We start from the raw sequence: 49,805 nt of genomic DNA on the forward strand, positions 1-49,805 counted from the left end.
AGCCTCCCGTTTCCTGGACTTTAATTTTGTTGTCCAAGAAACGGGAGGCAGTTCAAGAGTATCTGAGGGGGTTTCATCATGTCTTAGAGGCTATTAGCTTGCCTTCGGTGCGGGCGCTTCTGCAGGTTCTTCTTCGGCTTCTTCTGCAGGCTCCGCTTCAGCCTTGTCAGCGGCCGGCGCATCATCCAGGCGCTGCACCACAGCGGGGCGGTCATCAAAACCGCGGCGGGAGGCGCGAACCGCCTTCGCGTCCATGGTGTACAGCTGCTCGCGGTTCGTCAGCACGACCAGGGTCATGGCGTTCAGGCAGACGCCCACAATGCACAGAATCCAGCCAATCAGCATGAACCGACCGCCGGAAAGCACCGCGCCGGAAAGCATCAGGGCAACAGAAACCAGGTACGCCGGGGAAAGCAAAAACTTCGTATTCACGACCGACCTGCCTTAGCGTGCGTTGGAGCGGGGCTTGGGGGTGCGACCCGAACGGGGACGCGTGGGCAGAACGCTCATGCGACCGGGGGCGGGGGCAACAATCGGCTGAGATTCGGTGGGCTCTTCCTCGCGGACCTCTGCAGCTTCGGAGGTTTCGGCAGGTGCGGCCTCCTGTGCGGGATGCTCACCGTACTCAGCCTGCGCTGCATCCTGCTCCGCCACCTCATGCTCAGCAGCTTCACGCTCTTCACTGCGGTGCTCCGAGCGCTCGCGGATGCGGTTCTCCATGGAGGACTCGAAGCCGTCCAGGTTGGCAACCAGTGCGGGGGTCGGGTTACCCTTCGCCTTACCCACGGACAGCACGAAGGCAAGGACGTTCAGACCCAGCGCAAGAATCAGAAGGATCCAGCCGAGCCACAGGAGCCAGGGGGTGGAGGTTCCGATCAAGAGCGCGCCGCAAAAAATCACGCCGAGGGAGGTCAGGTACGCAGGCGAAAGAGTCTTGAAATCCATGTCTACTTTCAATGTGTTTGTGAGTTTGAGAGAGCTAACGTTCGGTTCTCATTTTAGGTGATAGTTGAGGCTTAATCTGCTTCTGCCCCTGTCTATCGCCTGTGAGCTAAAGACCAGTAGGCTTTACTCGGCGGCGTAGGCAGGGGCAGAAACGTGACAATCGTGCACGGAGGCACCCGTTAGGAGTTAGGGGTTACCTCGTTAGTGACCAGGGGTGAGGCGGGAGCGTTCTCAACCACGGGGATTGCACTGGTGCTCAGGGTGCCCTGGTGCTTCTTCCAGAGGTTGTAGCGTTCCATGGCGACCGCGCCGGCGGTCATGGCGGGCAGAATGAACATGCCGGAGGAGCGGATGCTTTCTGCCTGCGCCAGGATGTCCAGCTTACGGACCACGCGGAGCACGTCGTGGGAGTCGTAACGGTCCTGGGCGGCAATGACCTCGTTCTGTGCGGCGACGAGGGCGGCGTCGCGCAGGCGCACGAAGTCGTTCCGCTTGTCCTTAATCTTCTCCATGTGCTGCTTGTATTCTTCGGGCAGCGCCTCGCTGATTTCGTCGCGGCGGGTGATGGCGGAGCACATTTCCTTCACGCGAGCGTAGGTCTCGGGGTCGGTGGTTGCCTTTGCCTCCGCCTGGAGCGCCTCGAGGGCTGCAATCTGCGCGATCTTGAGCAGTTCGGGCACGGCGGTTTCTTCTTCATGGTTAGCCTGCACGCCAAGGACCTTCACGAGCAGGGGCAGGGTCAGGCCGGGCAGCACGAGGGTGAAGAAGAGTACGGAGAGCATCATGACGATGGCGTCCTGGCGTACCTGTTCGGTGCCGTTGACCACGGGGATGGACAGGGCAAGAATCAGGGTCACGAGGCCTCGCATGCCGGACCAGGTCATGACGATAACTTCGGCGAAACTTTCGGGGGCTCCCTCGTGGATGGGGCTCTTGCGTCCTGCCAACCAGATGAGGGTGAACCAGACGAGGCGCACGAGGATGGCCACCAGCGCGACCATGGCGCCATCAGCGAAGAGGCCGGCAATACGAGAGGGATCGGCGGTGGCGATGATGCTACTTGCCTGCAGGCCGATGAGGCCGAAGGCGACACCGGTCATGAGCAGCTCAATGATCTGCCAGAAGGAGGTGGAGGAGAGGCGTTCTTCCGCTTCGAGTGCCGCCATGTACTTGGTGCTGGTGAACTGGATAGCGCCGATGACCACGGCGATAACGCCGGAGGCGTGCACGCTTTCAGCAGCGAGGTATGCACCGAAGGGAATCACGAGGGTCACGGCGTTGCTGGTGACCACGTCGTGGGCGCGCTGGCGTACATAGCCGCCGAGCCAGCCGAAGATGTAACCAATAATGACCGCCAGGATCGAGCCGAGCACGAAGTCTTTGGCAACCGAGAGCGGCTCGATGTGGTGGCCGCTGGTCATGGAGTGGATTGCGGCGTGGAAAAGAACGATTGCGATAGCGTCGTTGAAGCTACCTTCGGTCTGCAGGGTGCCGATGAGTCGTCGGGGGATGCCGACGGGCTCAGCAACTGCCTCCACGGCGACGGGGTCGGGCGGGGAGACTGCGGCACCCACAGCGAGGGCGACGGCGATGGTCATGCCGGGGACCCACCACATAGCTGCGCCAGCGATGGCAAGGGCGGAGACGGTGGTGAGCAGGACCGAGTAGAGCAGTACGGACTTCCAGCGGCGACGCAGGGTACCCCAGGAGAATTTAATGCCGATGGCCCACAGCAGTGGCGGAAGGAAGATCGGCAGGATGATGTCGCTGTCGATGGTGATGTCCGGTCGGTTGGGGATGAAGAGCGCGGCAGCGCCGAGCAGGGTCATCATGACCGGCCAGGGCAGGTTGAGTCGATCACCGACGCTGACCATGAATACGGTCGCGAGCAGGATGATGACGATAACGGAGAGGTAAAGCATTGGTCCGGTGTTGTTCCTTTCGCGCGGCTAGGATTAGTCGGCTACGTCTTTCTACTCTACCGGAGTGCTTCATGCCGTTATTTGGATATGGTGGTTCTGGGGTGTTTATTGTGGTGTTATTTACCTCTGAGCCTAATGCTTTATATGGAATATAGAGTTTTCCCCTGAATATCCTGACTTTTCAGAAGGTTATCCAGGGGAAAATTCTATATTTGGAATATAAAGCGAGGGGTGGGCGACCCTAGCGGACTACTTGGAACCGCAACCGCCAGCGCCACAACCGCAACCACTAGCGGGAGCTTCTTCCACTACCGGCTCAGGCTCGTCGTGACCGCCGCAGCAGCCACCCTTTTCTTCCTTCGGCTCATCGTGGCCACCGCAGCAGCCACCGCCGCCGTGAGAGTGACCGTGAGGCTCAGCGGGAGCTTCAGCAGAGGAACCGCATCCGCCCGAGCCGCAGCCACAACCACCAGCGGAAGGCGCCGGCTCCTCGTGGCTACCGCAACCACCCGAACCGCAACCGCATCCGCCGCCGTCAACCGAGCCGCAGGCGGAGCCGCGTGCATCGCGGTGACCCATGAGGTCCACGCCAAGGTCGGAGAGGTAGCGCAGGTAGCCTGCGAGGGCGTCGCGTCCACCGGTACCGGAGATAACGATGCCACCGTGGCGCAGAGCCTTGAGCACCTCGTTGACCATGGGCCACCGCTCAATGTCGTCGGTAATGGTGATGGCGCTGACCACGTGCATTGCGAGGGAGGTCAGCGAGCGCAGGGACTGCTCGTAGCCTTCGGGCAGGTGAATGACCTTGGAGGGTGCCGCCAGGCGCAGGATGGACAGCACTCGCATCAGCATCATGGGTACTGCGTTTTCGGGCAGCAGTACGGTCACGCCGATGGCGGAGGATTCAGCAATACGTTCGATGGTTGCCGCGAGTTCTTCGGAGTCGATGTCGCGGGAGATGTCCAGCACCTCGTAGGAGTCTACTGCGATGGAGCGGGTGCCCAGTGCGTCGGCGAGTGCTTCATCTTCGGTGTGGATCGCAATCATGTTGCGGAATTCGTTGCGGCGCACGACGGAGGCTGCCTCAATGAGGGCGAAGTCCTGGCCTTCACCGTCCACGAGGAGGGTGTGGATTTCTTCGCGGTTGAGGCCTTCGCCTGCGGTGGCGCGCTCGATTAGTTCAGAAAATGCATTGCTCATACCGAATATTAAACACCTGATTTTGGGGTGGGCGCCCGCGAGGTTTGCCTGTCTTGGCGTTTTTGGGCGGTTTAAGACGTGAATTTATGCCGAGAGCGTGGGCGGCACCCTGCTTCTACGTGTTTTGGGGTGTTTTTGGTGGTAGAAGCGCTGATGAAACGCGAAACGTTCGCTCCGGGCGCGTGAGAATCAACATTGGTTTTTGGGTTTGTACCGCGTATTTGTGGGGTTTTTGTTTGCCGTGGGGTGCATCTTGCTCACGTTACAGATTTGAACACCCTAAAATGAAAGGGTGGTACTTTCCCGTGAAAAGATTCTAGATACCGCCTACGAGGTCTTGGCGACCTACGGTTTGGCGGACCTTTCCATGCGCCGACTCGCTCAGGAGCTTCACGTGGCTCCCGGCGCCCTGTACTACCACGTGAAGAATAAGCAGCAGCTTCTGATTCTGTTGGCGGATTACATTCTGGCTCGTGCCCCGAAGTCGATGTCTGAGGAGGCCGAGCCGAATCCGGAGGCTATCCGCGCTTCGATGATTCGCCGCGGCGATACGCTGTTTTCCTTGCTCTACCCGATTCGTGAGTGCCCTGAGGTGGTGCGTTTGAGTTTGACTCTGCACCCGCGTGAGTTGAAGCCTGTGGTGGCTATGGCTCATGAGTTCCAGGCACTTGGTTTGGGTCATGCGGAAGCTCTTCGTCGTGCTCGTTTGTTGACTCATATTGCGTTGAGCCTGGTGGAGGAGTATCAGACTCTGCCGCTGATTTCTCCGCAGGAGGCTGTGGCGAGTGGCGATGTTCCTCTGATTGAGAATGCGTTTAACCGTTACCGTCAGGATCTGCTCTCTGCGATTGATTCGATGATGGTGGTGCAGGAGCCCTATACGCAGGATGCGTAATCACCTTCTTTTGGTTTATTAGTTATGTATGGCGCCCCGTGCCCCCTTTGTGGGGGTGCGGGGCTTTTGCGTGCGTTGCGTGCCTCTCCCCTGCCGCGCACTGAAATTGGTGCGGATTGGCGGCTGAGTCGATGTTCGTTGGTGCTCTGCTTTAGTCTAGAGGGGACACGTGCTTGCACTGATGCCCGTTGGGTGTCGGGTGCGGGTGGGGTGTAGTTTACGTCCTAGTGCCCTTTTCGGGGCTTGATCAGAGGTGTTCCATGTCGATGACCGCTACCGCCCAGTGGGCGGCTCTTCCGGACCATAGCGCGGAAATTGCGCGTGTGCGTGAGGAGTTTATTACCGCGTACGGTTATGAGCCGGATGGTGTGTGGTCGGCTCCTGGGCGCCTGAATCTTTTGGGCGAGTACATTGATTTTTTGGGTGGCTCGTGCCTGCCGATGCCTCTGCCGTATCGCACGTATATTGCGGGTGCGTTGCGTCGTGATGGTGTGCTGCGTGCTTCCTCGCTACAGATGCCAGGGGACGAGCGCACGGTCGTGATTCGCGATATTCAGCCGGGGCATTTGAAGGGCTGGTTCACCTATGTGGCGGGTGTTGCGTGGGCGATGAACCAGGAGGGTGGCAGGGATATTATGCTGCCCGATGAGTTCGGTGCTGACTTGCTGATTAATTCTCGTGTTCCGGTCGGTGGCGGTTTGTCGTCATCGGCGGCTTTGGAGTGTTCTACTGCGTTGGCGTTGGTGGAGCTTTCGTGCCCGGTGCGTCAGGGGTGCCCGGAGGCGGACGCTACCCCGGCTGATAGTGATGCGTTGCGTGCGCGTCTGGCTCAGGTGTGTATTACGGCTGAGAATAAGGTGGCTGGCGCGCAGACGGGTGGCCTAGATCAGACGGCGTCGTTGCGTTCGTATCCGGAGCAGGCGCTGGTGGTTGATTTCCGTGATTTTTCGATTGAGCCGGTTGCGGTGGATATTGCTCAGCATGGGCTGAGTTTTTTGGTGATTGATACGAACACTCCGCATGAGCTGACGGATGGTGGTTTTGCGGCTCGTCGTGCGGCGTCTGAGGCGTGTGCTGAGGCGCTGGGTCTGCGTTTTTTGCGTGATGCCCTACCGGAGGATTTGTGGTGTGCGGGCATGGATGCGCGCGCGGCGAAGGCGTGGCGTGCCGACCTGGTGGATTCTTCGGTGAATCGCGCCCTCGATGCGTTGGAGGATGCCGGCCGCCCCTGTACCTTCCCGCGTGGTTGGGTGCGTCATGCGTTCCACGACATGACTCTGGTGGGTCGTGCGAGCTATCTGCTGCAGCATGCTGATGAGCTGGGTTTTGCGGCGTTTGAGGAGGCGGGCCGTATTTTCACGGAGTCGTTTGTGTCGATGCGTGATGAGTTGTGTGTTTCTCGCCCAGAGATTGATGATGCGGTGCAGGTGTGCCTGGATCAGGGCGCGCTGGGCGCTCGTATTGTGGGTGGCGGTTTTGGTGGCGCGGTGATGGCGTTGATTCCGACTTCTCAGCTTGAGGCTGCTGCGGATGCGGTGGCGACCACCTATGCGGTGCGCGGCTATGCGGCGCCTCGTTTTTTGCCGATGGTTGCTGGTTTTGCGGCGTCTCATGATTGGTCGGCAGGTGCGGATCCTACGGATATTCCGGTGTTTTAGGGCTGTCGCGCTGAGCTCCGTCATAAAGCGTCGGGGTGTCATACGGGCGTATTTTTGGGGTTTGAACAATATTCATAGCTGGAAGTTTCCTGCGAGTTTCTGCAAAAATCCTCCGCCCAGCACCTCAAATAACGCGCTGATAAGCCACGATTCTTTGGTCGTTGATCAAAAGCTTCGCCTCGTTTCCTGAGAGTGGTTTTTCTTGCCTCCGCGGGTATGTACACTTATCGACGGACGCAATCCGTGAGCTGTAAAGTTTCGATGCCTATAGTCCGGCATATGGATGGCATCTACACTGGGTTCTACCGTCACATACAAACCCAGCTTTCAGATTTCGTCCTCCAAAGCATCACACTCCGATTTAGCCCGTATGGGCGAATCACCCCTCACTTCAGGTGAGGCTTTAGAGCGCGTCAGCGCAGAAAGGAGGCCCTCGTGGGCTTCGATATCAAGGGCGCCGTTGAGCAGGGCCTCGACAAGGCTCAGGAAGTCATCAACGAGAAGGCTGGCAAGGAGGTCGTCACCGACGAGCACGTTGCTAAGGTTGAAGAGGTCGTGACCGACAACGTCTCCAAGCTGACCGACAAGTTCGGTAAGTAAGACGACAGTTGCTGCGGGATTGGCGCCCCGCCTCGCCTCCTCATGAGGTAGGGCGCCAGCCCCGAGCATTTGATGGAAAGCTTTCACTCAACATCTCTCTCGAATAATGGGGCATTCTGCCCCGCCCAGGTTCTTTCATTCACCGACTCACTCGGCATATTGCTCAGCTTCTGCTACCGCCGGGTAGCCTGTGTTCACTCTTCTTTACTCTTACTCAGCACAAGTACTCGCGCTTTCTCGCGAACTGTATACGCCCCGCATCATTGGTCCGGCAACCGTGGTGTGGGGTGTATGCCGTTAAAGCGCGGGGGTCTGAGAGTGCGCCGCGGACGTTCGCCGTATGAGGGCCTCTCCCCCGCACCTACGTACTCAAGCTATGCTTGATACATCAAATGATTGTGCTGCGCCCTCGGGCAGGTTTTAGCGCCTCCTGCAGACCGCGGAGCACCCTGTTTATGGAGGAACTATGTTTGAACGTCAGCAGTCCGATCAGCAGAAGGCACGCGAGGTTATGAAGGATGGTGGCGTCGTCATTTACTGGCGCCCCGGCTGCCCTTACTGCGAGGCTCTGGATTCTAAGCTGGGCGAGCTCGGCGACCACGCTACCTGGGTGAACATTTGGGAGGACCCGCAGGCTGAGGCGCACGTGAAGTCCCTGAACGACGGCAACGCGGTTGTTCCCACCGTGGACACCGGCGACACCCACTTTGTAGTGGCTGACCTGGTGAGCCGTAACAAGGTGAAGAAGCTGATCGAGAACACCCTCAACGCCGGCGGCGAGGCCTAAGATGGCTCGCCCTGCGCTGAACCGCGATACGACGGTCTGCATCTCTCTGTCCGGTCGCCCGTCGAACCACGGCATTAAGTTCCACAACTACCTGTACGAGAAGCACGGCCTGGATTACCTGTACAAGGCGATGACCACCACCGATATTGAGGGTGCTATTGCCGGCGTGCGTGCGCTGGGTATTCGTGGCTGCTCGGTGTCGATGCCGTTCAAGCAGGCTGTTATCCCGCTGATGGACGATATGGACCACTCGGCGGCGGTCATTGGTGCGGTGAACACGATTGTGAACACTGACGGCTTCTTGAAGGCGTACAACACGGATGTGATTGCGGTGGCTTCCCTGCTGCGTTCGCATAACGTGGATCCGTCTCTGCCGTTCCTGCTGCGCGGTTCGGGTGGTATGGCGGCTGCGGTGGCTGGCGCGTTCTTTGACGCGGGCTTCTCGCAGGGCATGATTATTGCCCGCAACGAGGAGACCGGCCGCGCGCTGGCTGAGCGTTACGAGTACGCGTGGGCGCCGGAGGTGGGTAACCTGCGTGCACCGATTCTGGTGAACGTGACCCCGATTGGCATGGCTGGCGGTGAGGAGAGCGAGGAGCTGTCCTACCCCGAGGAGGCTATTGCTGAGGCGCAGGTGGTCTTTGACGTGGTGGCGATGCCCGTTGAGACCCCGCTGGTCCGTGCGGCGCGCGCGGCGGGTAAGGAAATTATTCACGGCGGCGAGGTGATTGCTCTGCAGGCTGCTGAGCAGTTCCGCCTGTACACCGGCGTGGAGCTTACCCCCGAGGAGGTTGAGGAGGCGGAGGCTCAGGCGAACTAGGTTCGCACCCGCTGTTTCTTCGCCCCGGGAGGGGCTCGATACGCAAAAGTGCCCGGAAGGTTTATTCTTCCGGGCACTTTTTGTTCTATCCGGCGCTTGGCGCCGGAATTTTTTTGTAATTACACACACCCTGGTACTTAAGGTTTTCCACATCTGTGGAGAAATCTGGGGAAAACTCTTACACCGATGTAATTCATACCGTGTGATTCGGTTGTTTTAGCCTGTATCCACAGGTTTTTAACATGCACTCACACTCGTGGAATTACACGAATGTAGTTATGCACAGTGTGGAAAACTTCTGTGGACAACTCCTCTCTACAGCGGATTTCCGCGGGTTTCAGGCTCAATAGCGGCCCTTGAACCACCGCTGCAGGCCCTGTTGCGGCGGCTCCGAAGACTCAGATGACTCGGGCTTCTTCACAAACGGGAGAATCAGGAAGGTCGCGAGCGCGCCGCCGACAAAGCCGCCGAAGTGTCCCGCGTGGGAAATATGCGGGTTGAAGAGACTCTGCACCACACCAATGCCGATGAGCAGAATAAAGAGGCGTGCAGTGTCCTTCTGCCTTCTGAGGAGCAGGATCACGAAGAACGCGCCGTAGAGACCGTACACGCCGCCTGAGGCGCCCACGGCGCCACGGTAGTAGTCGAAGATGTACACGCTGCAGCCGGCACTCACGGTAGCCGCCATATATACGAAGAGGAACTTCCACCGCCCCATCATTCGCTCGAGAGAGACACCGAAGATGAAGAGGTAAATCATGTTCCACAGCAGGTGCGTCGGATCATTTTGTGAGTGCACAAACCCGTGCGTGATGAGGCGGTAGTACTCGCCGTGGTGAACACGGGGACCCGACATCATGCCGAGGTTATACACCCAACGGAATGGAATAATCTGTTGCAGACCGTACACCACGACATTAATCAGGATGAGCGTGTACGTAATATGCCAGTGGCGCGCCAGAAACGAGCCTTTCGCCTTTGAGCTACCGCCTTTGAGGTCACGGTAGCAATCGGGGCAGACTACACCCGCGCCCTGTGCCGTCTGGCATTCGCCGCAGACAGTTCGGTTGCAGCGCCCACACTGGGCGTAGCTAACGCGGTCGGGGTGGTTGACGCAGACCGTTGGACTCTGCCCGTAGTTCATATAGTTGGGGAAGTTCTCCACTGCCTCTCCAAGGATTTTCGTGCCGGATTTTCAGGCTAGTACCTGCCGTTTTGCCATTGCTGCGGGCTCTGCTGCGGCGGATCCGAGGACTCGGGCTTCTTCACAAACGGGACGAACAGCAGGGTCAGCAGTACACCGCCGATAAAGCCACCCGCGTGGCATGCGTGGGAAATATTCGGGTTGAAGAAGCTCTGAACCACACCAATGCCGATAAGCAGCATAAAGAGGCGCGCCGTGTCCTTTTGCTTCCTAAGAAGCAGGATCACGAGGAAGGCACCGTAGAGGCCGTACACGCCGCCTGATGCGCCCGCCACGCTCGTTGAAGGAGTCAGCACGTGCACGCCGAAGGCACCAAAGACGATTGAGCCCAGGTACACCACAAGGAACTTCCAGCGCCCCATCATACGTTCGAGAGATACACCGAAGATGAAGAGGTAAATCATGTTCCACACCAGGTGCATCGGGTCGTTTTGTGAGTGCAGAAAACCGTAGCTGATGAGGCGGTAATATTCACCGTGCTGAACATAGGGCCACCACATCATGCCGTGGTTGACCATCCACCTATTCGGGATAATCTGCTGCAAACCGTACATCGCGACGTTCAGCAGAATGAGCGTGTACGTAATGTGCCAGTGGCGCGCCAGGAACGAGCCTTTCGCCTTCGAGCTGCCGCTTTTGAGTTCGCGGTAGCAGTCGGGGCAGACCATGCCCACATCCAGCGCCACCTGGCATTCGCCGCAGACGGTGCGGTTGCAGCGCTTGCACTGGGCGTAGCTAACGCGGTTGGGATGGTTGACGCAGACCGTGGGGGTCTGACCGTAGCCTGCGTAGTTGGGAAAGTTCTCCACTGAACCTCCAGGGGTTGTGTACCGGATCAACCGGGGTGGTGTGCGGGGGATGGCGCGCGTGGGCATATAAGCGCAGGGGCCCACCGGAAGAATCCTGGCGGGCCCCTGAACTATACGTGTTTTCTCAACACCTTCAGCAGAATGCTCATATGAGCCTTCTGATGGGGTTTATTAGAGCTTTTCGATGTCGATCGAGGAGATGACAACGTCCTTGACCGGGCGGTCCTGGAAGCCGGTCTCAACGCTCTCAATAGCGTCAACAACCTTCTTGGATGCCTCGTCGGTGACCTCACCGAAGATGGTGTGGCGGCCGTTCAGCCAGGGGGTCTCAACGGTGGTGATGAAGAACTGAGAACCGTTGGTGCCGGGGCCTGCGTTAGCCATTGCCAGCAGGTAGGGCTTGGAGAAGGAGAGCTCGGGGTGAATCTCGTCCTTGAACTGGTAGCCGGGGCCGCCAACGCCCATGCCCAGGGGGTCGCCACCCTGAATCATGAAGTCCTTGATGATGCGGTGGAACACGACGTCCTTGTACAGGGGGGTGTTCATGATTTCACCGGTGCGGGGGTGCTTCCACTGACGGGAGCCGTCAGCGAGGCCGATGAAGTTCTCAACAGTCAGCGGTGCGTGGTTGCCGAAGAGCTCGACGACGATGTCACCGTAGTTGGTGTGGATAGTTGCCTTAGCAGTTGCATTAGTCATGGCTCTATTGTGGCACGGGGCGGCGCTCATTCGCCATCTAACATGTTTTTTCGCCCCGGGCGCACCGTTGGGCGGGCTTTTTGGGCGGGAATTGAATATCCTGAGAGGTGAACACTACGCGCGCGGCGGCGTTTTCTGGCCGCTGGCGCATTTCAACCGATGGAGGTCACCCCATGTTCTGCTGCAAGAAGCGTAAGGCACGCAAGGCTGCTAAGGCTCAGGCTATTGTCTCTTCTCTGGCTGCTGTTGAGTCCTCGCTGGAAGGCAAGACCGCTGAGCTGTTCGCTGAGAAGCTGACCGGCAACAAGAAGGCGCTGAAGAAGGCTCGTAAGGCTACCGCGAAGACCGTTCGCGCCGCTGAGAAGGAACTGGCTCGTATTGAGCGTAACGGCGGCAAGCGCCCCCGTAAGGGTCTTGCGTTCCTGGGTCTGCTGGTTGCTCTGGGTGTTGCAGGCGCAGCAGCTTACAACGCAGCTCGTCCCGTGGAGGACCCCTGGAAGAACGCCTAAGCCGCGTTCCCGTATCTTTTTCTCTAAGGCTTTCTGAGGCGCCGCTGGCGGCGTGAGGGAGCGCTTTCTGAGGAATTTTAGCCGCCCGCTAGAGTTTCAACTCTGGTGGGCGGCTATTGTTTTGGGTGCTTTTCTCGTTTGTTGGAGGGGAAGTTGCGGCTGTAGTGCTGAATCTCCCTGATATACCCCAGACACCTGATATACCCAGACATATTCCCGGATATACAAAGAACCCCATGTCTTTCGACATGGGGTTCTCGGTTCAAAAATAAACCGGCGATGACCTACTCTCCCACACCCACAAAAGTGCAGTACCATCGGCGCGAAGAGTCTTAGCTTCTGGGTTCGGAATGGAGCCAGGCGTTTCCCTCTTGCTATAATCACCGGAAAGTGGAGGCGAGGGGACTCGAACCCCTAACCCTCTGCTTGCAAAGCAGATGCGCTACCAATTGCGCCACGCCCCCGCGGTGCTTTACTAGTCTATAACACCTTTTGCGGCTTTACCAAATCCTCAGGCACATTTTTTTAGTTAGACCCGTCACACCACCGAGGGGCTTAGGAAATAACCTCACCCGGCACCGTCGCCTCACGCTTCGAAATCGCCTGCAGGGGGCCGCTCACTTCCTGCAGATACTTACGAACCGCGGTGCGTTGCGCCTCCTTCGCGGACTCTTCCTTCGATTCCGGCGCCTTGAAGCCAAGCTTGAACGCGTCCCACTGGCTCGCCGACGGATATTCCTCACGGGCATTCCACACCAGCGAGAACGAGGCCAGGGTATTCAGCTCCTTCCTTGTGGCAGCCTTCGACAGCACATCAGCAACCGTTGCCACGCGCGAAGACTCCGCAACACTCACCGAGATTTTCGACTGCGCACCCGAAGGCAGGGTCAGCGCCTTCTCCGGAGCCAACTGAATATTCAGGTGAATCTGCTGCACCTGCTCGTTCTTCAGATCCAGCTCAGCCAGCGCACGGAAGCGCTTCATCAGGGACTCATAGTTCTCATCAATCACAACGGCGTTCAGGCGCAGCTCATCTGCCAGCAGACCCACCTGAGCGTAGCTTGCGGTGGTACCCAACGCCGCATTAGCGGTCAGCACCTTCAGCCACTGCTCTTCCTTCAGGGTCGCCGAATCACTGACGCGCAGCGGGCCCACCGGCGCATCCGTGGCGGTGTTGGCAACGTTCTGCGGGTCATTCGCCGAGTCCACGCCGCCGTAGGTGACGCTCAGCCGATGCAAAGAACCGAAGACAGACAGGTTCGTCAGAGCCGTAGCTGCCGCCGTCAAATCGGCCTGTGCAGCCTCCGTGAGGGAGAAAGAACCCACCAGACGCAGATCCTGCTCAGTACGCCCCTGACCCACATAGATACGCCCCAGCGACTCAATCTTCAGGTAGCGGGTATCAATATTCTCGCGAACCAGACGCTCACGGCGCGCCAACAGCTTCTCGTTAGAAACCACTACCGCAGCATCCTCACCCAGAACACCGGTCGCGGCAATCTGAGGCATTGCGGCAATCACCCCGGCGGCAGCAATCACGCCACCGGTCAGAAGCAGGGAACGGCGAGGAACCACGAGGCGGCGCACCTGCCCCGCGATAGCCTCTTTAGCGGCATCTACACGGGTTGAAGAGCTCTTAGCGGAGGATTCCTCAACGGCGACGGGTGCCGCCTCAGAAACGCTCTGAGAGGGTTCTTGAGTGGACGTAAGGTGAGAGTTCTCGGGTTCAGAGGTAGGTGAAGAAGACACAGATTCTCCAGTTTTAGGACGAGCACAAAGCCCGCCATTAGTTTGAGGGAGTGAGTCTCTCTAGGATACCGCCCGCACCTATGGGTGAGCTGACAACCCGCGGCGCAGCATTCGAAGGGCATAAAGAAAACCTATGGGGTGGACTTCAGTCCACCCCATAGGTCACAAGATTCATGAGAGTTTTCAACTCTCACAGCAGGCTATTTAGTCGTCCTGCGCAGCAGTAGCGTTCGGAGCCGGAATGTTAGCCGACTCAGCAGCCAACTCAGCGATACGAATCTCGCCGGTCGTCGGATCATCGTAGGTCACGTACTCGGTACCGCCAGCCGTAGGCTCAGCGTCCTCGTTCACGTGGTTCTCCGCAATCAGGAAGCCATGCGCGCCTAGAATCTTAGCGACGCGGTCAATGTCCTGCGGGGTGGGGGTATGATCCACCACGCGACGAATGTACTCGTTAATGCGCTGGTCACTCACGTACGCCTCACCACGAGCAGCGCGAGACTGCATGAGCTGGCGAACAACTTCCTGCAGCTGCTCATCGGTCAGACGCATCTTCAAAATAGCCATCACTGCCGCGCGGTCCTGCACCGGAACATCCTTGGGATACCCGACGCTCAGCCAGTCGATTACTCGAGAGATCATGCTCTTATCAGGCATCGAGCCCCTCCTTCGAAGCAGTCATCATATGCAATTTAGTGTTCACGGGATTAGTGGCCTCCACCGGTTACGCCGAAGATATTCCAGCCGAAAGTGTGGTCGATAAAGTCCTTAGCGACCCAGAGAATACCGATGATTACGATTGCTACGATAATAGCAAAAATGCAGAATGCGGCAATCTTCGCCACCGTTCCCGGAGGCTCAATTTCAACGAGCTTACCGTCCGCAGTGTACTCGGTACGTCCAGCCATCATACGCAGGCCCAGCGCGTAGAGCGCCGGAAGGCCCGCACCAAAGAACAAGCCGGCAATCAGCACCGGAATAACCTTGTTCACAATGTCCATCAGATATTCCACGGCTACGAACCTGCCTTCTGAGTAGCAAGAGTCTGATCTGCGGATGCGTCAGCGCTGGTGACTGCAGCGCCTTCCTTTTCATCCCAGTCGCCAGTCACGTTCGAAGCGTCAATGTTGTCCTTCTGGGAGTGACGCCACATCAGGAAGCAGAAGATCACCAGCAGAGCAAACACGGTCATTTCGCCAATGAACTGGGTGCCGGTCAGAGCGTTCAGGCCGTGACCGATCAGCCAGGTCAGAGCACCCACAATCGCGGCAGCCGGCAGGGTAATCAGCCAAGCAACCACCATGCGGCCAGCAACAGACCAGCGAACCTCAGCACCCTTACGACCCAGGCCACTACCCAGGATCGAGCCGGACGCCACGTGAGTGGTCGACAGAGCCATACCGAAGTGAGAAGAGGTCAGAATAATCGCAGCGGATGCACCGTCAGCAGCAACGCCCTGCGGGGTATCCACCTCGACGATGCCCTTACCGAGGGTGCGGATAATGCGCCAACCACCCAGGTAAGTACCCAGAGCAATCGCGAGCGCACAGCTAGCCTTCACCCAGAAGGGGATTGCGTCATCGTTGCTCAGGGTACCCGAAGCAACCAGAGCCAGGAAGATCACGCCCATGGTCTTCTGCGCATCGTTGGTACCGTGCGCCAGAGACATCAGGGACGCGGTCGCAACCTGTCCCTTGCGGAAGCCACCGTGCTTACGATCATCAGCCACCGGAGCAGCGATACGGTAGACCAGCCAGGTGCCGGTTGCCGCCACAATAGCCGCAATAACGGGGGAGAGGACCGCGGGAACAATAATCTTGGACAGAACGCCCATCCACTGCACGCCGTCGAAGCCGATAGCGACAATAGCCGAACCAATCAGGCCACCGAACAGAGCGTGAGAAGAGGAGGAGGGCAGACCCAGAAGCCAGGTCAAAACGTTCCAGAGGATGCCGCCCACCAGGCCAGTAAAGACGATAAGCATCAGCGCCGGGCCATCCGTTGTTACATCGATACGGTCCAGGTTCACGATGCCGCTACCGACCGAACGGGCCACCTCAACAGAGAGGAACGCGCCAACGAGGTTCAGGGACGCAGACAACGCCACGGCGGTCTTAGGCTTCAGCGCACCGGTCGCAATGGAGGTTGCCATCGCGTTACCGGTGTCGTGGAAGCCATTCGTAAAGTCGAAGGCGAGCGCGGTAAGCACCACGATCACGAGAATAATGAGTTCTGTAGTCACAAGAAAATTATCTGTCGGTTTTCGTGAAATCTAAAGTATTCCGAATTAACACGAAATAACAGATAAACCCACAGTATTGAGCGGGTTTTCGTGAGGGTTTTATACTAGAGCCCATATTTAGAGGGCATCACTCCCGATATTCCGCGGGAAAAAGGGTGCACCCACCGGAATGCTTAAGTTGGTTTATGTGGCTTATACGAGAGTGTGGGGGAGAGGGGCAATTATATCCATCAAGAGGCTAAAGTGTGTTCACCAAGTGTTCACTTTCAGGAACCTCCCAGCTTTCTTTTTGTGACACACCTTTATTATTCAGACCTCATTTGACCCTTCAAACTACTCACGCCGGGTAACCGTGTGGGTTTTCCGCAGTACCACATGTCCTAGCGCCACGCACCCTAGCACCGCATACCCCAGACATGAAAAGAATCGAATCCAGTCCATCAACCCACGGCACACGCAGCACATCAGCTTCGCGAAGTATTCACACCAATTCCTCCGCATCACCTCAGCGGATACAACAATTTCGGCAGATGCAACAAAAGACCCCGCATCTTTCGATACGGGGTCCTTTTCAAAAATAAACCGGCAACGACCTACTCTCCCACACCCACAAAAGTGCAGTACCATCGGCGCGAAGAGTCTTAGCTTCTGGGTTCGGAATGGAGCCAGGCGTTTCCCTCTTGCTATAATCACCGGAAAGTGGAGGCGAGGGGACTCGAACCCCTAACCCTCTGCTTGCAAAGCAGATGCGCTACCAATTGCGCCACGCCCCCGTCTCAGCGGAAACCACTGTTTAGTTATTTTTCCAAGCCTTTACAACTTCATTGCTCTGGTACTTTTTCAAGACCATCGCAGCGACACACGAAAAAACAACAAGAATCAATAATTTCTTCATTATTGCCTTTCATAGTGTGGAGTGGGCGTACCAAGAATCGAACTTGGGACCTCTTCGTTATCAGCGAAGCGCTCTAACCGTCTGAGCTATACGCCCTCCTTCTGCGGAATTTCTTCCGTAGAACGAGATATAACTATACAGGTGTTTGAGGGTAACACCAAATCGAAAAAGCATGTTCTGCATCACATTTACTGTTGCGGGGTTCCTAGGCATACAGAACGGGCGGCACCACCTCCATCCAGAGGGGCACCGCCCGCACACAAAGCTAAAAAAGCTACAAACTAGGACTCATCGCTCAGAGTCAAGGTCACGCCACCAACCAGCTTCGCAGCCAGGTTGTACAGAATCGCGCCAATCATACCCAGCAGAGTAAAGACCACAGTGTTGACCACAGCAAAAATAGTAGTCACCAAAGCAACCTGACCCAGCGAAATCATCTGCGAAATATCCACAGTGGTCGAACCGGTACCCAGCGAGCTAATCAGCTGATTCACACCGGTAAACGCACCAGAAGCCTGCAGGAACAGCCACAGAATCACCGAAGCCACCACAGTCACAATACCCAGGGCAATCGACAGCAGGAAGATCAGCTTCGCCACCGACCAGGTATCAACCTTCTGAACCACCAGACGCGCACGACGAATCTTCGAACGAGGCGCAGGACGCACCAGCTGACGGCGCGAACCAGTAGGACGCTTAGCGTTCACAGGGCGCTTGCCAGCAGGACGCTTAGCGGTACCGCCAGGACGACCCTGACCCGAACGTGCCTGAGCCGGGCGACGCGCGCCAGCCTTAGCCGCACCCGAAGACTTAGATGCACCAGCCGACGCCGAACGCTGTGCCGACGCAGGAGAGGAGCTCGCGGGAGTGCTGCTCATTAGTTACCTCCAGTAGCGGTGAGATCGGCAGCCGCCGCTTCACCCTCGTTGTCCGAACCGGGCGCCTCAGAAGACTCCGAAGCCTCGGTGTTCTCAGTGGTTTCATCGTCGCTATCATCCAGCTGACGATCCTGGTTGCGTGCAACACCAATAATAGAATCGCCCTTACCGGGCTTTGCAAAGATAACACCCATAGTATCGCGTCCCTTCGCAGGAACCTCATTCACATTCGAACGAACGACCTTGCCGCTGGCCATAACCACCAGCACCTCGTCCTCTTCGTCCGCAATGAGGCCACCCACCAGGGCGCCACGATCCTCAACTAGCTTAGCAACCTTAATGCCGAAACCGTTACGGCCCTGCACGCGGTACTCATCCACGCTCGTACGCTTCGCGTAACCGCCCTCAGTGACCACGAAGACGAAAGAGCCCTCAGTAACCACATTCGCAGAAATCAGCTCGTCGCCCTCACGGAACTTCATACCGGTCACACCCGAGGTCGAACGACCCATCGGGCGCAACGACGCATCATCAGCGTGGAAACGCAACGACATACCGTTACGCGACACCAGCAGAATATCGTCCTTCGCCGAGACAGTGAACGCCGAAACAACCTCATCACCCTCACGCAGGTTAATCGCAATCAGGCCGGCAGTACGGTTCGTATCGTAATCGCTCAGGCGGCTCTTCTTCACCATGCCGCCGCGAGTAGCAAGCACCAGGTACTCAGCATCGTCGTAGCTCTTCAGCTCCATGACCTGAGCAATATGCTCACCACCCTGGAACTCCAGCAGGTTCGCAATATGTTGGCCCTTCGCATCGCGGCCAGCTTCCTGCAGCTCATAACCCTTCGCGCGGTACACGCGACCCAGGTTCGTGAAGAACAGAATCCAGCTGTGCGTGGTCGTCACAAAGAAGTGCTCCACCACGTCATCACCGCGCAGCGAGGCACCCTTAATGCCCTTACCGCCGCGGTGCTGGCTACGGTACTGATCACTGCGGGTGCGCTTAATGTAGCCGCCGCGAGTAATCGTTACCACGACCTCCTCCTCAGGGATGAGGTCTTCCATCGACATATCGCCGTTGTAGCCGTACATAATCTGGGTGCGACGCTCATCGCCGTAGCGGTTCACAATCTCGCCCAGCTCCTCAGAGATAATCTCGCGCTGGCGAGTCTCCGAAGCAATAATCGCGTTGTACTCAGCGATCATGCGCATCAGCTCATCGTGGCGATCCTGAATCTTCTGACGCTCCAGAGCGGCAAGACGACGCAGCTGCATGTTCAGAATTGCCTGAGCCTGAGCCTCATCAATCTGCAGGAACTCCATCAGGCCGCTACGCGCCTCATCAGCGGTGGGGGAGCGGCGGATCAGGGCGATAACCTCATCCAGAGCATCCAGAGCCTTCAGCAGGCCGCGCAGGATGTGTGCTTCTTCCTCCGCCTGACGCAGACGGTAACGGGTACGACGAACGATAACGTCCATCTGGTGATCCACCCAGTGACGCACAAACGCATCCAGGGACAGAGTGCGCGGCACGCCATCAACAATGGCGAGCATGTTCGCGGAGAAGTTCTCCTGCAGCTGGGTGTGCTTGTACAGGTTGTTCAGCACAACCTTCGGGGAAGCATCACGCTTCAGAACAATCACCAGGCGCTGACCGGTACGACCCGAGGTCTCATCGCGCAAATCCGCAATGCCGGTGACCTTACCGTCCTTGATGAGCTCAGCAATCTTAATCGCCAGGTTATCCGGGTTCGCCTGGTACGGCAGCTCGGTCACCACCAGGCAGGTGCGACCGTGGATTTCCTCCACGTTGACCACTGCGCGCATGGTGATGGAGCCGCGGCCGGTGCGGTACGCATCCTCAATGCCCTTGGTGCCCAGAATCTGTGCACCGGTCGGGAAGTCCGGGCCCTTAATGCGCGCCATCAGAGCGTTCAGCAGCTCCTCATTGGTCGCGTGCGGGTTCTTCAGGAACCACTCCACACCCTCAGCAACCTCACGCAGGTTGTGCGGCGGGATATTGGTCGCCATACCCACAGCAATACCCGAAGAACCGTTAACCAGCAGGTTCGGGATGCGCGCGGGCAGAACGGTCGGCTCCAGGGACTTACCGTCGTAGTTGGGCTGGAAATCAACGGTGTCCTCGTTGATGTCGCGCACCATCTCCAGGGCGATGGGCGCCATCTTGGTCTCGGTGTATCGAGGCGCCGCGGCACCGTCGTTACCGGGAGAACCGAAGTTACCCTGGCCCAGAGCCAGCGGGTAACGCATAATCCAGCTCTGAATCAGACGCACCAGAGTGTCGTAGATAGCGCTATCGCCGTGGGGGTGGAACTGACCCATCACGTCGCCGACCACACGGGCGCACTTGTTGAAGGCGCGGTCCGGGCGGTAGCCACCGTCGTACATCGCGTAAATCACGCGGCGGTGCACGGGCTTCAGACCGTCACGCACATCCGGCAGGGCTCGACCGATAATAACGGCCATTGCGTAGTCCAGGTAGGAACGCTGCATCTCAGTCTGCAGGTCCACCTGTTCAATGTGACCGTGGTAGTCTACGCTTTCCGCGCCACCATTGCTGACAACCTCAGCTTTGGTAGTCTCATTCTGGTGTTCTTCGCTCATAACTTTCTCATTACTTCATATCTCGATCAACATATGCCCCAGTCTGCATATTGCCTATGAGGCATATGCCGTTTCAGGCTAGATATCGAGGAATCGAATGTCCTTTGCGTTCTGCTGGATAAACTCACGACGAGCCTCAACGTCCTCACCCATCAGAACAGAGAAGATCTGGTCAGCCGCTGCCGCATCCTCCATCTTCACCTGAAGCAGGGTACGACGAGCCGGATCCATAGTGGTGTCCCACAGCTCGGTGTAATCCATCTCGCCTAGACCCTTGTAACGCTGAATGCCGTTGTCCTTAGGCAGACGCAGGTTCTTCGCTGCGCCACGAGCCAGAGCCTCATCACGCTCAGCATCCGAGTACACGTAGTCGTGCGGAGCGTTCGACCACTTGATGCGGTACAGCGGCGGCTGAGCCAGGTACACGTAGCCAGCCTCAATCAGCGGACGCATAAAGCGGAAGAGCAGAGTCAACAGCAGGGTCGTAATGTGCTGACCGTCGACGTCCGCATCCGCCATCAGAACAATCTTGTGGTAGCGTGCCTTCTCAATATCGAAGTCGTCACCAATGCCGGTACCGAAAGCGGTAATCATCGCCTGAATTTCAGCGTTGGACAGGGCACGGTCCAGGCGAGCGCGCTCAACGTTCAGGATCTTACCGCGCAGCGGCAGAATAGCCTGAGTGTTCGGGTCACGGCCCTGCACCGCCGAGCCACCCGCAGAGTCACCCTCCACCAGGTAAATCTCAGAGATCGACGGATCCTTCGAGGAGCAGTCCTTGAGCTTACCGGGCATGGAGCTGGTCTCCAGCAGGCCCTTACGGCGGGTGGTCTCGCGTGCCTTACGAGCTGCAATACGCGCCTGAGCGGCGGTGATTGCACGGCGAACGATGTCCTTCGCCACCGCGGGGTTACGACCGAACCAGTCGCTGAGGTGATCGTTCACCTCACGCTGAGTGAAGGACTTCGCCTCCGAGTTACCCAGCTTGGTCTTGGTCTGACCCTCGAACTGCGGCTCAGAAATCTTAATCGAGATGACCGCGGTCAGGCCCTCACGCACGTCTTCACCGGTGAGGTTATCGTCCTTATCGCGTAGCAGCTTGTTCTCACGCGCGTAACGGTTCACCAGGGAGGTCAGAGCGGCGCGGAAACCCTCTTCGTGGGTACCACCCTCGTGGGTGTTAATCGTGTTCGCGTACGAGTAGACGGACTCCTTGTACGCACCGGTCCACTGCATTGCCACTTCCAGGCTCATGTTGCGGTCGGCATCTTCGGACTCGAAGGAGACGATCTCCTCGTTCACAATGGTCTTCGCGCCAGCGTTGAGGAAGTGCACGTAGTCGAACAGGCCGTTGTCGTAACGGTAGGTGACGGTCGTGTAACCCTCAGCGTTCGCACGCACGCGGTTGAGAATATTTTCCTTCTCCTCTTCGGCCACCTCGTCACCGGTGAACTTCTCACGCTCATCAGTCAGGGTGATGGTCAGACCCTTGTTCAGGAACGCCATCTGCTGGAAGCGGGCGCGCAGAGTCTCAAAGTCGAACTCGACGGTCTCGAAAATCTCCGGATCCGGGTAGAAAGTCTGAATGGTACCGGTCTTATCGGAGGGCTCACCGCGACGCAGGGGGCCGTCCGGCACGCCACCGTTGGAGAAGGAAATATGCCACGCGTAGCCCTGGCGGTGCACCTCGGTAATCACGCGGGTAGACAGCGCGTTCACCACGGAAATACCCACACCGTGCAGACCACCGGAGACCGAGTAACCGCCACCGCCGAACTTACCACCAGCGTGCAGCACGGTCATAACAACCTCAACGGTGGACTTGTGCTCGGTGGGGTGCTCATCCACGGGAATGCCGCGGCCGTCGTCCTCTACGCGAACAGCGCCGTCAGCCTGAATGGTCACGTCAATTTTGGAGGCGTAACCGGCGAGCGCTTCGTCGACCGAGTTATCTACGACCTCGTAGACCAGGTGGTGCAGACCGCGTTCAGTGGTCGAGCCAATGTACATGCCGGGGCGCTTGCGAACCGCTTCCAGACCTTCCAGCACGGTAATATCGGATGCACCGTATTCATGCTGCTGTTCAGATGCATTCTGTTCAGATGCCACGAGGCAGAACTCCTTGAGTAGATGATGCAACCGGCGAAGAAGAACTGCGGGCAGCTCAGAGGGGAGCCTAGAACACCTCACGAAGGGCACCAGAAAGTGCCTGCACAACCCGCGTTGCCGGTGGTGCCCATAGGTGGGCACACTTTACGCATTGTCTCTTTTATTTTACCGAGCAAGAGAGCATAAAACCATCTACATACGTCACATATTGAGCTTTTTTGGGTACTACCACCCGCTCAAAAGCCCGCAAAGGCGGTTTAGAGTGCTTCAACCCCCTCTCGAGGTGGGGGGTACGGTTCACCACTTCGTGGGGGTTGCCGGCGATTCTAAAGCTTTCATAGCGTGCAGAAAATCATGAAGTGCAGAAAAGGGGCATGTTTTATGCAACGTGCCCCAATGTCTCTGTTTCCTGTCGGCGGCAATGCGATGCAGTGACGCGATGCGCTCACCGGGATGCGCCTACCCGTAGGTATCGCGAACTCCGCGCATGCCGGTGGCACGGCGATAGCCTCGCTGGCTCCAGCGCCCGTTATTCGGACCCAGTACACGGACCTGAGCCACTACACCCTCGCCCAGTTCCCGGCGAAAAAGCTCGATGAGGTGACCGTGCATCAGGCGCAGCTGCGTGGTCCAGGCGGTAGAGTCACACTGAACTTCAACAATGGAGTTTTCAAAGCTGATCGGGCGGGTGTGTGCGGCAATTTCCGGACCGACCAGCTCAGCCCAGCGAGCCAGCACGCTGGAGACAGCCACGGGCTCTTTCCAGCCACGAGAACGAATCAGGGCACTGACAATGCCACCGAGGGGTTTAGGGTCGCGAGAGCTCTCCCCGGGGCCACTATAGCCGCCCATAACACGGGGATCCCAGCCCTGCGCTCGCCGCGATTTCTTCTTCGAGGCGGTACCGGACATGACCGCACCGAAATCGCGCATGATTTTATTCGCAGAGAAGGCGTTGAGAGGCGCTTCGCCACGTTCCTGAGCCGCCACGCGCATACGGGTCAGTAGGGCGGAGGGAGCATCCACCTCGTCGCAGTAGAACTCGCCCACGCTATCAACCTCGCGCGGGTTTTGCGGCTCCGCAAACTCGTCGAATGTTTCACGTGAAACATGGTTTTGAGGGTGGGCGGGGTTACTCATCGCCGCCACCTTCCGCGAGCGCCGATGCAGTCGACCCCTCGCTATCTGCAGTAGCAACGGCAGGCTGTGCATACTCGGCATGACCCGCCGTCACCGACACCAGGCGATAGTCACCTAGCTCCTCCGGAATATCACTCAGCACCGCGCAGGTAATAAGCACCTGCTCCGCATCAGCAACCATCGCACCCAGGCGGTGGCGGCGCGCAGAATCCAGCTCCGCAAACACATCATCAAGAATCAGAATCGGCGAAGAACCCGCCGAGGAATCATCCTCAACATGCACAAACCAGGACGCCAGCTTCAGCGCCAGAGCAAAAGACCAGCTCTCGCCGTGCGACGCGAAATGCTTCACCGGCATGCCGCCCAGCAGCAGAGTAATATCCTCACGATGCGGACCCACCAGAGTCACGCCGCGCTCAATCTCATCGCTCCGACGCTCCGCAAAACCGCGCATCAAAGCCTCCTTGAGGTCTTCAACGCGCATCAGTGCCGCGTGCTCAATCGAGCGCTCGCCCATGCTCGAAAAAACAGTCGACTCATAGTTGAAACCGACTTCCTTTGAGCCGTCCGTCAGCCCCGCGTAGGCGCGGCGAAGCTGCGGCAAAAAGCGCTGCAGCAGGCGAAAACGCGCAGAAAGAAGCTGAGCGCCCAGGGTCGATAGCTGTTCATCCCAAACCGCCAGGGTACTCAAAGCGTTCTCGTCCCGAGCCTTACGCTGCATGGATTTCAGCAGCGAATTGCGCTGACGCAAAATCCGCTCATACTCGCTACGGTACCCGGCAACCACCGGACGCAAAGAGGTCGCCAGCTCATCCACAAAACGGCGACGACCCGCCGGATCGCCCTTCACCAGTTGCAAATCCTCCGGGGAGAACAGCACTGTGCGGGCAATACCCAGCGCCTCCTTGGCACGCACCGGCGCGGCACGATTAATGCGCACGCGGTTACTCTGCCCCGGAGCAATCTCAAACTCAGTCACCGTCTGCTGCGAACCGCGCACCGTACGGGTGCGAATATAGGCGCGCGAAGCACCCATCCGCACCAGCGGCCCGTCATGGCTCACGCGGTGCGAAGACAGAGACGCCGCATAGTCAATCGCCTCAACAATATTGGTTTTACCCACACCATTAGAGCCCAGAAAAACCGTGACCCCCGCCGAAAGAGGCAGGCTCAGCAGAGCGTAGGTGCGGTAATCCAACAACGAAATATGGTCGATATACACCGGTGCAGCTCCTTTCGTGCGGTTCCGTGCGGTTCGGTTGGGGGATGGGTGCGGGCGGGCAGAAAGCACAGCCCCGCGGGCTTCCTTGGGCAGAACCTTGGGAGGCGCGCGGGGCGGCTAGCTACTAGTTCGAGGGCAGGCGAACCGGCATCAGCAGGTAACGGTAGTTACGGTCGTCCTCAGCCAGCGGCTCGTCCTGACCGGAAATCACGGCGGGCTTCGGCGCATCCGTGAAGGAGAAACGCACAAACTCGGTACCGAACACCTTCAAACCATCCGACAGGTATGCGGGGTTGTACGCAACGGTGATGTCTTCACCGGACAGGTGCGCCTGCAGGGTCTCAGAAGCCTGAGCCTCATCACCGCGGCCGGCATCAATAGCGACCGAACCCTGGGTGAACTTCAGACGCAGGGGAGTGTTACGCTCCGCCACGAGGGAGATACGACGAGCTGCCTCAGCCAAGTCGGAGGTGCGAACCACCGCGTGAATCGGGGTCTGCTCGGGGAACAGCGCACGAATGTTGGGGTAGTCGCCGTCCATCAGGACGCTGGTGGTGCGGCGGGTACCCGCAGCGAAACCGATCAGTTCGCCGGCTGCGGGCAGAGCAATAGACAGCTCACCGGAACCGGAGAGGGTGCTACCCACCTCGGAGACGGTCTTAGCCTTCAGCAGCACAGCCGCCTGAACCTCGGGGTTGACCGGGTTCCACTTGATCTCGCGCATAGCCAGGCGGTAGCGGTCGGTGGCGAGCAGGGTCATGGTGTCACCGTTGATTTCCACGCGGATACCGGTCAGCAGAGGCAGAGTCTCATCCTTGGACACCGCAATCTGAACCTGCTTGACGGCCTCAGCAAATTCGGCGCCGTCCACGGTACCGGAAATTTCGGGCAGTTCGGGGAGCTCCGGGTAATCCACGACCGGCATGCCGGCGAGCTGGAAGTTAGCGGAACGGCAGTGAATACGAATCACGGACTCATCTGCTGTGAACTCGACGGGTGCATTCGGCAGGGAGCGGCAAATTTCAGCCAGGATCTTGCCGGGAACCAGGCAAACGCCTTCTGCTTCAACGTCAGCTGCGATGACCTGGCGGGCGCTGGTCTCGTGATCGAAGCTTGCGATGCTGACCTCACCTGCGGAGGCGGTAATCAGCAGACCGTTGAGTACGGGGGAGGTGGGACGCAGCGGAAGTGAGCGTGCCGTCCAGCCGACTGCTTCGGCAAGGACATCGCGTTCAACGGTGAATTTCATCGAGAAGGCGCCTTTCACGGAATTGGAGAGTTAGGTTGTGGGCGCACGTAAAGCTTTGGGCGATAGAGCCGGAGATATCGCGTGCTCTGGTGCGCAGTGAATCTTCCGCGCGCGCGTCTATCCATCCTACCGGATTTTGTAATTACACAGAGACTCGAAGGTCAGTTCCGCAGCGAAAAAACGGGTGAGATGAGGCATGCGAGGGCGCTGTATTTTTGTAATTACAAAGATAGCCGGAAGGCTTAGTGAATCCAGTCGAAAACAGGTTCGAACTAGGTAGTGGTTCGGTGTTGGTTTCTCTTTCAAACCCAACCCAAGAGACAGCATGCAGCAACGGTCCAAATACGCGAAAATCTACATTTTCAGTAGGGACACACAGAAAAACCTGAACCAGGCCGGCCGGTCGAGCAGAACTATTTGTTATGGGGAGGATTTTTTCTTTAAGTACAGTAGTATTGTTAACGCTTGTGGAAACGGTGGAAAACCCCTTCCTTGCCTGCAATGACGCGGAAGTAGCCTGTGGACATTAAGTGGAAGAATCCACCCAGTGCTGAGAATGCATTGTGTATGGATATTTATACATTTCCCTAATTCCACACCTTTTGAATATTCATGCACTTAACGTCCACACGAACGCATGAGTTAAAGCACAGCTTATCCACACCCCGAAAATCCAGCTTTCCGAACCGCTAAAAATAGCGGAATTCACCAAGACACCCCGCCTCACAGCGAGTAAAACACCTAGTCAAGGTGCAAAATACGCTGTAAAGCGGGGACTCTAGAGGCTCTAGCCGGCGGCGCGCTGCTCCTGGCGGATTAAATTCGTCAGCTCAGTGACCTGATTGAAAATCGTCTGACGCTCCGCCATCTGCGCGCTCACCTTACGCACCGCATGCATCACCGTCGTATGGTCGCGGCCGCCCAGATCGTTGCCAATACGCGGCAGAGACATCTCGGTCAGCTCACGCAGAAGATACATCGCCACCTGGCGCGCATTCGTGAGCGTACGGGTGCGAGACTTCGACTGCATATCCTCAATGGACACATCAAAATACTTCGCCACCGTCGCCAAAACCAGCGCCGATGTAATCTCCGCACCACCGGTATCAGAGAGCAAATCCTTCAGATAGGTCTCCGCCTCAGCCAGGGTAATGGGCTCCGGCGGCTTCTTCATTGAGGCGGCAGCGCTCGCACGAATCAGAGCACCCTCCAACTCGCGAATATTCGCCGTGACATGGGAAGCAATGTACTCCATGACGTCATCGCGCACCGGCAGAATCTCGTTTTGAGCCTTCTTCCGCAGAATCGCGATACGGGTCTCCAGCTCCGGAGGCTGCACATCCACATTCAGGCCCGAACCGAAACGCGAACGCATACGCTCAGCGAAACCGGTCAGCTGCTTCGGCGGCAAATCAGAGGTAATCACGATCTGCTTCTGGTGGTTATACAGGGCGTTGAAGGTATGGAAGAACTCCTCCATCGTCGCCTCTTTACCCGCCAAGAACTGGATATCGTCAATCAGCAGAACGTCAACATTGCGGTAAATCTGCTTGAACGACGAGCCCTCATCATCACGAATCGAGTTGATGAAATCGTTCGTGAATTCCTCAGAATTCACATAGCGCACGCGCAGATTCGGGTACAGGTACTTGGTGTAGTGGCCAATCGCGTGCAGCAGGTGAGTCTTGCCCAGACCCGAACCGCCGTAGATGAAAAGCGGGTTGTAGACAATGCCGGGCTGCTCAGCCACCGCGAAAGCGCTCGCGTGCGCAAAGCGGTTGGACTGGCCAATCACGAAGGTATCGAAGGTGTAGTTCGGGTTCAGTCGGGCAGAGCTATCCCACGTCGGCGCATTTTCCGGGTCTTCATGCGGATGCACCTGCTGAGACTCCGGTACCGCCGGGGCCTCCGGAACGAAAGTGGGCAGGGGCGCCGGATATTCGCGAGGCGCACCTGCGGCAGGAGCCGCCGGAGCCGACTGCTGAGCGGAAGGGAAACCGGCACGTTCCGCCTCCAGAGCCTGCAGGGAGGGGCGGGTGACCTGCTCATCGGCAGGAACCTCGTAGTGATCGGGGCCCGGATGCGGTTCCGTGTAATACTCAAAAGCACGCGAGCCGGTGGGTACCTCGGGATGCGCGGGGACAGTCGGAGCGACTGCAGGAGCCTGCTCGGCAGGTACCTCACGCTCACCCTGGAAAACGTCCTGACTTGCAGTTTCAACCGGAACCATGGACTCGTTCACATCGAAAAGAGCAGTGGTCGACGGACCGAAAGCCTCATGCAGAGCCGCACGGAACGAAGCACTAATCTGCTCCTCAAAGACCGCACGGGTGAGCTTATTCGGCACCTCAATGATGAGGCGAGAAGAACCCATCAGTCCCTGAGGCTGCGCAAGATTCACGAAACCACGCTGACGTGCCGTCACCGCCGGATCGGCGGCAAGAATGGAGAGCAGATGCGCCCAGCGCGCCTGAAGAGACTCGGTCATGGAATTCTTTACTTTCACTCGATGTGAAGCGGTGGCGCAGTAAAGAAATAATGCCGGAAACCACCGCGAGGTCATTAAGATTCTACCCGGTTAATGCACAGGTGGAGAAAGTTATCCACAAGAGTTTTCCACACGGTGGAAAACTTGTAATTACAGAAGTGGATAAGCGGTGGATTTAAGTGCATAGCAGGGTTTCTTCCTTGATATTCTGCGGAACATCTCAGAAACACTAGGCTGTGGATAACTCTCCAGTGGGTGGGGGTGAGAGGCTGTTGTGCACCGCGGTGGATATCGTGCCGCTGTAAATATCCCCAGGTTTGTAGCCTCTGCATCAGGGGCTTCTCCACAGCCCATAAATGCACCGCAGTCACCACCTCCACGGCGCAAACGAGCCCGGAATCACGCGGAAAAACGCCCCAAGAACTTGATTTACGCCCTCCACTCTTCTAAAGTTGTGCTGTTGTGTGTGCACCGCCTACTGCGAATAGTCGCGGTACCTCCGTGCACCAAGAAGCGTACGGTTCCGATACCCCGTGAGGGCACGAACCGCAAAAATCAAGGAGACAAAGTATGAGCAAGCGTACTTTCCAGCCGAACAACCGCCGTCGCGCTAAGAAGCACGGCTTCCGTCTGCGTATGCGTACCCGTGCAGGCCGCGCGATTCTGTCGAACCGCCGCGGTAAGGGCCGCGCAAAGCTCTCGGCCTAATCACGGCATATAGTTCGCCCGCCGATGCACACGCATCGGCGGGCGAACTATCATTAAGCGTGAAATACACGCGGAGGTCAGCTCATCACATGAGCCGAATCTCCCACACTACGTAAAGGGGAACACGTGCTGCCTCAACGGCACCGTATGCGCACCAGCACAGAATTCTCCCACGCCTTCCGTTCCGGCATCCGTACAGGACGTCGGAACATCGTTGTATCTACGGCGAAAAATCCTGGAAAAACAACCCAGGTAGGTTTCATTGTGTCGAAGGCGGTGGGCAACGCAGTCACACGCAACCTGGTCAAGCGCCGGTTGCGTGAACTTGCCGCGCTCACCTGCGCCGCGCATCCGGAAGGCTACGCCATTGCTGTGCGAGCGCTTCCCGCCTCCGCGAGCGCCAGCTGGGATCAGCTGCGCCGCGACTACGAATCAGCACTCGAGACCGCGTTCGCTAAGCTCGACCTGCATCAGAGCAAGGAGAAGCCGTGAGTCGTTCCCAGCGTGACCGCTGTGAAGAACGCTTCCACGCGCATCACAGCGGCACCTATAGCGCATCTGCCGAGACTCTGGGCCCCGACGAGCTGCTGGCACTAGCACCTAACGAATTCGTGAGGCCTGAAACTTTCCTGCAGGCTCTCTACGTTCTACCGCAGAACCTACTGATCGCGTGCATGAAGGCCTACCGCAAGGTCGTATCCCCCCTCTACGGGGATGTGTGCCGCTACTACCCGACCTGCTCAGCCTACGCTCTGGAGGCGCTGACCACCCACGGTGCGATGGGCGGGCTTTCCCTGACGGTGCGCCGTATTCTGCGGTGTGTTCCCTGGGCGACCGGAGGTATCGACCCAGTCCCGGAGGGGAAGCGTACTTTCGCTCCCGGAGCAGAACCGAAAATTATTCTGCTCAACCACCCCCATCTTTACACCCCTCACACCGGTGGTGACGCCCGCCCTGAGTAGGCGGCGCCTCCCACACAATGACTTAGCCGAGTCCTTAAGGAGTATTCCCGCGTGAATATTTTTGATTTGATTCTTTGGCCGTTTAAATGGATCGTCTCCGTGGTCCTGTGGCTGTTCCACACTCTTTTCACCTCGCTGGGCATGGACCCGGCTTCCGGTCTGACTTGGGTTCTGTGCATTATCTTCCTGACCCTGGTGATGCGTACCCTGACCATTCCGCTGTTCGTCAAGCAGATTAAGGCTATGCGCGGTATGACCGCGATGCAGGGCGATATGGCGAAGCTGCAGGAGAAGTACAAGGGTAAGAAGGACCAGCTCTCCCGCCAGGCTATGGCTCAGGAGCAGATGGAAATGTACCGTAAGCACGGTACGAACCCCTTCGCCTCCTGCCTGCCGATTCTGGCGCAGATGCCGATCTTCTTCGGTCTGTACCAGGTGCTGATGAGCGTGCCCACCGCAGCGCAGAATAACCAGGGCGTGCTCATGCTGCCGGCTGAGCTAGTGCATCAGTTCAACGACTCCCAGATTTTCGGTGCTCAGCTCTTCGCGACCATGATGCACCCGGGGGCTGGCGACGCCACCGCGACCGTTGTTCAGGCGGTCATCATGATTGTTCTGATGAGCGCCACCCAGTTCTACATCCAGAAGCAGCTGAGCGTGAAGAACATGTCGGAGGCTGCTCTGAACTCTCCGATGTTCCGTCAGCAGCAGATGATTATGTACATCTTCCCGATCATCTTCGCTGTTTCCGGTATTAACTTCCCCCTTGGTGTGCTGTACTACTGGACCGTCTCGAACCTCTGGTCGCTGGGTCAGCAGTGGTGGGTTATCCGCAACAACCCGACCCCCGGTTCCCAGGCGGAGCGTGAGCTGAACGCCCGCCGTGCGGCGAAGGGCCTGCCCCCGGTGGGTAAGACCCGCGAGCAGCACGAGAAGGACCTGCAGGAGGCGCGTGAGCGTGCCGCAGCCGGTCAGCGCCAGCAGCCGGTGAGTAAGAAGCGCCAGAAGCAGCAGCGCAATAAGCAGAACGGAAAGAAGTAGTTTTCTTCCGTGATTCGGGCCGGGTTCTCGCCACGTGTGGCGCGGGCCCGGCGCCGTGTATGAGATACTTTTTACCCCTAGGACACCCCTCCGAACACCCCGAGGATTATTGTGACTGAAGCTATGGAATATGAGGACGAGCAGCTCGTTGAGGAGCAGCTGGTAGAGGAGCCCCTTGAGGGCGAAGAAGACGATTTTGAGGACATCGACGAGGAAGGCGATATCGCCGCTGACTACCTCGAAGAACTCCTCGATATTGTCGATATGGACGGCGACATTGATATTGAGGTGCGCAATAACCGCATCTACCTGTCGGTCGTCAATGACGATGATGACAATGAGGAACTGCGCCACCTGGTTGGCCGCCACGGTGAGGTTCTGGAGGCTCTGCAGGAGCTGGTGCGCCTCTCCGTCCTGGCTGGTAACGGCACCCGTTCCCGCCTGATTCTGGACATTGCTGGCTACCGTGCTGAGCGTCGTGAGCAGCTGGAGAAGATTGCTGCTGACGCGATTGAGAAGGTGCGCACTACCGGTCGCGATGAGCACATGAAGCCGTTGAGCCCGTACGAGCGTAAGGTTGTGCACGATGTGGTGGCCGCCGCTGGCCTGTACAGCGAATCTGAGGGTGAGGGCCCTCGCCGTCACGTGGTGATTTCTCTTCCCGAGGTAGGAGCCTAGTATGGAGACTTCGATGGTTGCTCTCAACGAGAGCGAGCGTGCCGCAGCGGAGGCTGTGTTCGGTGAGCGTCTGCCTCTGGCGGAGCGCTACGTGCAGCACCTGGCGACGACCGGTATTGAGCGCGGTCTGATTGGTCCGCGTGAGGTGCCGCGCCTGTGGGCTCGCCACGTGCTGAACTGTGCCGTGGTGCAGGAGTACATTGCTCCGAACGCTTCGGTGGCTGATGTTGGCTCTGGTGCCGGTCTGCCCGGCCTGTGCCTGGCGATTGCTCGTCCGGACCTGAAGCTGACCCTGATTGAGCCTCTGGAACGCCGCGTCATCTGGCTGAATGAGGTTGTCGAGGATCTGGACCTGGAGAACGTGACTGTGCTGCGCTCGCGCGCTGAGCAGGCTGTGGGCACTGTTGAGGCTGATGTGGTGACTGCGCGTGCTGTGTCCGCACTGGTGGGTCTTCTGGACATTACCCTGCCGATTCTGCGCGGCACCGGCGAGCTGCTGGCCCTGAAGGGTCGTAGCGCCGCGGAGGAGATTACTAAGGCGAAGAAGAAGCTGAACCGCTACGGTGCGCGTGAGACTGAGATTCTCACTGCCGGCGGCGACCTGCTGGAAGAGCCGACGACGGTGGTTCGAGTTCGTCTCTAAAGGTTTCGTCTCAAATGGGCGGTACCGTAATGAGCTAGTGAACATGCTGGCTTGTGCGGTGCCGCCCATTTTTTTGTGCGCAGGTTTGCCGGGGTGTGTGGCAATTGCATCCGTAGAGTACATAGAATGACCTCTCGCGTGGAGTATTGACCTGATGCCGGGTACCCTTAAGAGAGGGTTGAAACCTTAGACTCTTCTGCACTATTGCCCAGTAGCTTATTCGTGGAGCTTACGCCCTTCAAAGCTTCTGATGCGGAGGCAATGTTTCACGTGAAACATTGCAGGCGTCATCACCTCGGGAAGTATGTTTCACGTGGAACATATGGAGAATGGGCGACGGTAGGGGAGTGTGGGAGTAGGTCCTCCTCGCACGTGAACATTTCAGAACATCACGCCAAGCGAGGTGCCAGAAGAAGCATCACCGTAGACACACCACCCGGATTATGGAAGGCACCCGATGACTCCTCAAGCTCAGAAATCTGTTGCAGATTTGCTCCCCAAGCCTGTGCATACGCGTGTCTTCACCGTGTCGAACCAGAAGGGTGGAGTGGGTAAAACCAGTACTGCCGTGAACCTTGCCGCTGCGCTCGCGGAGGCTGGGCTCAACGTCCTGGTCATCGATAACGACCCGCAGGGTAACGCATCGACCGCACTGGGTATTGAGCATGGCGTGGATGTCCCCAGTGTCTACAATGTCCTGATTGAAGATAAGCCGCTTTCTGAGATTGTTCAGGAATGCCCCGATATGTCCGGCCTATTCTGTGCCCCCGCCAATATCGATCTTGCGGGTGCGGAGATTGAACTGGTCTCCCTGGTAGCTCGCGAGACCCGCCTCAAGAACGCCCTGATGGACTACACCGAGTGGCGCGAGAAGCAGGGTATGGAGCGCCTGGATTACGTTTTCATTGACTGCCCGCCGAGCCTCGGCCTGCTGACCGTCAATGCCTTTGTCGCGGCGGAAGAGATTCTGATTCCGATTCAGTGCGAGTACTACGCACTGGAAGGCCTGAGCCAGCTGCTGAAGAATATTCAGATGATTCAGAAGCACCTGAACTCTAAGTTGCGCATCAGCACGATTCTGCTGACCATGTACGATGCCCGCACCAACCTGGCGTTCCAGGTGGCGGAGGAAGTGCGTGAGCACTTCCCAGAGGAGACTCTGAGTGTGAAGATTCCTCGCTCGGTGCGTATCTCTGAGGCCCCCAGCTACCAGCAGACCGTCATCACCTACGACTCGTCGTCGACCGGTGCTCGCGCCTACCGCGAGGCGGCACAGGAACTCTCACGCCGATCTGCATAATCTAAATCTTTTGAAATGAGCCCTTTTGAATTGTCTTTCGATGATTCAAAAGGGCTCATTTTGTGCGGTATTTTCTGGGTAAAATCCTCAAAAACAGCCTCATTGCATTAATTTTTAAGAATAATGCGGGTTGTGTGCCGCGTGGTTTTCACTCCTGCTTTCGGGTGCTTATTTCGTTTACACTAGATGAAGAAGAAAAAATGAGCGGGCTCGTCCGGGAGTCCTAAGGAGTAACGATGGCTGAAAAGCGACGCGGCTTGGGTCGTGGCCTGGGGGCACTGATTCCTCAGAGTACGAAGAATTTTGGTAATGCTGAGGCGAAGGCATCCGAAAATACCGCTGCAATAAAGACTGCACCCAAGAAGGTCTCTGCTCCGATTGAAGAGCCGATGACTGACGGCCTCTTCGAAATGGCTCACGAAGCTAAGCCGGAGAAGCACCGCAAGAGCACTAAGGCTGAGGCTGCAGAAGCTAAGCCTGCTGATTCAGCACCCGCTCAGGAGAAGCCGGCTCCTGCTGAGAAAGCAGAAGAAAAGGTAGAAGCCCCCGCCTCCTCGCAGGATGTTTCACGTGAAACATCGAAGAAGAAGTCCCGCGTGGACATGGGTGCGGCACTTCGCAACACCACCCTGACTCGCCGCCCGGTGGACTTCTTCTTTGGTGAAGATGTCTCCACCCCGCAGTCTGTTTCCGAAGAGCAGAACGGCCTAGTTCCGGTTCCCGGTGCCCAGTTTGCCGAGCTGAATGTTCGCGATATTCACCCGAACCGCAAGCAGCCCCGTACCGATTTTGATGAGCAGGACATGGAGGAGCTCATCCACTCGGTGCGTGAGATTGGTGTTCTGCAGCCGATTGTCGTGCGTCCCTCGCGCGAAAACGGTGCCGAGAAGTACGAACTGGTTATGGGTGAGCGCCGCTGGCGTGCAACCCAGGCGGCTGGTCTGACCACTATCCCCGCGATTGTTCGTGAGACTGAAGATGGCGACCTGCTCCGTGACGCCCTGCTGGAGAACCTGCACCGCAGTCAGCTGAACCCCATTGAAGAGGCGGCGGCATATCAGCAGCTCATGGAGGAGTTCGACACTACTCAGGAGCAGTTGGCTAAGCGCATTGGTCGTTCTCGTCCCCAGATTTCTAACACGATTCGTCTGCTGAAGTTGCCGGCTCTGGTGCAGCGTCGCGTTGCGGCGGGTATCCTCTCCGCCGGTCACGCGCGTGCCCTGCTGGCTCTGACCGATCAGGCGCAGATTGAGACTCTCGCGCAGAAGATTGTGAATGAGGGTCTGTCGGTTCGTGCAACTGAGGAGCTGGTGAACCACGCATCCGGCGTTGCAGAGGTGAAGGAGCGTAAGGCTCCTCAGCCTCAGAAGCACCGTGAGCGCCTGGACTATATTGCGGAGGCTTTCGCGGATAAGCTCGATACTTCGGTGAAGATTTCGCTGGGTGCCCGTAAGGGTAAGATGACCATCGAGTTTGCGAATGTTGAGGATTTGAACCGCATTATCCGTGTTCTGGATTCTGATTTCTCCGGCTAGAACCCGGGTTAGAATTTCAGGTTAAACAATATTTAACAACTGAATTCAGTTGAATATATAGAAAACCCTCGGTGATGTTTCACGTGAAACATCACCGAGGGTTTTTCTCTAACTTCTCGAAAGATTAGCCCAAGTGCTCGGAGAACTCAGCCAGCAGAGCGGACTTCGTCTTGGCACCTACGGTCTTCTTGACGACCTCGCCACCCTTGAAAAGGTAGATAGCGGGGATAGAGGTAATACCGTACTTCATGGCGGTATCGCCATTTGCCTCAACATCCACCTTGATTACATCGACCTGACCGGCGTACTCGCCAGCAATCTCGTCAATCACGGGACCAACCATGCGGCAGGGGCCGCACCATTCAGCCCAGAAATCCACGATAACGGGCTTGTCGTTCTTCAGGACCAGTTCGTCGAAGGTGGCGTCAGTTGCCTGCTGTGCACTGCTCACGGAGTGCTCCTTTCTGACACGGGGCGGATTCCCCAGCGAGTAATACGAATAGTTTAGAGGTTTTCGAGGTAGTGCTGTGCGTCCAGAGCGGCAACAGCACCGGAACCAGCAGCAATAATTGCCTGGCGGTAGGTCGGGTCAATCACGTCACCGGCAGCGAAAACGCCGGGAACGGAAGTCTTCGAGGAACGACCCTGAACCGCGATGGTGTGGTTCTCGGTAATCTCCAGCTGATCGCGCACGAGCTCCACGCGAGGATCGGAGCCAATAGCGATGAATAGGCCCTGAACAGCCAGCTGGCGCTCCGAGCCATCCTTGGTGTTGGTCAGGGTAATCGACTCGAGGTTGCTCTCGCCGTGAACTGCGGTAACAGCCGAATCCCAGACAACCTCAATCTTCGGGTTGTTGAAAGCGCGGGTCTGCATGATTTCAGAGGCGCGGAAAGAGTCGCGGCGGTGCACCAGGTACACCTTGGAGGCGAAGGTCGTCAGGAACAGTGCCTCCTCCAACGCGGAGTCGCCGCCACCGACCACTGCAATTTCCTTGTCCTTGAAGAAGAAGCCATCGCAGGTCGCGCACCAGGAGACGCCGTAACCGGAGAGTCGGTCCTCGCCCTCAATGTTGAGCTTACGCACCTGGGAACCGGTGGTCATGATGACGGTCTTTGCCAGGTGAACGGCACCGTCAGCGGTGTAGACCTTCTTCACGTCGCCGGTGAGCTCGACCTTTTCCACGTCCTGGTAGCGGATGTCCGTGCCGAAGCGCTCAGCCTGCTGGCCGATGTTCTCCATCAGCTCGGGGCCCTGAATGCCCTGAATGAATCCGGGGAAGTTCTCGACCTCGGTGGTGTTCATGAGAGAGCCGCCGGGTGCCAGGGAGCTGGCGAAGAGGACGGGCTTCAGCTCGGCGCGTGCCGCGTAGATTGCCGCGGTGTAGCCGGCGGGGCCAGAGCCCACAATAATGACGTTGTGGACGGTTGCGTCGGCCTCAACCTCAGCTGCCGGTGCCGCCTCGGTGGCGGGTGCGGATGCGAGGTTCAAGTTGCCCAGGGCGGCGCCTCCGAAGAGGCCTCCCAGATTCTCAGTCATCAGATATGTCTTTCGTTGTAGGTCTTTCGTTATGCCCCTATAACAGGGCTTTACCCTCGATTATTCCATCTTGGGGGACCCTTATCCAGATACTCCGCCCACTGTGAATCTTCGGGTAGTAACCCTGCCATAAAGAGTCATAAATGGACATCAAAAGGGCGGGGCTTCCGAACTCGGTAAGTTCAGAAGCCCCGCCCTTGTGTCTGGGGCGCGAGCGCCCTGTCGGCGTCGCTTTATGGGGTGACTAGTCCACCTTGATTTCGTTGATGCGCAGACCGTAACTCCAGTTTCCAATGGGCAGGGAGAGGCGGGGCAGCTCGTTGACCACGATGATCACGTAGGCGCCCTTTTCTGCGCTCTGCTTGGAGGTGTCCAGGGTGACGACCGCGTCCTTGCCTTCGAAGGTGCCCTTGCCGACCTCAACTGCGCCGTTCAGCGATGCGGAGCTGTTGGTGTAGACGGTGAAGGAGCCGCCGGTGCCGGTGGTCTGCTGGATGGTCAGCTTGGAGACGACGGTGGGGGTCTGCAGCTTCAGTGCCAGGCCGAATTCCTTGATGGTGCCGGCGTAGTTGGCGGTGCCGAAGCCGTAGCTGATCCATGCGGTGTTGGCGTTACCGTCGGTCAGGTTGGGGATGAGGGTGTCCATGTCGTTCATGAACGTGGAGTCCGAGGGCGCGAAGCGGGCCACGGACGCAATCTTAGCCGGCGCGTTCGATGCCTTAGCGGTCGGGGATGCCGATGCGCTGGCGCTTGCCGCAGCCGATTCGGATGCCGAGATAGAAGACTTGGGGGTGTGGGGGCCTGCTGCCTGGTTGGAGCCGATAGCGCCCAGGGAGGTGAGGATACCGCCTGCAACGATGACGAGCAACAGGACGGCTGCGAGGGCGACTGCCCAGGTGCCGCGGCTGCCGTCTTCTTCGTCCTCGTCATCTTCGTAGATGCTGGTAGGTTCGGAGTATGCGGTCACCGCTGCGCCGTCGGATGCGTTCCAGTTCTTGGCGGCGGTGATGCTCTCCTGGCTGGCGGTGGAGGAGGAAACCTTCTCGTAGGTGTTGGGGGAGCTGCCGCTTTCGGAGTCGCCGAAGATTTCGGTGCCCAGTGCGTCCTCTGCATTGGAGAGTGCGTGGTTTTCGACCAGCAGGGTGTCCAGCAGGGTGTCGGGGCGGGTGTGGGAGGTGACGAGGTAGCGGCTACCTTCGGGGGTGATGCCCAGGTCGAGGATCTGGATGTTGCCGCGTGCGTTGGTTGCGAGCGCGCGGGAGTTTGCTTCCAGCAGTGCGCTGCGGCTGGGCGATGCGACGACGACCGAGACCTTACGGTTGAGAATCTGGTCGGTGCCTTCAAGCACCATGTCGGATTCTGCCGTAATGATGATGTGTGCGGTGATCTCGTAGCGGCCTCCGAGGACCGATCCGACCGGAATCTGTTGCGACAACGTGTTCTCCCGAGGTGGTTTCATAGTGCCTGCCGTGTGGCGGGCCCTGACTATTAGATTCTACCCGGCATTGAAGGATGCTGGGGCTGAGTGATAGTTTGTGGCGTCCGGGTGGTTGCCTGTGCCTTCTGCGGGCCCCGGTGTGGGGTGTAAGGCGCAGGCGGTAGCTACCCGGTTTGTGCGTTGTGTGCTGCTTTAGCGGCGGGCAAAACGCTCAAGTTTGGAGGTGAGGGGTGCCAGTAGTGCGTTGGCTTCCTTGACGCGGAAGATCTGCACGCCGGCGAGGTATGCGAGGCCCATGACGGTGCCGCATACGGCGAGGGTGATGATGGCGGTGATCTTGGATGCCCATGCGAATCCGTCGAGCTGGTAGCCTCCGAGCAGCCAGAGCGCAATGGCGGCGATACCGCCGGCGAAGAGGGACGCGAGGGTGGTGCGGGCGTAGGTGCTGATGATGCCTCGCTGGCCGTAGTAGCCGAGGCGGCGGCGGACCATGTGGTGGCTGATGAACAGGATCAGGATGTTGTGCACCGGGTAGATGAACGCGAGCATGTACACGGTGTACTGGGCATCGAGCAGGGATGCTGCGAAGCTCATGATGACCATGATGATGGCGGAGTACACCTGGATACGGAAGGGGGTGCGTGCGTCTTCGCGGGCGTAGAGCACGCGGCTGTAGAGGTAGTTGATGGTGAGGGTGGGGGTGCCGAGCGCGGTGATGACGATGAGCTTGGCGATGATGGTTGCTGCGATGGGGTCGCCGCCGCTGAAGAGTACGGCGATGGGGCCTGCGAGCACCATGAGTGCGACCATGCAGAAGACGGTGGCTACGGCTGCGTTGCGCAGGCCGTGGGAGAGCGCGTAGATGACGCTGTCGCTGTCGTCGGCGATGGCTGAGGCGCTCATGCGGTTGAAGAGCACGGTGGCGATGGAGATGCCGATAACGCCGTGCGGCAGCATGTACAGCATGGAGGCGTAGTTGAGGGCCTGCAGACCCGGAATCTGGATGCCCATGGCGGCGTAGTGTTCGCGCTGACCGACGATGCCGGCGGCAACCTTGGTCATGTAGAGGAAGGCCAGGTTGGAGATGATACCGGAGGCGAGGGTCCACGCGGCGAGCTTGGAGGCTGCGCGCAGGCCGATGCCGCGCCACGCGAAATCGGGCTTGAGTCGTAGGCCGAGTCGGCGCAGGGGGATGAAGAGTACGAGCGCCTGCATAACCACGCCGAGGGTCGAGGAACCGGCGAGCACGAGGGTTTGTGCGTTGGTCCAGTTGTCTACAGCGTGGATTGGGTGGGGGTTGGGGGTCTGCGCTCCGAAGAGGAAGATGAAGAGGAACAGCGACAGGATGGTGATGACGTTGTTCAGCACGGGCGACCACATGTACGCGCCGAAGGCGTCCTTCGCGTTGAGCACCTGCCCAATGACGGTGTAGAGGCCGTAGAAGAAGATCTGGGGTAGACACCAGAGTGAGAAGATGAAGCCGAGCTGCCGCTGTTCGGGGGTCCATCCCGAGCCCATGATGCTGATGATGGGCCAGGCGCAGGCGACGGTGATGAGCGTGACCAGGCCGATGGCGGTGACGGTGAGCGTGACGAGCTTGGAGATGTAACGCGCGCCGCCGTCCTGGGCCTTGGCGGCCTTGATGATTTGGGGCACGAGAACCGCGTTGAACACGCCACCGGCAACGAGCACGTAGATGAGGTTAGGGAGGGTGTTCGCGGTTTCGAAGACGTCACCGACGGTAGAGAGCGAACCGATAGCGACGGTGAGCAGGATGGTCTTGACGAATCCGAGGATGCGCGAGACGAGCGTACCTGCGGCCATGATTGCGCTTGAGCGGGCGTCGGTTCGTGCCACGTGTCTCTCCTATGTTGGCGGTGATGGTCGGTCGGATGTCTTCGGGTCTCTGTCCGGCTACCTTCGGGATGTCGCCCCGAAGGCTTGCCGGGACGTTAGAGGTGGGTGGTGATGTATTCGCTGGCGCTGCGGGCGATGTGCTGCTCGTTGGCGAACGAGAGACGGGTGGGCAGCTCGGCGAGGGGGACCCACGCGACGTCGATGGCTTCGTGATCGGGGTCGTTGTCGATGCTGAGCTCGCCGCCGGTTGCCGCGAAGAGGTAGTGGTGCACGGTCTTGTGGATGCGTAGCCCGTTGGAGGTGAACCAGTAGGCGATGGTGCCGAGGGAGGCTACGGGGTAGCCGGTGATTCCGGTTTCTTCGGCGATTTCGCGTCCGGCTGCTTCAACTCGGGTTTCGCCGCGTTCGATGTGTCCCTTGGGCAGGCACCATTCGCGCTGACCGGTGCGGTTGATTCGGGCGATGATGGCCGCGGGGAGTTCTTCGGGCCGGTCGAAGTCGATGATGAGCCCTCCGGCGGATACTTCTTCGGGGGCCGGTACCGGGCGCGCGGGCGCGGCGAAGCGCGTTTTGGGTGCGCGGGGTACGGGAATGCTCATGGTTCTACCTTAACTGATGGAAGAGGGTTTTGGCGCTTCGGGGCGGGGTGATGTGGGCATCCCGTGCGGCGCGGGGTGGTCGTGGAGGCGTTTTATCTGGCACGATTAAAGGATTATGTCGCTGTTTATTGATGTTGTGTCGAAGTACCCGGATGCCGCCGAGCTGGGAGAGCTGTACCGTGCGGCGGGTTTTGAGCTGTACTTGGTGGGCGGTATTGTCCGCGACAATCTGCTGGATGATGGCGGCCATTTCACTGATTTTGATTTGACGACGGATGCTACTCCGGAGCAGAGTGAGCAGATTCTGCGTGGTTGGGGTGAGCATACGTGGGATATCGGCAAGGAGTACGGCACGATTAGTGCGCGTAAGAATGGCGTGGTGTATGAGGTGACCACGTACCGTGCTGAGGTGTATGTTTCGGATTCGCGTAAGCCGACGGTTGAGTTCGGTACCGATTTGAGCGCCGACCTGGTGCGCCGTGATTTCACGATTAATGCGATGGCGGCGGCGTTGCCGAGTGGTGAGGTTGTTGACCTGTTTGGCGGTATTGAGGATTTGCGTGCGGGTGTTTTGCGTACTCCGCGCTCGCCGCAGGAGTCTTTTTCTGAGGATCCGCTGCGTATGATGCGTGCGGCTCGTTTTGCTGCGCGTTTTAATCTTGAGGTTGCCCCGGAGGTTTTCGAAGCGATGCGCGAGATGGCCGGCCGTATTGAGATTATTTCGGCTGAGCGTGTGCGTGATGAGCTGGTGAAGCTGATTGAGGCGGATTATCCGCGGGTTGGTTTGAACCTGCTGGTGGATACGGGGCTGGCGGATTATGTGTTGCCGGAGCTTCCTGCGTTGCGGATGGAGATGGATCCGGCGCATCACCATAAGGATGTGTATGCGCATTCGTTGAAGGTGATGGAGCAGGCGATGGAGAAGGAGACGGACGAGGATGGTCCGTGCCCGGCTCCTGATTTTATTCTGCGTTTTGCGGCGTTGATGCACGATATTGGTAAGCCGAAGACTCGTAAGTTTGAGAAGGACGGCTCTGTCTCGTTCCTGCACCATGAGGTGGTGGGCGCGAAGATGGTGAAGAAGCGCATGCGTGCGTTGCGTTTTGATAATGACACGATTAAGGCTGTGGCTCGTCTGGTGGAGCTGCACATGCGTTTTTATGGTTACCGTGAGTCGGGTTGGACTGATTCTGCGGTGCGCCGTTATGTGCGTGATGCGGGGGATCAGTTGGAGCGTCTGCATCGTGTGTCGCGTTCTGATGTGACGACTCGTAATCGTCGTCTGTCGCGTTCGCTGGCTGAGGCGTATGACGATTTGGAGCGTCGTATTGCTGAGTTGGCTGCTCAGGAGGAGCTGGATGCGATCCGCCCGGACCTGGACGGTGGCCAGATTATGCAGATTCTTGGTATTGCGCCGGGCCCGGTGGTGGGTGAGGCGTATAAGTTCTTGTTGAATTTGCGTCTGGATGAGGGTTCGCTTCCTGAGGAGGAGGCGAAGGCTCGTCTTTTGCAGTGGTGGGAGCAGCGTCGCCAGGCGTAGCTTCTGCGGTTTTTCGGTGCCGCATCGCATGGTTGAGGTCACGCGGTGCGGTACTGTTCTATCTGCTTTTTCTCGTGTATTGTTAAGAAATCTATGCGTGTTCCCCACCCGGTGTGCTTCACGTGTAGAGCACAATGAATCTCCTGCTATGGAAATCCCATAGCCGTTTAGCCCAAAGGAGGGGTTTAATCATGCGTGCATATGAACTGATGGTTATCCTCAGCCCCGAGGTTGAGGACCGTGCGGTTGAGCCGTCGCTGTCCAAGTTCCTCGAGATCGTGACCAACGAGGGTGGTTCCATCGACAACGTCGATATCTGGGGCCGTCGTCGCCTGGCATACGAGATCCAGAAGAAGTCTGAGGGTATCTACGCAGTGGTGAACTTCACCTCTACCCCCGAGACCGCAGCTGAGCTCGATCGTGTTCTGAACCTGAACGAGTCCGTCATGCGTACCAAGATCATCCGCCCGGAGGATCAGAAGATCTCCAGCAAGTAGTTGTTTCTTGCCGGTCGGCTGACCCCCTAAAAATGTCAGGGGGTTGCGCTGTACTGGATTCAACATACTTGTAACTCTTATCGAGGAGGCATCAAATGGCAGGCGATACCGTTATTACCGTTATTGGTAATCTGACTGGCGATCCGGAGCTTCGTTACACCCCTGCGGGTGCGGCGGTTGCTAATTTCACGATCGCATCGACTCCGCGTACTTTTAACCGCCAGACGAACCAGTGGGAGGACGGGGAGACCCTGTTCCTGCGTGCGTCGGTGTGGCGTGGTTACGCTGAGAATGTTGCAGAGACCCTGAAGAAGGGTACTCAGGTTATCGCGCAGGGCCGTCTGAAGTCTCGCTCGTACGAGACCAAGGAAGGCGAGCGTCGTACTTCGTTTGAGCTTGAGGTCGAGGAGATCGGCCCGACTCTGCGTTTTGCTACTGCTCAGGTGACTCGCGCACAGCGTTCTGCCGGAGGTAATAACTTCGGTGGCGGTGCGCAGGGTGGCTTTGGCGGTGGCGCTGGGTACAACGCTGCTGCTCAGGGCGGTTTCTCCGCTCCTCAGCAGAACAATTTTGCAGCTCCCCAGGGTAATGGTTACTCTGGCCAGTCTGGCTACTCCGCTCCGGCTGCTCCGGCGGCCCCCGCAGCTTCTGCTGCTGATCCGTGGAGTTCTCAGTCTGGTGGTAACTATGACTGGGGTAGCGGCGCCGACGACGAACCTCCGTTCTAAGCCGGTTTCGTTTTCCGAATAGTAATTTATCAATCCATCCCGCGGTTATCCGCCGCGGGCTCCCAACTCTAAGGAGCACCACGATGGCTAAGGCTGAAATCCGTAAGCCCAAACCCAAGCAGAACCCCCTCAAGGCTGCTGACGTCACCGTTATCGATTACAAGGACGTCGCACTTCTGCGCAAGTTCATCTCCGACCGCGGCAAGATCCGCGCTCGCCGCGTGACTGGCGTGACCGTTCAGGAGCAGCGCAAGATCGCTCAGGCTATTAAGAACGCCCGCGAAGTTGCACTGCTGCCCTACTCCGGCGCTGGCCGCTAAAGAGAAGGAGAGACAGTAACATGGCTAAGATCATTCTGACTCAGGAAGTTTCCGGCCTCGGTGCAGCTGGCGATGTTGTCACCGTTAAGGACGGTTACGCACGTAACTACCTGCTGCCCCGCGGCTTTGCCGTGACCTGGACCCAGGGTGGCGAGAAGCAGGTTGAGTCCATCCGCGCCGCTCGTGCGGCTCGTGCCAAGGCTTCTCTGGAAGAGGCTCAGGCAATTGCTGCGTCCCTGGCTGCTAAGCCGGTTGTCGTTGCACACAAGGCTGGCGCTGACGGCCGCCTGTTCGGTACCGTCAAGGCTGAGGCTATTGCTGAGGCTATTGAGGCTGCTGGCATTGGCTCCGTTGACAAGCGCACCATCCACCTGGGTTCCGCTATCAAGCGCACCGGTGAGTACAAGGTGACTGTCCGCCTGCACGCTGACGTTGTTGCTAACGTTGTCCTGGACGTCGTTGCTGCTGCGTAAGTAGATTTTTAGATATTTGACGCTGAGGCTTTGAAGCTTCGGTGTTGAGTGTTGGACGGGGTGTCCCTCTTCGTGAGGGGCACCCCGTTTGTTGTACCCGTAGCTGTGTCGTGGTGACGCTCGTTCCGGTGCATGTTTCACGTGAAACATTGCTTTTGGGAGGTTGAGAATCAGCGCTGTATAGCTGAAGAATCGGTGCTTGAGGTAGCGGTTGCTACGAGGCAGTCCGGTTGACCCCGTAGACTGGTAGACATGGCTCGATCTTTTTCACGTTTGTCTTCTAGTGCTCAGCTGCTGCTCACGGGTGTGGTTCTGGAGTGCATTACTTTGTTGCTGTGTGCTCTAGCGGTTATCCCGTTTGCGGATGCCAATATAGCCACCATTATTTTTCTGTTGTTGCTGATAGTAGGCGGCCTTGCCTCCAGCATTGCCCTAGTGTGTGCGCTGGTGGGTCTGGTGAAGTTCCGTCAGTACCGTGTGGCTAATATTTGCCTGGCGGTTATTTCTGTAGTCGCTAATCCGCTGGTGCTGCTTGGGCTGTATATGGCGGCTTATTAGCCCGGTTTGAAGCCCTAAAACCGCACTGAAACTGCACAATATCAAAGCTCTCAGGGTTCTGTTGGTCTTCTCCCAGCTTGTTTCCAGCGAAATTCAATCCTCCCATAAGGTTGGGGGTGTTTACTATAAGTGTTGGTTCGAGAGGACTGCGATGTGAATGTGTGTGTTTCGTGTAGCGGGGTCGCCCGCTAGCGAAAGAAGGATGGCAAGGCAAAAGCGCCTTGCCTTTCTTCTTTTAATGCGACATATAGTTTCCGTGTGAAATCCGGGGTGCTGCGCCTCGATTCTGAGGAAAAATCTATTCCCAGGTTTCTTACAGCTTTAACCTACAGGGAATAAAGGTTTACGCGTAATACTTTATATAGATGGTTCGAGAGAGCCATCAGAAAGTTGGACTTTCCTTGCGGAAGTGGCTCTGATTTTCGTATGTATGTGTGTGTGATGAGACTGGGGTTGGATTGAGAGGTCCAGCTCCAGTTTCTGTTTAACCCCTGAGTTTTGCGGTAGTGGCAACTGGAGACGACAACGGCGTTAGGGCATGCTGTAACCGCGGTGCACCGTAATAAAGGGCAACCATACTTATACGTAACGTCATATTTCCTTTCCTGTGTGTGGCGGGTCTAGAATTAGGGAAGATAAATTTTGCATATTAAATACAAGTATTGAGGAGTTGTCTCCCGTGTCTAAGACCCCTTCCGTTCCCGGTACCGACCGCCCCGCCGACAAGGCTGCAGGCCACTGGTTGCTCGCCCAGCTGGGCAAGAAGGTTTTGCGCCCGGGCGGCCGCGAGACCACTAACTGGCTGCTGGCTCGTGCCCTGGGCGGCGACATTGACGTCGTGGAGTTTGCGCCGGGCCTGGGCATTACCGCCCTGGAAATTGTGAAGCGTTCCCCCAAGAGCTACACCGGTGTGGATCTTGACCCGAAGGCTGCTGAAATCGTGACCGAGCGTATCGGCGCATCGAGCCATCCTAACTACCGCGTCGTGAACGCTAGCGCCCAGGAAACCGGCCTGCCCTCCGAGAGCTACGACGCCGTGGTGGGCGAGGCGATGCTGACCATGCAGACCGATAAGCACAAGCTGGAGATTATGCGTGAGGCGGCTCGCCTGCTGCGTCCGGGCGGTTACTACGCTATCCACGAGATGTCGCTGGTTCCCGATTACCTGCGTCCTGAGCTGAAGGAAGAGATTCAGAAGGATTTGGCGCGCACTATCCGTGTGAATGCCCGCCCGCTGACTGTTGCTGAGTGGACCGCCCTGGCTGAAGAGGCAGGTTTTGAGGTGCTGGATGTGTACCAGACCGATATGGCTCTGCTGGAGCCGAAGCGTCTGCTGGCTGATGAGGGTCCCGCCGGCGTTGCGAAGATTGCGTTCAATCTGGCGCGTAAGCCGCAGATTCGTGAGCGTGTGTTGGGTATGCGCGGTGTGTTCCGCCGCCACGCGGACCACATCGGCGCTATCGGTCTGATTCTGCGTAAGAAGTAAGACAGACTCACACCGCAAAACTCACACAGTGAAACGGAGCCTCAGTATTCCTCGCTATCCGGGGGAATACTGAGGCTCTGTTTTACACTGAGGTGTATGAGCCGCGCTGTATGCGCAGCGGTGTGCGAGCCGCAGAACCTGCTCAGCTACATGTGCGCCTCCCGGAGATTGTTATGAGCCGTATTCTTTTCTCTCCCGAAAGTTTCAATATGGGTGAAACCACGCGCTGTATCGAGATAGCGCGTGCAGCTCGGGAGCGAGGCCATACGGTCTTATTCCACGTGTATTCCCCCAAGTACCTGGGGCTGCTGGAAAACGCGGGGTTGCCCGTGCATCTTAGCGAGCCAATCATGAGCGATGCCGAGGCGGAGCAGATTATGGCGCTGGATCAGGGCAGGGGAGTGCGGCATCCTTTTACGACCGATATGGTGCGCCAGAGGGTTGCCGCTGAGCTTGCGGCTATTCGTGACTTTAGCGCGGATGCCGTGGTGATTGGTTCTAACCTGACGATGTTGCTGTCTGCGCGTATTGCCGGTGTTCCCATTTTCTATGCGCGCCCGTACGCGTACTCGTCGACGTATTTTTCGAAGAAGCCTGCAGCCGGCGAGCTCGCGGCGCCGGGATGGTTGCGGGCGGTGGCGCGGGTGTTTTCGTATAAGCCGGCTTCTTTTACGCGTGTGGCGCGTGAGCATGGGCTCACGCTTCCTCGCCGTACCGTCGATATGCTCAGCGCCGATGTGAACCTTATCTGCTCTCTGTTCACGCAGTTCCGCGGCGACTCGTTGGTAGAGCCCGACGTTGGGGTGGGTCCTATTTATTACCGTGCGCCCGGTGAGCTGCCGCAGATTGTTCGTGAACCGAGAGAGCGGCCACTGGTCTACGTGGGAATGGGTTCCTCCGGCTCTGCAGATATTTTGGCGCAGGTGCTACGGCAGCTCTCAGACGCTCCGGTGGATGTGCTGGTCGGCGGCGGGGTGCAGCTCTCGGAGGCACAGACCCGCCTACTGGGCGATAACATCCATTTCGCCGGGACCGTTCCGGCGCATCTGCTTGCCGGTCATATTGATGCCTCGATGACCCACGGCGGTGAGGGAACGGTGCAGACGGCGTGCCTGGCGGGTGTTCCGTTTGCGGGTATTGCGATGCAGGCGGAGCAGAGCTGGAATATTGAGGAGTGCGTGCGTTACGGTAACGCCCTGCGTTTTACGAAGATTGATGTGCGCCGCGGCAATGTGCGCGATATTTTGGACCGTCTGCTCAGTGAAGAGGGTCTGCGCGCTAGGGCACGGCAGCTGGGTGAGGCAATGCGCACCATGGATGGTGCGGCGCTCGCCGTTGAGAAGATTGAGGATTATCTCCGCGTTCCTCGTTAGGCGTGTATGGGTTTCGCGTGGGCCTTCGTGAGAAACTAGCATAGGAGTTCTGCAGAAGTTGTTTCTGGAACGTCGTAGATATCGGATTGAAACGCGAGGATAAGCATGTCTGAAACTGCCATTGATTATGGTTCCCGCACTATGCCTCATGATGATGTGGCTGAGCAGTCGGTGCTCGGTGGCATGCTGCTGTCGAAGGACGCTATTGCGGATGTGGTTGAGAGCCTGCGTGCGTCTGATTTCTATAAGCCGGCGCACGAGACGATTTATGAGGCGATTCTTTCTCTCTACGGTCACGGTAGCCCCGCGGATGCGATTACGGTTGCTGATGAGCTGAAGAAGCGTGGCGAGCTGACTCGTGTAGGTGGCGCGTCGTATCTGCATACTCTGATTGCTTCGGTTCCGACTGCTGCTAACGCTCAGTATTACGCTGAGATTGTTAAGGAGCACGCGATTATGCGCCGCCTGATTGAGGCGGGTACGAAGATTGCTCAGCTGGGTTACGCCAATGAGACTGAGGTTGATACTTTGGTGGATCAGGCGCAGGCTGAGATTTATGCGGTGACTGATGGTAACGCGAAGGAAGACTATGTGTCTTTCTCTGAGGCGTTGGAGGAGACCATCAATGAGATTGATGCGAACTCGAACCGCCCGGATGGCGTGTACGGTGTGCCGACTGACTTTATTGAGTTTGATGAGCTGACCGGTGGTCTGCATGGCGGCCAGATGATTGTTATTGCGGCTCGTCCGGGTGTGGGTAAGTCGACTCTGGCTTTGGATATTGCTCGTTCTGCTGCTATTCATCATCAGATGACGACTGTGTTCTTCTCACTGGAGATGAGTCGTACTGAGTTGGCAATGCGTATTCTCTCTGCGGAGGGAAAGATTTCGATGGGTCGTCTGAAGAAGGGCGACCTGGATACTGAGGGTTGGACGAACTTGGCGACTCTGCAGGGTCGTATTGATTCTGCTCCTCTCTTTATTGATGATTCGCCGAATATGACTCTGATGGAGATTCGCGCGAAGTGCCGTCGCCTGAAGCAGCGTAATGATTTGAAGCTTGTGGTGCTGGACTACCTGCAGCTGATGAGTTCGGGTAAGAAGGTGGAGTCGCGTCAGCAGGAGGTTTCGGAGTTTTCTCGTAGCCTGAAGCTGTTGGCTAAGGAGCTGGATGTTCCGGTGATTGCGCTGTCGCAGTTGAACCGTGGTTCGGAGCAGCGTACTGATAAGCGTCCGATGGTTTCGGATCTGCGTGAGTCTGGTTCTATTGAGCAGGATGCGGATATGGTGATTCTGCTGCATCGTGAGGATATGTATAACCCGGATAGTGAGCGCGTGGGTGAGGCGGACATGATTATTGCGAAGCACCGTGGTGGTCCGACCCGTACTATCCCTCTGGCGTTTAGCGGTAAGTACTCGCGCTTCAACAATATGGCGAATGAGGCGCCTCCCCAGTACTAAGCAACCCAGCACTAAGCGTTACTAAGCTTCAGCACTCTCGTAGCTGTGCCCCTCTTCTTCTGTTCCTCTCGGGATGGAAGGGGAGGGGCTTTCTGTATCTATAGGTATGGGTGTCTAGTCGCGGCACAGGAGCGGGGGAGTAGGAATAGGGGCTGCTGAGAGGGCTTTCACCGGGCTTTCTTCGAGGGTTTGAGTGGTTTCTTCTGCGTTTATGAGGTTTTTTGGAAGTTTTTTGAAGATTTTTTGCCACCCTTAAAACACTCTGACTAGGCACTTTAGTGCCTGGAAAGGGTGTTTGAGACCCTTTCAAGGCCCTTTTTGTGTCCTACTTCACCCATTTTCGGGTTGCAGGGGTGTTTAGGGGTCTGTATAGTTGTATGAGTCGCCGCGGCGAGGAGGAAAAAACGAAGAGCTTCTTC

Annotated in this window: 46 protein-coding genes, 3 tRNA genes and 2 rRNA genes; 23 read left to right on the forward strand and 28 right to left on the reverse strand. The window is 57.8% G+C overall.

Translation table 11 applies throughout. The annotated features are described in order from the left end of the window. Nucleotides 1–93: 93 nt before the first annotated feature. From RWZ58_RS07295 to RWZ58_RS07310, 4 genes are all read right to left on the reverse strand, one after another. Nucleotides 94–432 (reverse strand): ATPase, encoded by a 339-nt coding sequence (locus RWZ58_RS07295; RefSeq protein WP_314658177.1) that lies wholly within the window; start codon nucleotides 430–432, stop codon nucleotides 94–96. 12 nt (nucleotides 433–444) lie between these two features. Further along, nucleotides 445–945: a hypothetical protein gene (locus RWZ58_RS07300; protein ID WP_314658178.1), complete on the reverse strand. Its 501-nt coding sequence runs from the start codon at nucleotides 943–945 to the stop codon at nucleotides 445–447. 179 nt (nucleotides 946–1,124) lie between these two features. After that, a complete protein-coding gene (locus RWZ58_RS07305; RefSeq protein ID WP_314658179.1) occupies nucleotides 1,125–2,867 on the reverse strand; it encodes a sodium:proton antiporter in 1,743 nt (580 codons plus the stop codon). Between the two features lie 249 nt (nucleotides 2,868–3,116). Next, nucleotides 3,117–4,067 (reverse strand): biotin synthase, encoded by a 951-nt coding sequence (locus tag RWZ58_RS07310; protein WP_314658180.1) that lies wholly within the window; start codon nucleotides 4,065–4,067, stop codon nucleotides 3,117–3,119. A gap of 292 nt (nucleotides 4,068–4,359) precedes the next feature. Between RWZ58_RS07310 and RWZ58_RS07315 the strand changes: the two genes are divergently transcribed. The 5 genes from RWZ58_RS07315 (at nucleotide 4,360) to RWZ58_RS07335 (ending at nucleotide 8,827) form a co-directional block, all read left to right on the forward strand. Beyond that, nucleotides 4,360–4,962, forward strand: a complete 603-nt coding sequence (locus RWZ58_RS07315) for a TetR/AcrR family transcriptional regulator (RefSeq protein WP_012902649.1) — start codon at nucleotides 4,360–4,362, stop codon at nucleotides 4,960–4,962. Nucleotides 4,963–5,222: 260 nt separating this feature from the next. Continuing rightward, nucleotides 5,223–6,620: a galactokinase family protein gene (locus RWZ58_RS07320; RefSeq protein WP_314658181.1), complete on the forward strand. Its 1,398-nt coding sequence runs from the start codon at nucleotides 5,223–5,225 to the stop codon at nucleotides 6,618–6,620. A gap of 435 nt (nucleotides 6,621–7,055) precedes the next feature. Then, the gene (locus RWZ58_RS07325) at nucleotides 7,056–7,220 is read left to right on the forward strand and encodes a ribosome recycling factor (protein ID WP_314658182.1); all 165 of its coding nucleotides are present in this window, start codon (nucleotides 7,056–7,058) and stop codon (nucleotides 7,218–7,220) included. Between the two features lie 466 nt (nucleotides 7,221–7,686). Further along, nucleotides 7,687–8,007, forward strand: coding sequence for a glutaredoxin domain-containing protein (locus RWZ58_RS07330; protein ID WP_294632352.1), 321 nt, complete (start codon nucleotides 7,687–7,689; stop codon nucleotides 8,005–8,007). Between the two features lies 1 nt (nucleotide 8,008). Then, nucleotides 8,009–8,827, forward strand: a complete 819-nt coding sequence (locus RWZ58_RS07335) for a shikimate 5-dehydrogenase (protein ID WP_314658184.1) — start codon at nucleotides 8,009–8,011, stop codon at nucleotides 8,825–8,827. Nucleotides 8,828–9,170: 343 nt separating this feature from the next. Here the strand turns inward: RWZ58_RS07335 and RWZ58_RS07340 are convergent, their stop codons facing one another. From RWZ58_RS07340 to RWZ58_RS07350, 3 genes are all read right to left on the reverse strand, one after another. After that, nucleotides 9,171–9,992, reverse strand: coding sequence for a rhomboid family intramembrane serine protease (locus tag RWZ58_RS07340; RefSeq protein WP_314658185.1), 822 nt, complete (start codon nucleotides 9,990–9,992; stop codon nucleotides 9,171–9,173). 35 nt (nucleotides 9,993–10,027) lie between these two features. After that, on the reverse strand, nucleotides 10,028–10,840 hold the full coding sequence (locus RWZ58_RS07345) for a rhomboid family intramembrane serine protease (protein ID WP_314658188.1): 813 nt from the start codon (nucleotides 10,838–10,840) through the stop codon (nucleotides 10,028–10,030). A gap of 171 nt (nucleotides 10,841–11,011) precedes the next feature. After that, nucleotides 11,012–11,539, reverse strand: a complete 528-nt coding sequence (locus RWZ58_RS07350; protein WP_049352247.1) for a peptidylprolyl isomerase — start codon at nucleotides 11,537–11,539, stop codon at nucleotides 11,012–11,014. A gap of 173 nt (nucleotides 11,540–11,712) precedes the next feature. On the opposite strand from RWZ58_RS07350, the gene RWZ58_RS07355 reads away from it, so the two are divergent. Then, complete coding sequence (locus tag RWZ58_RS07355; RefSeq protein ID WP_314658189.1) at nucleotides 11,713–12,048, forward strand: hypothetical protein; 336 nt, start codon at nucleotides 11,713–11,715, stop codon at nucleotides 12,046–12,048. A 271-nt stretch (nucleotides 12,049–12,319) separates the two neighbouring features. On the opposite strand, the gene rrf (RWZ58_RS07360) is transcribed toward RWZ58_RS07355, so the two are convergent. The 16 genes from rrf (RWZ58_RS07360) to dnaA form a co-directional block, all read right to left on the reverse strand. Continuing rightward, a 5S ribosomal RNA gene (gene rrf, locus RWZ58_RS07360) occupies nucleotides 12,320–12,436 on the reverse strand. A gap of 3 nt (nucleotides 12,437–12,439) precedes the next feature. Continuing rightward, nucleotides 12,440–12,512, reverse strand: a tRNA-Ala gene (locus RWZ58_RS07365). Nucleotides 12,513–12,603: 91 nt separating this feature from the next. Further along, nucleotides 12,604–13,797: an acetamidase gene (locus RWZ58_RS07370; protein WP_314658190.1), complete on the reverse strand. Its 1,194-nt coding sequence runs from the start codon at nucleotides 13,795–13,797 to the stop codon at nucleotides 12,604–12,606. 204 nt (nucleotides 13,798–14,001) lie between these two features. Continuing rightward, nucleotides 14,002–14,454 carry a DUF3349 domain-containing protein gene (locus RWZ58_RS07375; RefSeq protein WP_012902638.1) on the reverse strand — a complete coding sequence of 151 codons (453 nt, stop codon included), beginning with the start codon at nucleotides 14,452–14,454 and terminating at the stop codon, nucleotides 14,002–14,004. Between the two features lie 50 nt (nucleotides 14,455–14,504). Then, nucleotides 14,505–14,798 carry a hypothetical protein gene (locus RWZ58_RS07380; RefSeq protein WP_314658192.1) on the reverse strand — a complete coding sequence of 98 codons (294 nt, stop codon included), beginning with the start codon at nucleotides 14,796–14,798 and terminating at the stop codon, nucleotides 14,505–14,507. A 14-nt stretch (nucleotides 14,799–14,812) separates the two neighbouring features. Further along, nucleotides 14,813–16,039 (reverse strand): anion permease, encoded by a 1,227-nt coding sequence (locus RWZ58_RS07385; protein WP_314658194.1) that lies wholly within the window; start codon nucleotides 16,037–16,039, stop codon nucleotides 14,813–14,815. Between the two features lie 580 nt (nucleotides 16,040–16,619). Continuing rightward, nucleotides 16,620–16,736 (reverse strand): 5S ribosomal RNA (gene rrf / locus RWZ58_RS07390). Nucleotides 16,737–16,739: 3 nt separating this feature from the next. Further along, nucleotides 16,740–16,812 (reverse strand) — tRNA-Ala (locus RWZ58_RS07395). Between the two features lie 144 nt (nucleotides 16,813–16,956). Then, a tRNA-Ile gene (locus RWZ58_RS07400) sits at nucleotides 16,957–17,030 on the reverse strand. A 185-nt stretch (nucleotides 17,031–17,215) separates the two neighbouring features. Further along, complete coding sequence (locus RWZ58_RS07405) at nucleotides 17,216–17,812, reverse strand: DUF3566 domain-containing protein (protein ID WP_070630113.1); 597 nt, start codon at nucleotides 17,810–17,812, stop codon at nucleotides 17,216–17,218. Continuing rightward, complete coding sequence (gene gyrA, locus RWZ58_RS07410; protein ID WP_314658197.1) at nucleotides 17,812–20,442, reverse strand: DNA gyrase subunit A; 2,631 nt, start codon at nucleotides 20,440–20,442, stop codon at nucleotides 17,812–17,814. The genes RWZ58_RS07405 and gyrA overlap by 1 nt, the downstream gene beginning before the upstream one ends. A gap of 78 nt (nucleotides 20,443–20,520) precedes the next feature. Further along, the gene (gene gyrB, locus RWZ58_RS07415; RefSeq protein ID WP_314658199.1) at nucleotides 20,521–22,551 is read right to left on the reverse strand and encodes a DNA topoisomerase (ATP-hydrolyzing) subunit B; all 2,031 of its coding nucleotides are present in this window, start codon (nucleotides 22,549–22,551) and stop codon (nucleotides 20,521–20,523) included. 459 nt (nucleotides 22,552–23,010) lie between these two features. Continuing rightward, complete coding sequence (locus RWZ58_RS07420; protein WP_314658200.1) at nucleotides 23,011–23,691, reverse strand: DciA family protein; 681 nt, start codon at nucleotides 23,689–23,691, stop codon at nucleotides 23,011–23,013. Continuing rightward, the gene (recF, locus tag RWZ58_RS07425) at nucleotides 23,684–24,913 is read right to left on the reverse strand and encodes a DNA replication/repair protein RecF (protein WP_314658201.1); all 1,230 of its coding nucleotides are present in this window, start codon (nucleotides 24,911–24,913) and stop codon (nucleotides 23,684–23,686) included. Before recF ends, RWZ58_RS07420 begins: the two co-directional genes overlap by 8 nt. 124 nt (nucleotides 24,914–25,037) lie before the next feature. Further along, complete coding sequence (gene dnaN / locus RWZ58_RS07430) at nucleotides 25,038–26,162, reverse strand: DNA polymerase III subunit beta (RefSeq protein WP_070832493.1); 1,125 nt, start codon at nucleotides 26,160–26,162, stop codon at nucleotides 25,038–25,040. 787 nt (nucleotides 26,163–26,949) lie between these two features. Continuing rightward, complete coding sequence (gene dnaA / locus RWZ58_RS07435) at nucleotides 26,950–28,650, reverse strand: chromosomal replication initiator protein DnaA (protein ID WP_298700437.1); 1,701 nt, start codon at nucleotides 28,648–28,650, stop codon at nucleotides 26,950–26,952. Between the two features lie 570 nt (nucleotides 28,651–29,220). Between dnaA and rpmH the strand changes: the two genes are divergently transcribed. From rpmH to RWZ58_RS07475, 8 genes are all read left to right on the forward strand, one after another. Next, complete coding sequence (gene rpmH, locus RWZ58_RS07440) at nucleotides 29,221–29,358, forward strand: 50S ribosomal protein L34 (RefSeq protein WP_049332235.1); 138 nt, start codon at nucleotides 29,221–29,223, stop codon at nucleotides 29,356–29,358. Nucleotides 29,359–29,484: 126 nt separating this feature from the next. Continuing rightward, a complete protein-coding gene (rnpA, locus tag RWZ58_RS07445; RefSeq protein ID WP_012904384.1) occupies nucleotides 29,485–29,850 on the forward strand; it encodes a ribonuclease P protein component in 366 nt (121 codons plus the stop codon). Next, nucleotides 29,847–30,320 (forward strand): membrane protein insertion efficiency factor YidD, encoded by a 474-nt coding sequence (gene yidD, locus RWZ58_RS07450; RefSeq protein WP_005504090.1) that lies wholly within the window; start codon nucleotides 29,847–29,849, stop codon nucleotides 30,318–30,320. Before rnpA ends, yidD begins: the two co-directional genes overlap by 4 nt. Nucleotides 30,321–30,371: 51 nt before the next feature. Beyond that, complete coding sequence (gene yidC / locus RWZ58_RS07455; RefSeq protein ID WP_012904383.1) at nucleotides 30,372–31,361, forward strand: membrane protein insertase YidC; 990 nt, start codon at nucleotides 30,372–30,374, stop codon at nucleotides 31,359–31,361. A gap of 111 nt (nucleotides 31,362–31,472) precedes the next feature. Continuing rightward, nucleotides 31,473–32,039, forward strand: a complete 567-nt coding sequence (locus RWZ58_RS07460) for a R3H domain-containing nucleic acid-binding protein (protein ID WP_049349950.1) — start codon at nucleotides 31,473–31,475, stop codon at nucleotides 32,037–32,039. A gap of 1 nt (nucleotide 32,040) precedes the next feature. Then, nucleotides 32,041–32,682 carry a 16S rRNA (guanine(527)-N(7))-methyltransferase RsmG gene (gene rsmG, locus RWZ58_RS07465; RefSeq protein WP_399549630.1) on the forward strand — a complete coding sequence of 214 codons (642 nt, stop codon included), beginning with the start codon at nucleotides 32,041–32,043 and terminating at the stop codon, nucleotides 32,680–32,682. 457 nt (nucleotides 32,683–33,139) lie between these two features. Then, nucleotides 33,140–33,982 (forward strand): ParA family protein, encoded by an 843-nt coding sequence (locus tag RWZ58_RS07470; RefSeq protein ID WP_314658203.1) that lies wholly within the window; start codon nucleotides 33,140–33,142, stop codon nucleotides 33,980–33,982. A gap of 236 nt (nucleotides 33,983–34,218) precedes the next feature. Next, nucleotides 34,219–35,517, forward strand: coding sequence for a ParB/RepB/Spo0J family partition protein (locus RWZ58_RS07475; protein ID WP_314658205.1), 1,299 nt, complete (start codon nucleotides 34,219–34,221; stop codon nucleotides 35,515–35,517). Nucleotides 35,518–35,641: 124 nt separating this feature from the next. On the opposite strand, the gene trxA is transcribed toward RWZ58_RS07475, so the two are convergent. The 5 genes from trxA to RWZ58_RS07500 form a co-directional block, all read right to left on the reverse strand. Continuing rightward, complete coding sequence (trxA, locus tag RWZ58_RS07480; RefSeq protein WP_070832511.1) at nucleotides 35,642–35,968, reverse strand: thioredoxin; 327 nt, start codon at nucleotides 35,966–35,968, stop codon at nucleotides 35,642–35,644. A gap of 53 nt (nucleotides 35,969–36,021) precedes the next feature. After that, complete coding sequence (gene trxB / locus RWZ58_RS07485; RefSeq protein WP_311448642.1) at nucleotides 36,022–37,056, reverse strand: thioredoxin-disulfide reductase; 1,035 nt, start codon at nucleotides 37,054–37,056, stop codon at nucleotides 36,022–36,024. Nucleotides 37,057–37,300: 244 nt separating this feature from the next. Continuing rightward, nucleotides 37,301–38,491 (reverse strand): serine/threonine protein kinase, encoded by a 1,191-nt coding sequence (locus tag RWZ58_RS07490; protein ID WP_314658208.1) that lies wholly within the window; start codon nucleotides 38,489–38,491, stop codon nucleotides 37,301–37,303. A 195-nt stretch (nucleotides 38,492–38,686) separates the two neighbouring features. After that, nucleotides 38,687–40,351, reverse strand: coding sequence for a murein biosynthesis integral membrane protein MurJ (murJ, locus tag RWZ58_RS07495; RefSeq protein WP_314658209.1), 1,665 nt, complete (start codon nucleotides 40,349–40,351; stop codon nucleotides 38,687–38,689). A 95-nt stretch (nucleotides 40,352–40,446) separates the two neighbouring features. Further along, nucleotides 40,447–40,950, reverse strand: a complete 504-nt coding sequence (locus tag RWZ58_RS07500; RefSeq protein WP_049332212.1) for an NUDIX hydrolase — start codon at nucleotides 40,948–40,950, stop codon at nucleotides 40,447–40,449. Nucleotides 40,951–41,065: 115 nt separating this feature from the next. On the opposite strand from RWZ58_RS07500, the gene RWZ58_RS07505 reads away from it, so the two are divergent. The 9 genes from RWZ58_RS07505 to dnaB all read left to right on the forward strand — a co-directional run bounded on the left by RWZ58_RS07505 (nucleotide 41,066) and on the right by dnaB (nucleotide 49,386). Then, nucleotides 41,066–42,490, forward strand: a complete 1,425-nt coding sequence (locus RWZ58_RS07505; protein WP_314658212.1) for a CCA tRNA nucleotidyltransferase — start codon at nucleotides 41,066–41,068, stop codon at nucleotides 42,488–42,490. A gap of 191 nt (nucleotides 42,491–42,681) precedes the next feature. Continuing rightward, a complete protein-coding gene (rpsF, locus tag RWZ58_RS07510; protein WP_070687853.1) occupies nucleotides 42,682–42,987 on the forward strand; it encodes a 30S ribosomal protein S6 in 306 nt (101 codons plus the stop codon). Nucleotides 42,988–43,082: 95 nt separating this feature from the next. Continuing rightward, entirely contained in the window at nucleotides 43,083–43,715 is a 633-nt protein-coding gene (locus tag RWZ58_RS07515; RefSeq protein ID WP_314658214.1) for a single-stranded DNA-binding protein, read from the forward strand. An 83-nt stretch (nucleotides 43,716–43,798) separates the two neighbouring features. Beyond that, nucleotides 43,799–44,035 (forward strand): 30S ribosomal protein S18, encoded by a 237-nt coding sequence (rpsR, locus tag RWZ58_RS07520; protein ID WP_004005948.1) that lies wholly within the window; start codon nucleotides 43,799–43,801, stop codon nucleotides 44,033–44,035. Nucleotides 44,036–44,055: 20 nt separating this feature from the next. After that, nucleotides 44,056–44,508 carry a 50S ribosomal protein L9 gene (rplI, locus tag RWZ58_RS07525; protein WP_005504050.1) on the forward strand — a complete coding sequence of 151 codons (453 nt, stop codon included), beginning with the start codon at nucleotides 44,056–44,058 and terminating at the stop codon, nucleotides 44,506–44,508. A 252-nt stretch (nucleotides 44,509–44,760) separates the two neighbouring features. After that, nucleotides 44,761–45,066, forward strand: a complete 306-nt coding sequence (locus RWZ58_RS07530; protein WP_294628795.1) for a hypothetical protein — start codon at nucleotides 44,761–44,763, stop codon at nucleotides 45,064–45,066. Nucleotides 45,067–45,745: 679 nt separating this feature from the next. After that, entirely contained in the window at nucleotides 45,746–46,552 is an 807-nt protein-coding gene (locus RWZ58_RS07535; protein ID WP_314658215.1) for a methyltransferase domain-containing protein, read from the forward strand. A gap of 350 nt (nucleotides 46,553–46,902) precedes the next feature. After that, nucleotides 46,903–47,925: a nucleotide disphospho-sugar-binding domain-containing protein gene (locus RWZ58_RS07540; protein WP_314658216.1), complete on the forward strand. Its 1,023-nt coding sequence runs from the start codon at nucleotides 46,903–46,905 to the stop codon at nucleotides 47,923–47,925. Between the two features lie 105 nt (nucleotides 47,926–48,030). After that, on the forward strand, nucleotides 48,031–49,386 hold the full coding sequence (gene dnaB, locus RWZ58_RS07545; protein WP_049354159.1) for a replicative DNA helicase: 1,356 nt from the start codon (nucleotides 48,031–48,033) through the stop codon (nucleotides 49,384–49,386). The last annotated feature ends 419 nt before the right edge of the window (nucleotides 49,387–49,805 follow it).

Origin of the sequence: uncultured Rothia sp. (assembly GCF_963544205.1) — a bacterium.
GTDB lineage: Bacteria > Actinomycetota > Actinomycetes > Actinomycetales > Micrococcaceae > Rothia.

Excerpts from the sequence above, each read along its gene's own strand:
- RWZ58_RS07500 (WP_049332212.1), bottom strand. The coding sequence starts at position 40,950 with ATGAGCATTCCCGTACCCCGCGCACCCAAAACGCGCTTCGCCGCGCCC.
- RWZ58_RS07350 (WP_049352247.1), bottom strand. The coding sequence starts at position 11,539 with ATGACTAATGCAACTGCTAAGGCAACTATCCACACCAACTACGGTGAC.
- RWZ58_RS07380 (WP_314658192.1), bottom strand. The coding sequence starts at position 14,798 with ATGGACATTGTGAACAAGGTTATTCCGGTGCTGATTGCCGGCTTGTTC.
- gyrA (WP_314658197.1), bottom strand. The coding sequence starts at position 20,442 with ATGAGCGAAGAACACCAGAATGAGACTACCAAAGCTGAGGTTGTCAGC.
- RWZ58_RS07475 (WP_314658205.1), top strand. The coding sequence starts at position 34,219 with ATGGCTGAAAAGCGACGCGGCTTGGGTCGTGGCCTGGGGGCACTGATT.
- RWZ58_RS07305 (WP_314658179.1), bottom strand. The coding sequence starts at position 2,867 with ATGCTTTACCTCTCCGTTATCGTCATCATCCTGCTCGCGACCGTATTC.
- rsmG (WP_399549630.1), top strand. The coding sequence starts at position 32,041 with ATGGAGACTTCGATGGTTGCTCTCAACGAGAGCGAGCGTGCCGCAGCG.
- RWZ58_RS07505 (WP_314658212.1), top strand. The coding sequence starts at position 41,066 with ATGTCGCTGTTTATTGATGTTGTGTCGAAGTACCCGGATGCCGCCGAG.
- RWZ58_RS07320 (WP_314658181.1), top strand. The coding sequence starts at position 5,223 with ATGTCGATGACCGCTACCGCCCAGTGGGCGGCTCTTCCGGACCATAGC.
- RWZ58_RS07375 (WP_012902638.1), bottom strand. The coding sequence starts at position 14,454 with ATGCCTGATAAGAGCATGATCTCTCGAGTAATCGACTGGCTGAGCGTC.
- RWZ58_RS07310 (WP_314658180.1), bottom strand. The coding sequence starts at position 4,067 with ATGAGCAATGCATTTTCTGAACTAATCGAGCGCGCCACCGCAGGCGAA.
- RWZ58_RS07470 (WP_314658203.1), top strand. The coding sequence starts at position 33,140 with ATGACTCCTCAAGCTCAGAAATCTGTTGCAGATTTGCTCCCCAAGCCT.
- RWZ58_RS07300 (WP_314658178.1), bottom strand. The coding sequence starts at position 945 with ATGGATTTCAAGACTCTTTCGCCTGCGTACCTGACCTCCCTCGGCGTG.
- RWZ58_RS07330 (WP_294632352.1), top strand. The coding sequence starts at position 7,687 with ATGTTTGAACGTCAGCAGTCCGATCAGCAGAAGGCACGCGAGGTTATG.
- rpmH (WP_049332235.1), top strand. The coding sequence starts at position 29,221 with ATGAGCAAGCGTACTTTCCAGCCGAACAACCGCCGTCGCGCTAAGAAG.
- dnaB (WP_049354159.1), top strand. The coding sequence starts at position 48,031 with ATGTCTGAAACTGCCATTGATTATGGTTCCCGCACTATGCCTCATGAT.
- dnaA (WP_298700437.1), bottom strand. The coding sequence starts at position 28,650 with ATGACCGAGTCTCTTCAGGCGCGCTGGGCGCATCTGCTCTCCATTCTT.
- dnaN (WP_070832493.1), bottom strand. The coding sequence starts at position 26,162 with ATGAAATTCACCGTTGAACGCGATGTCCTTGCCGAAGCAGTCGGCTGG.
- RWZ58_RS07515 (WP_314658214.1), top strand. The coding sequence starts at position 43,083 with ATGGCAGGCGATACCGTTATTACCGTTATTGGTAATCTGACTGGCGAT.
- RWZ58_RS07420 (WP_314658200.1), bottom strand. The coding sequence starts at position 23,691 with ATGAGTAACCCCGCCCACCCTCAAAACCATGTTTCACGTGAAACATTC.
- RWZ58_RS07540 (WP_314658216.1), top strand. The coding sequence starts at position 46,903 with ATGAGCGATGCCGAGGCGGAGCAGATTATGGCGCTGGATCAGGGCAGG.
- RWZ58_RS07530 (WP_294628795.1), top strand. The coding sequence starts at position 44,761 with ATGGCTCGATCTTTTTCACGTTTGTCTTCTAGTGCTCAGCTGCTGCTC.
- rplI (WP_005504050.1), top strand. The coding sequence starts at position 44,056 with ATGGCTAAGATCATTCTGACTCAGGAAGTTTCCGGCCTCGGTGCAGCT.
- rpsR (WP_004005948.1), top strand. The coding sequence starts at position 43,799 with ATGGCTAAGGCTGAAATCCGTAAGCCCAAACCCAAGCAGAACCCCCTC.
- RWZ58_RS07335 (WP_314658184.1), top strand. The coding sequence starts at position 8,009 with ATGGCTCGCCCTGCGCTGAACCGCGATACGACGGTCTGCATCTCTCTG.
- trxB (WP_311448642.1), bottom strand. The coding sequence starts at position 37,056 with ATGACTGAGAATCTGGGAGGCCTCTTCGGAGGCGCCGCCCTGGGCAAC.
- RWZ58_RS07405 (WP_070630113.1), bottom strand. The coding sequence starts at position 17,812 with ATGAGCAGCACTCCCGCGAGCTCCTCTCCTGCGTCGGCACAGCGTTCG.
- rpsF (WP_070687853.1), top strand. The coding sequence starts at position 42,682 with ATGCGTGCATATGAACTGATGGTTATCCTCAGCCCCGAGGTTGAGGAC.
- RWZ58_RS07355 (WP_314658189.1), top strand. The coding sequence starts at position 11,713 with ATGTTCTGCTGCAAGAAGCGTAAGGCACGCAAGGCTGCTAAGGCTCAG.